At 39.5% G+C, this 57671-nt stretch carries 50 protein-coding genes and 1 pseudogene (1 of these 51 cut by a window edge); 24 read left to right on the forward strand and 27 right to left on the reverse strand.

The window, feature by feature from the left end; genetic code table 11:
• Positions 1–846, forward strand: the 3' portion of a protein-coding gene (locus tag I6F44_RS06230; RefSeq protein ID WP_007583526.1) for a tetratricopeptide repeat protein. Its footprint begins 45 nt before the window's first position; only the last 846 of its 891 coding nucleotides appear in the window; the start codon falls outside the window, past its left edge; the stop codon is at positions 844–846.
• A gap of 1033 nt (positions 847–1879) precedes the next feature.
• Here the strand turns inward: I6F44_RS06230 and deoD are convergent.
• Positions 1880–2584, reverse strand: a complete 705-nt coding sequence (gene deoD, locus I6F44_RS06235; protein WP_002959109.1) for a purine-nucleoside phosphorylase — start codon at positions 2582–2584, stop codon at positions 1880–1882.
• Positions 2584–3816 carry a phosphopentomutase gene (locus I6F44_RS06240; RefSeq protein ID WP_197173452.1) on the reverse strand — a complete coding sequence of 411 codons (1233 nt, stop codon included), beginning with the start codon at positions 3814–3816 and terminating at the stop codon, positions 2584–2586. The genes deoD and I6F44_RS06240 overlap by 1 nt, the downstream gene beginning before the upstream one ends.
• 192 nt (positions 3817–4008) lie before the next feature.
• On the opposite strand from I6F44_RS06240, the gene udk reads away from it, so the two are divergent.
• From udk to I6F44_RS06255, 3 genes and pseudogenes are all read left to right on the forward strand, one after another.
• A complete protein-coding gene (gene udk / locus I6F44_RS06245; protein ID WP_007583533.1) occupies positions 4009–4641 on the forward strand; it encodes a uridine kinase in 633 nt (210 codons plus the stop codon).
• 17 nt (positions 4642–4658) lie between these two features.
• On the forward strand, positions 4659–5885 hold the full coding sequence (locus I6F44_RS06250) for a NupC/NupG family nucleoside CNT transporter (protein ID WP_007583535.1): 1227 nt from the start codon (positions 4659–4661) through the stop codon (positions 5883–5885).
• Positions 5886–6193: 308 nt separating this feature from the next.
• Positions 6194–6906, forward strand: a pseudogene (locus tag I6F44_RS06255) (substrate-binding periplasmic protein).
• Between the two features lie 838 nt (positions 6907–7744).
• On the opposite strand, the gene I6F44_RS06260 reads toward I6F44_RS06255, so the two are convergent.
• From I6F44_RS06260 to I6F44_RS06310, 11 genes are all read right to left on the reverse strand, one after another.
• The gene (locus I6F44_RS06260) at positions 7745–7954 is read right to left on the reverse strand and encodes a cold-shock protein (RefSeq protein WP_002959120.1); all 210 of its coding nucleotides are present in this window, start codon (positions 7952–7954) and stop codon (positions 7745–7747) included.
• Between the two features lie 235 nt (positions 7955–8189).
• Positions 8190–8906, reverse strand: a complete 717-nt coding sequence (locus I6F44_RS06265) for a hypothetical protein (protein ID WP_197173453.1) — start codon at positions 8904–8906, stop codon at positions 8190–8192.
• Positions 8903–9643, reverse strand: coding sequence for an iron transporter (locus tag I6F44_RS06270; RefSeq protein WP_197173454.1), 741 nt, complete (start codon positions 9641–9643; stop codon positions 8903–8905). The genes I6F44_RS06265 and I6F44_RS06270 overlap by 4 nt, the downstream gene beginning before the upstream one ends.
• Positions 9630–9983 carry a cupredoxin domain-containing protein gene (locus I6F44_RS06275; protein ID WP_024591521.1) on the reverse strand — a complete coding sequence of 118 codons (354 nt, stop codon included), beginning with the start codon at positions 9981–9983 and terminating at the stop codon, positions 9630–9632. Before I6F44_RS06275 ends, I6F44_RS06270 begins: the two co-directional genes overlap by 14 nt.
• Positions 9976–11289: an ATP-binding protein gene (locus I6F44_RS06280; protein ID WP_024607816.1), complete on the reverse strand. Its 1314-nt coding sequence runs from the start codon at positions 11287–11289 to the stop codon at positions 9976–9978. The genes I6F44_RS06275 and I6F44_RS06280 overlap by 8 nt, the downstream gene beginning before the upstream one ends.
• 26 nt (positions 11290–11315) lie before the next feature.
• Positions 11316–11975, reverse strand: coding sequence for a response regulator (locus I6F44_RS06285; protein WP_197173455.1), 660 nt, complete (start codon positions 11973–11975; stop codon positions 11316–11318).
• Between the two features lie 7 nt (positions 11976–11982).
• Complete coding sequence (locus I6F44_RS06290) at positions 11983–12630, reverse strand: hypothetical protein (RefSeq protein WP_197173456.1); 648 nt, start codon at positions 12628–12630, stop codon at positions 11983–11985.
• A 21-nt stretch (positions 12631–12651) separates the two neighbouring features.
• Entirely contained in the window at positions 12652–13422 is a 771-nt protein-coding gene (locus I6F44_RS06295; RefSeq protein WP_121953520.1) for an SDR family oxidoreductase, read from the reverse strand.
• Positions 13419–14108 carry a TenA family transcriptional regulator gene (locus tag I6F44_RS06300; RefSeq protein ID WP_101216030.1) on the reverse strand — a complete coding sequence of 230 codons (690 nt, stop codon included), beginning with the start codon at positions 14106–14108 and terminating at the stop codon, positions 13419–13421. The genes I6F44_RS06295 and I6F44_RS06300 overlap by 4 nt, the downstream gene beginning before the upstream one ends.
• Entirely contained in the window at positions 14101–15570 is a 1470-nt protein-coding gene (locus tag I6F44_RS06305; RefSeq protein ID WP_197173457.1) for an AMP-binding protein, read from the reverse strand. Before I6F44_RS06305 ends, I6F44_RS06300 begins: the two co-directional genes overlap by 8 nt.
• Positions 15567–16220, reverse strand: a complete 654-nt coding sequence (locus tag I6F44_RS06310; RefSeq protein ID WP_024592423.1) for a thermostable hemolysin — start codon at positions 16218–16220, stop codon at positions 15567–15569. The genes I6F44_RS06305 and I6F44_RS06310 overlap by 4 nt, the downstream gene beginning before the upstream one ends.
• A gap of 274 nt (positions 16221–16494) precedes the next feature.
• Here I6F44_RS06310 and I6F44_RS06315 point away from each other — a divergent pair, with 274 nt between their 5' ends.
• The 5 genes from I6F44_RS06315 to I6F44_RS06335 all read left to right on the forward strand — a co-directional run bounded on the left by I6F44_RS06315 (position 16495) and on the right by I6F44_RS06335 (position 20730).
• On the forward strand, positions 16495–17118 hold the full coding sequence (locus tag I6F44_RS06315; protein WP_007583564.1) for a fused MFS/spermidine synthase: 624 nt from the start codon (positions 16495–16497) through the stop codon (positions 17116–17118).
• On the forward strand, positions 17111–17995 hold the full coding sequence (locus tag I6F44_RS06320; RefSeq protein WP_197173458.1) for a spermidine synthase: 885 nt from the start codon (positions 17111–17113) through the stop codon (positions 17993–17995). Before I6F44_RS06315 ends, I6F44_RS06320 begins: the two co-directional genes overlap by 8 nt.
• Positions 17996–18129: 134 nt before the next feature.
• Positions 18130–18597 carry a MarR family transcriptional regulator gene (locus I6F44_RS06325; RefSeq protein WP_007583567.1) on the forward strand — a complete coding sequence of 156 codons (468 nt, stop codon included), beginning with the start codon at positions 18130–18132 and terminating at the stop codon, positions 18595–18597.
• A gap of 8 nt (positions 18598–18605) precedes the next feature.
• The gene (locus I6F44_RS06330; RefSeq protein WP_121953524.1) at positions 18606–19670 is read left to right on the forward strand and encodes an HlyD family secretion protein; all 1065 of its coding nucleotides are present in this window, start codon (positions 18606–18608) and stop codon (positions 19668–19670) included.
• A gap of 10 nt (positions 19671–19680) precedes the next feature.
• On the forward strand, positions 19681–20730 hold the full coding sequence (locus I6F44_RS06335) for a DUF2955 domain-containing protein (protein ID WP_007583570.1): 1050 nt from the start codon (positions 19681–19683) through the stop codon (positions 20728–20730).
• A 137-nt stretch (positions 20731–20867) separates the two neighbouring features.
• Here the strand turns inward: I6F44_RS06335 and I6F44_RS06340 are convergent, their stop codons facing one another.
• The gene (locus I6F44_RS06340; RefSeq protein WP_197173459.1) at positions 20868–22025 is read right to left on the reverse strand and encodes a benzoate/H(+) symporter BenE family transporter; all 1158 of its coding nucleotides are present in this window, start codon (positions 22023–22025) and stop codon (positions 20868–20870) included.
• A 379-nt stretch (positions 22026–22404) separates the two neighbouring features.
• Here I6F44_RS06340 and I6F44_RS06345 point away from each other — a divergent pair, with 379 nt between their 5' ends.
• Together I6F44_RS06345 and I6F44_RS06350 are read left to right on the forward strand one after the other, a co-directional pair.
• Positions 22405–23109, forward strand: a complete 705-nt coding sequence (locus I6F44_RS06345; protein ID WP_007583574.1) for a hypothetical protein — start codon at positions 22405–22407, stop codon at positions 23107–23109.
• A 127-nt stretch (positions 23110–23236) separates the two neighbouring features.
• The gene (locus I6F44_RS06350) at positions 23237–23980 is read left to right on the forward strand and encodes a zinc-dependent metalloprotease family protein (protein WP_007583576.1); all 744 of its coding nucleotides are present in this window, start codon (positions 23237–23239) and stop codon (positions 23978–23980) included.
• A 91-nt stretch (positions 23981–24071) separates the two neighbouring features.
• Here I6F44_RS06350 and I6F44_RS06355 read toward each other — a convergent pair whose 3' ends face one another.
• Positions 24072–25292, reverse strand: a complete 1221-nt coding sequence (locus I6F44_RS06355; protein ID WP_197173460.1) for an alkaline phosphatase family protein — start codon at positions 25290–25292, stop codon at positions 24072–24074.
• A 162-nt stretch (positions 25293–25454) separates the two neighbouring features.
• On the opposite strand from I6F44_RS06355, the gene dgt reads away from it, so the two are divergent.
• Both dgt and I6F44_RS06365 read left to right on the forward strand, forming a co-directional pair.
• The gene (gene dgt / locus I6F44_RS06360) at positions 25455–26921 is read left to right on the forward strand and encodes a dGTPase (RefSeq protein ID WP_197173461.1); all 1467 of its coding nucleotides are present in this window, start codon (positions 25455–25457) and stop codon (positions 26919–26921) included.
• Between the two features lie 72 nt (positions 26922–26993).
• Complete coding sequence (locus I6F44_RS06365; RefSeq protein ID WP_165721969.1) at positions 26994–28631, forward strand: cell surface protein; 1638 nt, start codon at positions 26994–26996, stop codon at positions 28629–28631.
• A gap of 319 nt (positions 28632–28950) precedes the next feature.
• Here I6F44_RS06365 and I6F44_RS06370 read toward each other — a convergent pair whose 3' ends face one another.
• The 3 genes from I6F44_RS06370 to I6F44_RS06380 form a co-directional block, all read right to left on the reverse strand.
• Positions 28951–29829, reverse strand: a complete 879-nt coding sequence (locus I6F44_RS06370; RefSeq protein ID WP_024591551.1) for a bile acid:sodium symporter family protein — start codon at positions 29827–29829, stop codon at positions 28951–28953.
• Positions 29830–30086: 257 nt separating this feature from the next.
• The gene (locus tag I6F44_RS06375; RefSeq protein ID WP_024591552.1) at positions 30087–30668 is read right to left on the reverse strand and encodes a uracil-DNA glycosylase family protein; all 582 of its coding nucleotides are present in this window, start codon (positions 30666–30668) and stop codon (positions 30087–30089) included.
• A gap of 150 nt (positions 30669–30818) precedes the next feature.
• Complete coding sequence (locus I6F44_RS06380; protein WP_007583589.1) at positions 30819–31175, reverse strand: VOC family protein; 357 nt, start codon at positions 31173–31175, stop codon at positions 30819–30821.
• A gap of 232 nt (positions 31176–31407) precedes the next feature.
• On the opposite strand from I6F44_RS06380, the gene I6F44_RS06385 reads away from it, so the two are divergent.
• From I6F44_RS06385 to I6F44_RS06395, 3 genes are read left to right on the forward strand one after another with little or no spacing between them, the layout of a single operon-like run.
• Complete coding sequence (locus tag I6F44_RS06385) at positions 31408–31749, forward strand: hypothetical protein (RefSeq protein WP_007583591.1); 342 nt, start codon at positions 31408–31410, stop codon at positions 31747–31749.
• The gene (locus tag I6F44_RS06390) at positions 31746–33347 is read left to right on the forward strand and encodes a PepSY-associated TM helix domain-containing protein (RefSeq protein WP_197173462.1); all 1602 of its coding nucleotides are present in this window, start codon (positions 31746–31748) and stop codon (positions 33345–33347) included. The genes I6F44_RS06385 and I6F44_RS06390 overlap by 4 nt, the downstream gene beginning before the upstream one ends.
• Positions 33344–33679: a DUF3325 domain-containing protein gene (locus tag I6F44_RS06395; RefSeq protein WP_007583595.1), complete on the forward strand. Its 336-nt coding sequence runs from the start codon at positions 33344–33346 to the stop codon at positions 33677–33679. Before I6F44_RS06390 ends, I6F44_RS06395 begins: the two co-directional genes overlap by 4 nt.
• 209 nt (positions 33680–33888) lie before the next feature.
• Here I6F44_RS06395 and I6F44_RS06400 read toward each other — a convergent pair whose 3' ends face one another.
• On the reverse strand, positions 33889–34410 hold the full coding sequence (locus I6F44_RS06400) for a lipocalin family protein (protein WP_007583597.1): 522 nt from the start codon (positions 34408–34410) through the stop codon (positions 33889–33891).
• A 97-nt stretch (positions 34411–34507) separates the two neighbouring features.
• Between I6F44_RS06400 and I6F44_RS06405 the strand changes: the two genes are divergently transcribed.
• The 3 genes from I6F44_RS06405 to I6F44_RS06415 are packed head-to-tail and all read left to right on the forward strand — an operon-like array spanning position 34508 to position 35940.
• Positions 34508–34963: a YaiI/YqxD family protein gene (locus tag I6F44_RS06405; RefSeq protein WP_007376692.1), complete on the forward strand. Its 456-nt coding sequence runs from the start codon at positions 34508–34510 to the stop codon at positions 34961–34963.
• 1 nt (position 34964) lies between these two features.
• Positions 34965–35528 carry a DUF6942 family protein gene (locus tag I6F44_RS06410; RefSeq protein WP_197173463.1) on the forward strand — a complete coding sequence of 188 codons (564 nt, stop codon included), beginning with the start codon at positions 34965–34967 and terminating at the stop codon, positions 35526–35528.
• 19 nt (positions 35529–35547) lie between these two features.
• The gene (locus I6F44_RS06415; RefSeq protein WP_197173464.1) at positions 35548–35940 is read left to right on the forward strand and encodes an ACT domain-containing protein; all 393 of its coding nucleotides are present in this window, start codon (positions 35548–35550) and stop codon (positions 35938–35940) included.
• Between the two features lie 150 nt (positions 35941–36090).
• Here I6F44_RS06415 and I6F44_RS06420 read toward each other — a convergent pair whose 3' ends face one another.
• From I6F44_RS06420 to I6F44_RS06435, 4 genes are all read right to left on the reverse strand, one after another.
• On the reverse strand, positions 36091–36747 hold the full coding sequence (locus tag I6F44_RS06420) for a class I SAM-dependent methyltransferase (RefSeq protein ID WP_197173465.1): 657 nt from the start codon (positions 36745–36747) through the stop codon (positions 36091–36093).
• Between the two features lie 28 nt (positions 36748–36775).
• A complete protein-coding gene (locus tag I6F44_RS06425; protein WP_197173466.1) occupies positions 36776–40426 on the reverse strand; it encodes an AAA family ATPase in 3651 nt (1216 codons plus the stop codon).
• Positions 40423–41670 (reverse strand): exonuclease SbcCD subunit D C-terminal domain-containing protein, encoded by a 1248-nt coding sequence (locus I6F44_RS06430; protein ID WP_197173467.1) that lies wholly within the window; start codon positions 41668–41670, stop codon positions 40423–40425. The genes I6F44_RS06425 and I6F44_RS06430 overlap by 4 nt, the downstream gene beginning before the upstream one ends.
• 78 nt (positions 41671–41748) lie before the next feature.
• Complete coding sequence (locus I6F44_RS06435) at positions 41749–41985, reverse strand: hypothetical protein (protein ID WP_002959190.1); 237 nt, start codon at positions 41983–41985, stop codon at positions 41749–41751.
• A 577-nt stretch (positions 41986–42562) separates the two neighbouring features.
• Between I6F44_RS06435 and I6F44_RS06440 the strand changes: the two genes are divergently transcribed.
• The 4 genes from I6F44_RS06440 (at position 42563) to I6F44_RS06455 (ending at position 47303) form a co-directional block, all read left to right on the forward strand.
• The gene (locus I6F44_RS06440) at positions 42563–45010 is read left to right on the forward strand and encodes a M1 family metallopeptidase (RefSeq protein ID WP_197173468.1); all 2448 of its coding nucleotides are present in this window, start codon (positions 42563–42565) and stop codon (positions 45008–45010) included.
• Complete coding sequence (locus I6F44_RS06445; RefSeq protein ID WP_024609288.1) at positions 45010–45504, forward strand: DUF6702 family protein; 495 nt, start codon at positions 45010–45012, stop codon at positions 45502–45504. Before I6F44_RS06440 ends, I6F44_RS06445 begins: the two co-directional genes overlap by 1 nt.
• Positions 45505–45826: 322 nt before the next feature.
• Positions 45827–46444, forward strand: coding sequence for an HAD family hydrolase (locus I6F44_RS06450; RefSeq protein ID WP_007583617.1), 618 nt, complete (start codon positions 45827–45829; stop codon positions 46442–46444).
• 133 nt (positions 46445–46577) lie between these two features.
• The gene (locus I6F44_RS06455) at positions 46578–47303 is read left to right on the forward strand and encodes a YebC/PmpR family DNA-binding transcriptional regulator (protein ID WP_024591562.1); all 726 of its coding nucleotides are present in this window, start codon (positions 46578–46580) and stop codon (positions 47301–47303) included.
• A 201-nt stretch (positions 47304–47504) separates the two neighbouring features.
• Here the strand turns inward: I6F44_RS06455 and I6F44_RS06460 are convergent, their stop codons facing one another.
• The gene (locus I6F44_RS06460) at positions 47505–49694 is read right to left on the reverse strand and encodes a malate synthase G (protein WP_197173469.1); all 2190 of its coding nucleotides are present in this window, start codon (positions 49692–49694) and stop codon (positions 47505–47507) included.
• 239 nt (positions 49695–49933) lie between these two features.
• Here I6F44_RS06460 and I6F44_RS06465 point away from each other — a divergent pair, with 239 nt between their 5' ends.
• Positions 49934–51535: an isocitrate lyase gene (locus I6F44_RS06465; RefSeq protein ID WP_197173470.1), complete on the forward strand. Its 1602-nt coding sequence runs from the start codon at positions 49934–49936 to the stop codon at positions 51533–51535.
• Between the two features lie 816 nt (positions 51536–52351).
• Here I6F44_RS06465 and I6F44_RS06470 read toward each other — a convergent pair.
• The 3 genes from I6F44_RS06470 to I6F44_RS06480 form a co-directional block, all read right to left on the reverse strand.
• Positions 52352–54370 carry a S9 family peptidase gene (locus I6F44_RS06470; RefSeq protein ID WP_197173471.1) on the reverse strand — a complete coding sequence of 673 codons (2019 nt, stop codon included), beginning with the start codon at positions 54368–54370 and terminating at the stop codon, positions 52352–52354.
• 152 nt (positions 54371–54522) lie between these two features.
• Positions 54523–55257: a 5-oxoprolinase subunit PxpA gene (locus tag I6F44_RS06475; protein ID WP_165736085.1), complete on the reverse strand. Its 735-nt coding sequence runs from the start codon at positions 55255–55257 to the stop codon at positions 54523–54525.
• A gap of 1 nt (position 55258) precedes the next feature.
• Positions 55259–57070: a glycoside hydrolase family 3 protein gene (locus I6F44_RS06480; RefSeq protein WP_197173472.1), complete on the reverse strand. Its 1812-nt coding sequence runs from the start codon at positions 57068–57070 to the stop codon at positions 55259–55261.
• Positions 57071–57671 lie beyond the last annotated feature (601 nt).

Here is a 57671-nt window from a genome sequence, read left to right on the forward strand (position 1 = left end):
TCGGGCATAGTAAATTCTGCTGAACAAAAACCAGCAGCCCCTACAGCACAACAAGAGCAACAAGCCCTCAAACAACTTAAAGAGTCTATGTTTAAACCGCTAATGGAGCGCTACATACTCGACGAGCTAAAAGCCGTAAGGCAAGATCAACAAAAGCTCCGTGAGGATGTAACTAAGCAAGTTACTCATGCACAGCTTGATACTGCAGATCGCGCGTTAACATACACTACCGATACTATTAATAATGTATTTTTTATAATTACCGCTACGGCTTCTATTTTGGTTTTAGTGGGCTGGAACTCACTACGCGATGTTAAAAACAAAGTAGAAGATATTGTAAATACACGTGTAAGTGTAATTACTGACGAGTATGAAGACCGATTAAAAATTCTTGAAGAAAAACTACGCGTACGCTCAGAAGAAATACTCAGTAACCAAGAGCGTATATCGGTTACCAACGAGGTTCATTCGTTATGGATGCGTGCCAATTTAGAAAGTGATTTTGCTAATAAAATTGAAATATTTGATGAGATTTTAAAACGTAAACCAGAGGATGTTGAAGCCATTGCTTATAAGGCCGATGCGTTATTAGAAATAAATGAAACAGCACAAGCCATTGAATTGTGTAATCAAGCCATTGATATAGATAGTGTTTATGGTTATGCCTATTGGCAACGAGCATGTGCTTATGCGCTAACACATAAGCATGCAGATGCATTAGCCGACATTAAAATGGCACTTGAATACTCTCCAAATTTACGTAATGAGCTATTACATGAGAGCGCATTTGCAAGCTTACATGACAACGACAGCTTTAATACGATAGTAGCTGGTGAAGTTGTTTAAGCACTCGGTATTTGGCCTGTATGATTAGGCGCAACATCATAAAAAAGGGCCTTGGCCCTTTTTTTGTTTTTAAAGGTTATGTTTGTTGTGTAATTAGAAGCTTTACTGCGCTCTACAAACTCTGCTCTACCGTAGAGTTAAGACCTAAAGTGATTAATTCACAAAGAGGTTTAGAGACGCTGCGCTTTTAGAGAAGAGCTTAGAAGTTAAAATAATAAAAACAATCAGAAACTGTGCTTCTAACATGAGCAACAAGTCATACTCTAAACTTGGTATAAACACTTCTATTCGCGCAGGTTACAAGCTTTTAAAGCAACGCTTGTACTTTTATAATGCCGAGTCAGCATTGGTTTTGCTCTTCTCATTTGCTCCTCCTTTTCTTCTCTGCGTGCATATTGTTTTTTAGGGCTGTTATACACAAATAGGTTTAGAGATGCTGCGCTTTTAGAGTAGTTAGCTTAAGTAATTAGAAGCTGTGCTTCTCGCGCGAGCAAGCTTAGCGCCTACGTGGAAAACTTAACGCGGTGGTTAAAATTCACTTGTAGACGCGCTGCTTGCGGGCGTTTAAAAACGTAGTTTTTAGGATGGGTGATTAAGTAATTAGAAGCTGCGCTTCTCGCGCGAGCAAGCTCTGCGCCTACGTGGAAAACTTAACGCGGTGGCTAAAATCCACCTGTAGACGCGCTGCTTGCAAGCGTTTAAAAACGCAGTTTTTAGATGGTTGAATTAATACCAACCCGCAATAATACTTAATCATTTTTAGGGGCTAAACGTGTCGCTACCTGCGTTAAAAAATTCTCATTTAGAACAACTAAATAGCGAATTTTTTGCCTAGCTATCAACACGTTTTTCCATCCTCAAAATAGATCACTTAATTAAGCGAATTGGTATAAGTAATTAGAAGCTGCTACCCATTTTCTTCAGGCATAAAAAAAGCCGCATAAAATGCGGCTTTGGAGGTTTAGTCTCACTTCACTTTGGGCGTGTCTCCAAAACTTAGTGAATACGTTACCAAGGAACTGTTATGTGTTATTTAAGCTATTGACTCTAATGCAATTTTAACCATTTCGTTAAACGTGCTTTGACGCTCATCAGCAGGTGTTGCTTCGCCAGTGATTACGTGGTCACTTACTGTAAATAATGCCATTGCGTTTGCGCCGTATTCAGCTGCAACGCCATATAAACCGGCTGTTTCCATATCGACTGCTAGCATGCCTAACTTGTCTAAGTCTTTATAGAACGAGTCATCTGCTTGATAGAATGTGTCGGTTGTGAATACGTTACCTACTTTTGCCTTAATGCCTAGCTCTTTAGCAGCGTTTACGCCGTTTAAAAGTAGGTCAAAGTTAGCAATAGCAGCAAAATCGTAGCCACGTACGCGTGCACGGTTTACGTTTGAATCTGTGCTTGCGCCTTGTGCAAAAATTACGTCACGAATTTTGATATCTGTGCCAATACCGCCACACGTACCAATACGTATAATATTTTTAACGCCAAAGCTTACAATTAGCTCACGTGCATAAATAGACATTGATGGAATGCCCATGCCTGAACCCATGATACTTACTGGCTTACCTTTGTAAGTACCAGTGAAACCGTACATGTTACGAACGCCGGTAACTTGTACTGCATCATCTAAAAAGTTTTCAGCAATATATTGCGCACGTAGCGGATCGCCTGGCATTAATACTGTTTCGGCGAAATCACCAACGTTTGCACTGATATGCGGAGTACTCATTAATTGTTTTCCTTTTTATTTGGCGTTTTTAGCTCATTTAAAAAGCTGTCGCCGTAATCAAGCGCAGATAAGCTAAACCACTGTGCCAGTGTTTGGCCTATATCTGCAAAGCTGTTGCGTTCACCTAATGGTGTGTTACTCATACCTGCTTGGTATGCAATAACAGGTACGTATTCACGAGTGTGCTCAGAACCTGGAAAGGTTGGGTCACAGCCATGATCTGCAGTGATCATTAATACGTCATCTGCTTTTAACTGATTTAGTATAGTTGGTAAATAGTCATCAAATTCTTTTAATGCTTTTGCGTATCCTACTGGATTACGACGATGACCAAATTTTTCATCAAAATCAACTAGGTTAGTAAAGATTAAGCTACGATTTGGCGCGCTTTTCATTACTTCGCTGGTTTTTTCTAGCAAGTTCATAAGCCCAGGTGCTTTGTGCTTTTGGGTTATGCCCTGATGCGCGTAAATATCTGAAATTTTACCAATACTAATTACTTCGCCGCCGTCTTTTGCTAGTACATCTAGCAATGTTGGTGCAGGCGGAAGTACTGAATAGTCACGACGATTACCCGTTCGAGCAAAGTCTTGGCTATTTGAACCCAAAAATGGCCGCGCAATCACTCGTCCTATATTCATTTCATCAAGTAGCGCCCGTGCGATTTCGCAAACTTGATAAAGCTTCTCTAGGCCGAATGACTCTTCATGCGCGGCTATTTGAAACACGCTATCAGCTGAGGTGTAACAGATTGGTTTACCTGTTTTTACGTGCTCTTCACCTAGCTGTTCTAAAATGGTAGTTCCTGATGCATGGCAATTGCCTAAAATGCCAGGAATACCTGTACGAGCGATAAACTCGTCTATAAATTCTTGTGGGAAACTTGGCTGTGTTTTTGGGAAATATCCCCAATCAAATAACACAGGTACGCCTGCCATTTCCCAATGACCTGATGGCGTGTCTTTTCCGCTAGAGATTTCTTTAGCGTAACCCCATGCACCTTGAGGAGCTTGGCGGTCTGAAATTAAACACGGTTCGCCACCGGCAGCTTCACATGCATCCACTAACCCAAGTTTTGATAGGTTAGGAAGAGACAGTGCACTGCCTGTTTCGTCGTAATATGCTTTTAGTAAGTGAGCGAATGTATTAGCCCCAAGATCGCCGAATTTATCTGCATCTGGTGCTGCACCGATTCCTAGGCTATCTGCCATTAAAATAATTGCTCTTGCCATTTTGACCTCACTTTGATTCTAGGTGGTTACTTTATCCGCTGATCGAATTTTCCGTACAGGACAAAAGTCCTGTTTCATAAAACCTAAACATTATAAATTTGCACCCTTGAGCGAAGCAAAAGAGATTAATCGTGTCTTTTTTGCTATTGTGATCTACCAACAATATATCTTTCTGTGTGGATGAGAACTTTAGTGACACGAACTACTATTATAGCCATTGCAGGCGCATCAGCGTCGGGCAAATCTCTTTTTAGCCAAACAATTTACAATGAATTGGTTAATGAGCTTGAACCAGGCGCTATCGCCATTATTGAAGAAGATGCTTATTACAAGGATCAGTCGCATTTGCCGATGGCTCATCGTACGCAAACAAATTACGACCATCCAGATGCATTTGAACACGCATTAATGCTTGAGCATTTAACGCAACTTCGTTGTGGTAACTCAGTAGAAGTACCAACGTATGATTATGCTCAGCACACGCGTAGCGCAACCACACGCCGAGTGCCAGCTGCTAAAATACTCATTGTTGAAGGTATTTTACTACTGAGTGATAAAGCGCTTAATAAAGAATTTGATATTAAGGTGTTTATAGACACACCTTTAGATATTTGTTTAATGCGTCGTATGCAACGTGATATGGAGCAACGAGGCAGAACATTACAATCTGTTGTTGAGCAATATCAGGCAACTGTTAGACCGATGTTTTATCAATTCATTGAGCCTTCTAAGCATAACGCTGATTTAGTTGTGACTCGAGGCGGCATGAACCGCGTTGCGATTGATATAATAAAAAGTAAAATTAAATATTTACTACAAGAATAACAACGGGAAACATTTGTATGACAACATTTATGAGCTTAGTAGGCATGTGTGTGCTACTAAGCATTGCCTTTGCTGCGTCAACTAATCGCAAGGCAATTAATTTAAGAACCGTTGGTATAGCATTTGCGATGCAAATTGTTATAGGTGGTTTTGTTCTGTTTTTCGAAGCAGGAAAAAATGTGTTAACTAGCATGTCATCAGCCGTATCGTCGGTTATTGGTTATGCTAATGATGGTATTGGGTTTTTATTTGGTCCACTCGCCTCACAAGACACATTAGGTTTTATTTTTGCAATTCAAGTTTTGCCAGTTATCGTGTTTTTCTCAGCGCTTGTTGCTGTGTTATATCACCTTGGCATTATGGATTGGATAATTAGGATTTTAGGCGGCGGTTTACAAAAATTATTGAAGACCTCTCGCACAGAATCGCTTTCAGCAACTGCAAATATTTTTGTAGGCCAAACTGAAGCACCGTTAATAGTTAAGCCATTTATAGCAACGATGACAAAGTCGGAATTGTTTGCAGTAATGGTAGGTGGCTTAGCCACTGTAGCAGGCTCTGTAATGGCCGGTTACGTAATTATTGGCGTAGATCTTAAGTATCTTATTGCTGCAAGCTTTATGGCTGCACCAGGTGGTTTCTTAATGGCAAAAATGATTGTGCCAGAAACTGAAACGCCTAGAGATAACTTAGCTGATTTAGATTTAGATGACGAAGATAAGCCTGTAAATGTAATTGATGCAGCTGCATCAGGTGCTGCAAACGGTATGCATTTAGCACTTAATGTAGGTGCAATGTTACTTGCTTTTGTAGCGCTAATTGCACTATTAAATGGTTTATTAGGCGGTATTGGCGGGTGGTTTGATTACCCAACATTAACGCTTCAAGAAATATTAGGTTATGTATTTGCTCCAGTTGCATGGTTACTAGGTGTGCCATGGGATGAAGCGATTATAGCCGGCAGCTTTATTGGTCAAAAGATAGTAGTGAACGAGTTTGTTGCTTACTTAGACTTTATAAATTATCGCGATACGTTAAGTGCGCACACACAAGCAATTGTTACTTTTGCTTTATGTGGGTTTGCTAACTTATCATCGATAGCCATTTTACTAGGTGGGTTAGGCGGTATGGCGCCTAGTCGGCGGAAGGATATCGCACGCTTAGGGCTCAGAGCAGTGTTAGCAGGATCTATGGCTAACCTTATGAGCGCAGCAATTGCTGGGTTTTTCCTCTCGCTAGCTTAGAAACTTATTGAGATGAACACCGGTGTTGCAAAACAAGAGGATAGCGCTTTAAGGGGTTAAAGCTCTATCTGACTTGAACGATACTTCACCAAGGGCCGCAAGGCCCTTTTATCGTTTTAGGCCTTAATTTTTTAGCCTCACCTACTTCAAACTTCAAGCCACTTATCTATCTAGCCTCCTTTATAGTTATACATAACTCAAATAAACCAATATCTTAGTAACAAGTTCACATAAATAATTTTTTGTGTTTTTCATATTTTCAGCCACACTTATTATTACTTAAGCTAACCGAATGACGATTCGCTATTGTGAAATATATTCTTTATTCTCTTTTTTTAATTTGCTCTGTGTATTATGTTCAAGCAAAGGAAGCCCTGCTTGTTGTTACAGAGTTAGCACCACCAAACCAAGTATTGATTAATGGCGAGGTAGCAGGTGAAGGTACTCAATTTATTAGAGATATATTTTCTGAGGCTGATCTAACACCTAACATTCAAATGTATCCTTGGGCACGTGCTTATAAAATTGCAGATGAGTTAAAAAACACCTTTATATACAGCCTTGCACGCACTGTAGAGCGAGAAAAAAATTTTATTGGATTGGACCAGTTGGACGATTTGAGATGGGCTTTATCGGTCTATCAGAGCGAAATGATCTTATTATAAATAATACTGAACAAGCAAAAGTGTATAAAATTGCAATGCAACGCAATGACTTTTCAACACAAACCCTCACGGGACTTGGCTTTGAAGTTGTTTTAACCTCTGATATTCAAAAATCATACTCCTTACTATTAGCTAAAAAAGTAGATTTAATTGTAGACGATCCTTTATTCATGCAGCAGATGAGTGATTATCTAAAGCTCAAACCAGCACACTTAAAGTTTATTTATAAAATAGATGAGCTAACAATTGATGCTTATTTAGCTGCAAATAGAAAAACAGATATGCATTTAATAGAAGCACTGCAAGCTGCATTTTTAAAAATAAAGCAAAATAAAGGGCTACCTTACGAAAGATAAATCATTGAAGGTAAGTATGCTTATAGGCGGCAAAATCATCTTTCATTTTTAACTTTTTATATTCTTTGTTAAATCGCTTTATGGCACACACAACTACTTACTTATTAAATGCGATGCAATTGCTAGCAAGCGCACAAAGATGTAATTTTTGCAGCCTTTCAGCACCTTCCCCACTTTATAGTCAAAGGTTCCAGCTGATGCATTATTGTCATTATGAGCCCAAAATTAGATCTATTTTTCTTTTTAAAAACAAATCCATATATTGTTTTCGTCTCCAAACATTAGTAAGTTTTTACCCGCTTTAAAACCAATTTTATTTACTATGATTCGTATATATCACCCCTTACAATTTTAAAGAAAACTGCTTTGCATCTTTTTGATTATTTATACTAATACCAATTCCAATAAATAGAGGTTCACGTTCGGTGTTTTCGCTATTGAAACAATGCCTAAGTGAGGGTCTTTATGAACTAAGTTATAAGCACGCTTCCAAAGAAGCAATTTAAACTCGCAGGTTATATCAATAGCTGTGCAAATATCTTTTACAATATCGAGAGTACTACTAACAAGCTGGTCTTTGTCGTTTTGAATTTGTTGTTTTGAAATTATAAGGGAGAAATGTTCGGTATAAGTTACAAGCTTCAACTCACTTGCATTAGCGTAATGGTTTAGAAGAATGACTTAGAAGAATAGAAAAACGAATATTAGGAGGGGCTAAATAATAGCAATATCATTTAGTTAATTTACATTGATAATGGGCGTTGCTTGGTTTGAGTCAAATTTCAGACACAAAAAAAGCGCCTTAAGCGCTTTTTTTCATTTTACTTAAAAAGTAAAATTATACAGCTGTGATGTTATCAGCTTGTGGACCTTTTTGACCTTGTGAAAGAGTAAACTCTACACGTTGGCCTTCAGCTAAAGTTTTGAAACCTTCGCTTTTGATTGCTGAGAAATGTGCGAAAACGTCTGGGCCATTTTCTTGCTCGATGAAACCAAAACCTTTAGACTCGTTAAACCACTTAACTGTACCTGATACGATGTTAGACATTGTAATATCCTGAAATAAAAATAAAAATATGCTCATAAGAGCGGGTGTAGCAAAAAATGAGATGGTACTTTAAAAACTTCAGGACGGTACTACAAGTATTACTTATATCGAAATGGAGATTTATAGCTTACATGCTTTCTTTCTAGCTGCGGCCCACTATATAGAGTTTAAATAATATGTCAAGTACCTATCTATAATCAGAATAATAAACAATCAAAACTACTTTTAGTTGTTATTAAAATTCAAATTCTAATGCGAGCCTAAAACTATGGTTTTTTTCTGATTGGCTTATCTCAGTGATGAAACCCGCCTCCCATTTTAATTGCTTTTGCCCATCAAAGCGCTGTAAACCTATAAAGCCAGGTCCTATACCAATAAAGTCTTCTCCTGCGTAAACCTCTATAGAGGGCTGGAAAGCAGAGCGATATCGATAGCGATATTGTGCTCTAAACTCACTTTCCCATTCGTTTTTAATGTCTTGCCCCCACTCATAAACCAAAAAAGCGTTTAGCGTAAGGCTTGTTTTTCCAAATTCTTTTTCGATCACAAAACCCGAGGTTGCCTCATACACATCTTCGTTATGTTTTTTTTCAAGCTCAAATAACGCGCCCCAATCAGCCCATAATTTACCTTGCTCAATTAATTGCCAACGTAGCTCAAGCTCATAAGCTTCTAAACCAAAATCGCCGTTATCGTCTCGCTCACCAACTAAATAGCCTTCCAGTGCCATTGTATCGTTAATAGCACCACCGCCACCCAAACGCTGCGCTAGTATGTTGCCACTATCTGTTTGGTGCGACACTAATCGCCACTCAAACTCACGCTCAAAAGGCAAAACATAGGGGTGATATACCTTATCAACAACAATACCATCAGCCTTTACTTGGATTGAGAATACCAACAAACAAAGAGCGGTAAAACTAAGCGCTAAATATAGGTTGAGTGCTTTCATACACGTTCCTTAGTTATTGAGGCTGGAATAACATAACAAAGTAATAAAAATAACACGCTGCTTGTACTATATATAAGTACACTCATTAAATCAGGAGTGGCCTCGTAACCAACAAGAGCACGCAGTACGCGGCCTAGCTCAGAGTTTTCGTTTAACAAATCACGTAAATCCCACACTGTTGAGGTGTTTGTAATTAAATCTATTTGACTCGCTAAATCCAGTGCAACTAATAACTTAGCCGCGCTGTTAAAAGCAAGCAAAGTAAAAAGCGGATACATACCAAAACGGTGCTTAATTGCATTCATTAAAAAGTACAGCAATACGCTAAAACTTAAACAAATTCCAACACCTAATAAAGTGCCAATAAATAAGCTTTGCCCTGCATCATTATTTTGCCAAAAACTGGTGAGGTAAATAATATAGTGGCTTAAATAGAGCGTTATTGTGCTTATAACTGCGATATAAAATGCCGCTGACTTTTGCTTTAGTGCAAATACCAATACAGCAATAAATATAGTGATACATAGCCCTATTTGTGAGTACTCTAACCCTTGGTGTTCAAACCACTGGCTCACCCACGACGCACTTTGCATGTACAAAAACGACATTACCGCGCCTATTACTAAAGCAGACCCTATTTTTAAAGAGCTTTGTTTTTTAACTACTTGTAGTAGCACTAATAAAATAGCCACTGGTAGTAATTGATTAAGGCTCATGACTAAACTAGTTATTAGCATGCTGCGCCCCTTCATCGCTAACTATAACAACGCCCCTTGCTGTATTTGGCGAAAACTCACCAAAAAACTCGTAATGCCCTTTACTTAGCGGTCCTATATAAATAATACTTTTACGATTTGGGTAGAGTACTTTTTCTCTGTTTAGATCAAAGCTATCAAACTCTTCTGGTGTACTATCTTGGTTTTCTATCAATAGTTTTACTTTTTTATTTGCGGGAATAATTATTTGCGAGGGATAAAACAAATGATCTTTTAAAATAATAAGGTACTCTTTACTCGCCGCGTTAAACGACAAAAATAGCAAACAACAAAGACATTGATTAAATAAACGTTTAGTCACTTTTTACTCCTGTAAAAGTAACCTTAACGGTTAGTCCGCCTAAAGGGCTATTCGCTAAATGAATACTTGCGCCATAAATAGCAATTATGTGTTGAACAATCGCCATACCTAAACCCGCACCTTGCTCGCCTGATGGATGTTGATCGCCACCCACGCGATAAAAGCGATTAAATATTCGGTCTTTTTGCTCTTCGGTCATGCCCGCACCAGAATCATCAATTTGCCAACTAAAGCCGTTATTACTTGACGCTAATTTAATTATAATTTGACCATTATCAGGTGTGTATTTTATGGCATTGCTAAGTAAATTAGCGATGAGTGTGGTTAATGTAAATTCATCACCATTAATTACAAAATCATCACCTTCGAGGCTAATCGTTTGATTTTTTCCGTCTATTTTGTCGTATTGCTCCGATACAACTTGCTGAGTAATCGCTAGCAATGACTGCTCGCTAAACTGCCTCTGCCATTGCTCAGGCTGAGTGCGCCCTAAAATTAGCATTTGTTCAACAATATTACTTAAGCGATTAATGCCTTGTGACATTGCTTGGAGTTCTTGATGGTTTTGCGAGTTGCTTTGCTTACTAGCTAAATTGTGTACATTAATTTTTAAGCTACTGAGCGGGGTACGTAATTCGTGAGCTGCATCTGAAGCAAAAAAGCGCTCTCGTAAGTAAGCGGTTTCTACTCGTTTAAATAAATCGTTTAAACGATTAATAACAGGTTTAATTTCTTCGTCGGTTACCTGCCAGTTAATTGGCGTAAAGTCGTTTGCTTGGCGAGTAGCCAACTGCTTAGATAGTCGGGTAAGAGGGGCTAATGCGTATTTAACAAAAAAACTTATAAAAATAGCAAGCAGAGGGACAGCCCATAACATAGGTAACATTGCAGATAAAATAACGGCTTCAGCTAATTCAAACCGCTTTGACATAGGCTCAGCAACGATGACTTTACGGGTATTTTTTCTCATCACAAACACTCGCATGCGCTGCCCTGCTACATTGGCAGTTTGAAAGCCCTCGCTAAAACTAATTTGGTTATTTGATAAACTCGATGAGCCACTAAGTAAACTATTATTTTGCCAAATTTGATACAACAACTGAGCACTATTATTGCTTACTTGTACTGCATTTGTGCTTAGTGCTAATGGTTGTTCAATTAAAACGCCAGCCACTATTTTAAGTTCATTATCAAGCAAGTTTTCGCCGTGGTGCATGCTTTTTTGATAGCCTTTTACTAATGCTAAAAAGCAAGTAAGCACCATCATTGAAAGTAAAATTAAGGTTAGACGTTTACGAATAGACATTTTCAACCTCGAAAGATAAACACACCCTAACGCTTACCAACCACGTAACCAATGCCACGTAAGGTTTTAATAAAATCGCTAGGGAATTTTTTACGAAGATGATGAATATGCACCTCTATGGCATTAGAGCCAACTTCTTCACCCCATTGGTAAAGTTTGTTTTCGAGTTGTTGTTTTGATTGCACCCTTCCCTGATTTTCCATCAGCGCTTTTAAAAGCATGTATTCTTTACGCGGCAATGTAAGTGATTTCCCACTAACTGTCACCGTATGCGCTGAGCTGTCTATTACGACTTCTCCGTATTGTAACAAACTAGATTGAGTTTGATTAACACGTCGACTTGCTACACGTAGTCGAGCAAATAACTCAGCAGGATCAAAAGGCTTTGCAAGGTAATCGTCAGCGCCCATGTCAAGCCCTTGGACTTTGTCATCAATACTGCCGCGAGCAGTTAAAATAACCACCGGAATAACTTTTTTTTGCGCTTTAATATGCTTTAAAACTTGCGAGCCGTCGCCATCAGGTAATCCTAAATCGAGAATAACAAGCTCAATTTCACCACTAGAAATGCACTCTAAGGCGTGTTTTACTGTGCCACTATGCTCTACGCTGTAGCCCTCTTGACGCAAAGAGCGAATAAGTCCTTGCGCCACTAAATGATCGTCCTCAACGAGTAATAAATGCATTATGTGTTTATCTTTTTAGTTTTTTATCTACTTTTACCAATAGCTGGCTTATTGCTTGTTGGCGATATTCATCTGCTTTTGCACGAGTATCACGAATGCCCGCGGCTTGTGCTACAAGTAGTCGTGCTTTAGCTTGTTTATAATCGCCTTCGTCATACAAGTATTCACCGTATAAGTAATTAGTATCAATGCCTTCGAGATTAAAAGCGAGCGCTTGTTTAAATAATTTTTCAGCTTTGTTGTCATCACCAAATCCAATTGGCCAACCAGGTACTTTACTGTAAAGCGTTGCAAGGCTTGCGTAAGCTGAGCCATTTAGTGCAGTGCCATCAATTGAGAGTGCATTTTCGAGTGACTTTTTTGCCTCTTTTGCTAAACCAAGTGCACCCAAGCCCCCTTTTGCACCTGCAAAGCTGGCTAAGACAATCCCATTCCAAATATGTGCTTGCGCCGAGTTTGGGTAGTTTTTAACAAACAACGCGCTTTGCTCACTCAGTTGCGTAAACGCGTCTATTTGCGCATCGTCTTCAAGTTCGTAATTAGCAGTTGCCCACTTTTGTTGAATAGAGGTTAAGTCTTGTGTTTCATCTGCATGTACTGCGGTTGCAAATACAGTTGTTAGTACTAAATAAAATGCGAGTATAAATTTATACATAATTTTGCCCTTGTGTGTTTGTTAACTTAAAAAACGTTTAATTTTAGGAAGTTGTTTTGCAATAGCGTTATCAACAACGCTTGGGAATGCGCCATTTATGCGTGCAAATAATTTTTCAGGAAAACCAATAAAACGCCTTGTTTGATTCGAATTTATAAGTGCTAATAACTCTTGAGCAACTAATTCTGGCGAGTCCATTTTATTACCGAGCTCTTTATTCATTGCCCGCGCTTTACTGCTATTAATAGATGTATCTGTTGCTCTAGGCGCTAAATAGGTCACTTTAACGCCTGAACCATTCAACTCACGTGATAACGCTTCTGTAAAACCACGTAAACCAAATTTACTGGCGCAATAAAGTGTTTGAAACGGGTAACCAATGCTGCCAAACGATGAGCCCACGTTAACAATGGTGCCTTTGGTATAGTGTAACTGCCCTAAAAATAGCTGGCATAATTTAATAGGCACCGACAAATTAGTAACGAGCATATTGTCTATTTGCTCAGAACTTGTGTGCTCTAAGCTTTGCATTGTATTTATACCAGCATTGTTAATAAGTAACTTAACGCCACCGAGTTGCTTGGCTTTTATTGCTAAGTTAATGCGTGTTGTATCGTCGGTTAAATCGCCCGTAAATATTTCACTGTCTGGGCATGCACTACTGAGCTCCTCAAGGGCTTGCGTATTTCGCCCTACAAGCAGTAACTTCCACCCTTTTGCATATAGGGCTTTAGCAATCGCTTGCCCTATTCCGCCTGTTGCGCCAGTGAGCACACATAAAGAGCTACTCATGCCAATTTGCCTTGTGCACTTGCTTTAAAAAACGGTTCGTCATCGAGCCCACGAAATATATCGCCGTATAAACGATAAAAGCGCTTTGCACCATGGAGTATGGCTTGTTGATCCGCCTCATCTGTTATTTGGTTCATTAGGTTTTCAAAAAACTTTACATGCTCTATATCAAGTGCGCCGTGAGAGGTTAAATAACTAAATGCTTTTTTAGGTAAGCCCACAGCATTTGCAATATTTGAAGCTGCGCCATCAGCAAGCGCTATAGAAGTGCCTTCAAGCACATGCACCATGCCAAAAAAGCTCAATGGATTTTTACGTGTAATGGAGTCGTACGCATACGACACCATCATTTCGGTAGCAAATTGCGGCTGACTACACCGTACTGTTTCTTTGTCAAAACCACAGGCTGCAATATCATTAAGTACCCACTCTTGATGACCTATCTCTTCTTCAATGTATTCTGCGACCGCTTCGCGCAGCCACTCTTGATCGTCGGTTAATCGCGCACCAACCGACATCATTAATGGCACAGTGTGCTTAACATGGTGATACGCTTGCGCTAAAAACGAGGCGTATTCTTCAAGTGATGCTTCGCCTTTAAAAACACGCTGAATAATAGGCGCTGCAAGCAGATAGTTTTGCTCTTGTTTAGTTTGCTCTTTGAGGGTGTTAAAAAAATCACTCATTAATTACTTCTCCAAGTCGGTAAAATTGCTCAAACACAGCATGGTACTGCTTACTTATGGCATCTCGTTTTGGGCGATTATTTGTGGTTAATAATCCTTGTTGCACACTTAATGGGGCAGTTAAACGATGCCATTTTTGAATTCGTGAATAGTCGGGTAGTTGTTTATTAATTGCGTTAATGTATTGAGCTAACACGGGGTTACATAGCTTTGAATCGGCATAAATAATGGCGGTTAAAAAAGGTCGACCTTCACCAAACACAACCGCTTGTAAAATTCCGCTTTGACTTAGTAATAGTGATTCAGGCCACTCGGCACTGATATTGCGCCCCATGCTGGTAATAATTAGGTTTTTTAGGCGGCCTTTAATAAATAAGGTATTTTGATGCTGCTCGACTAGATCACCGGTTGCATACCACTGGTGTTTGTCGTGAGGTTGATGATTTAAGTAACCTAAAAACAAATCGCCTTTTATAAAAAGCTGGCCATTTTCAATTTTGGTTTGAATATGAGGTAACACAGAGCCTGCACTGTGAAGGTTATCGTTTGTGGGCGTATTTAAACTAACTACAGATGCCGCCTCAGAAAGCCCATAACCTTGGTATACCGGTAAATTTAAGCTACGCGCTTTGGTTAATAGCATTTCGCTGACAAGCGCACCACCTACTGCAATAAACTGTAACGAACTAGGCGGTTGCCACCCATCTTCTGCAAAAGCAACTAAGCATGCTAATAGTTCAGGCACTAAAATAAGCGTATTTGGCTTAACTTTATCAATAGCAGCTATAAGCTGTGCGGGTTGTTTTAATACAGTTCCAACAAAGCCTAATTCATTTAACGGCATTAAATGCACTGTACCGCCACTTTTTAAGGGGGCATACACACCGGCTATATTTTCAAGCAATACAGCAAGCGGCAATAAACATAAATGAACAGGCTTTTTAATATTAATCTTATCGCACAGAGATTGAGCTACCTGCATTTGGCTATTTGCAGATAAACACACGCCTTTTGGTTGCCCAGTCGATCCTGATGTAAACGTTACTTTTTGAGTTTCTGGAAAATAACTGACGGGTTTAGCTACAACGATTTCGTAAATATATAATGTGTAAAACTCAAATAAAGTAATCGATGCAGTCGGCTCCCCAAGTAAAGGGTTTAGCGTGTCGCAAATAAGTAAATTAGCGCCGCATTGAGCTAGTACATATTGAGTTTGTTGTTCACTAAAAAAGTGAGCAATTGGCACAGCCACTTTGTTAGAAACTGCAGTAGCGGCATCAATAACAAGCCAAGCTGGCGTATTATCGAGCTTATAAGCGACACATTTGCCGTTAAAGCTTTGTAGTATTTTTACTACTTTTTGTATTTGCTGGTTAAACTCACCACCGTTAATTTCAAGTGTTTGCTCTTTATTATGGGCAATAATTAATGGCGATATTGAATGTGTATTATAGTAATTCATACATTCACCAATGCATTTACCAAAGAATTAATACTTGAGTGGTTTTGCTGCATCAAACTATAAAGCATTGGGGTATTTAATACTTGTTGGTGAGCTTGCTCTAGGCTCACAATGCATACTGTTGGTTGGTTGGCGTAATAGCTGCCCCACTTTAATGGGTTCTCAACTACAAAACTGCTCGCAAGTGCAATTTCGGTACACGTAACACCAAGTAAGCGCAATAAAGCACGCACTTTGTTGGTTGCACAAAACACTAAATGTTTTGCCCCCACACTTTGCAGAGCTTCGTTAACAATAATAAAATGTGCAAGTGTTGCTCTTCGGTTTGTAGAGCAGAGATTACCAAGTTCAAAAATCTTATTGCGAGAAATGCTCTCATCTAAAAAATCTTCAACGGGGGATGCTAAATATTGCTCAATAAACAATGGCGAAGTTGCTTGCCTTAGCCCTAACGTGCACTTTCCTTGCTCGGTAACGTATTGGCAAAGTAGTGGCATAAAAGAAGTAAGCTTAGCGTTATACGCAACTAAAAAACCTTCTTTCACTGTGTTTTCGAGATTTTTTCGATGCACATCATCAATACGAGCACTAATAAACTGACTGTTATTTTGTGTTAAATCTAATGATGTAGAAGTGTGGGCTAATTGCATAAGCTCGCTCATTTAAACCTGTTTATATTTCAGGGTTTAAACTTAACGAGTGAAACTTAAAGAAAACTTAAGAAAAAATTAATTTAAATGAAAAAGCGTCTTAAGTGTTAAATCGCGAGGGCCTAGGCAAGCTAAATAGATCAGAATTCAACTAACTAACAAATTGCTATAACAAAACTTCTTTTTTAAATTAAACTTAGGTCAATAGGCCCTAGCAGCTTTGTATGCATCACGTTAGTATAGTGTTCTACTTAAGTTACATAACGATAATTACATGAGCATAAAAACAAACGCGTTAATTTACTTTTTAGCTTTTTGCAGCGGCTTTTGCATAATGGGCATTGAGCTTTTAGGTGGGAGAATTCTTGCCCCCTTTTTTGGCAGTAGCGTGCATATTTGGGGCAGTATAATTACTGTGTTTATGCTTAGTTTATCTTTTGGGTATTTACTTGGTGGTAAACTCAGCACTAAAAATGCATCCCTTACCAAATATGGTTTAATATTTTTAATTGCCAGCATTATGGTTGTGCCTATTACATTATTTTCGCAGCCTATAATGGAATTTATATTTACCCATATTGAAGATAGCCGCTACGGCTCACTCTTAGCGTCAACTGCTTTATTTTTTATACCTACCGTTATTTTAGGCATGATCTCGCCCTACTCTGTGCGCTTACTGGTAACAGATAGCGATAAAAGCGGCCAAGTGGCTGGGCGTTTATACTTTGTAAGTACGCTTGGCAGTGCCCTGGGTACTATAATTACCTCGTTTTACTTTGTGCTCGCGTTTGACGTAAATACAATTATTAGCGCCTTTGCTTTAACACTTGGGGCACTGGGTTTAGTCGCGATTGTTATTAATACCTTGGTTAATAATAAGGGGCTTGCTCATGCTTAAATATTTGCTACTGCCATTAATTGTGTTGTCAGGTTCTGCGTTTAGTAACGTTATTCATGAAGAACGCTCGCTTTATCGCAATATTATTGTTGAAGAAACAAGCGACTTACGTTGCCTTAAATTTAATACTAAAAGTAGCCAAACAAGCCAAAGTTGCATGTATAAAAGCAACCCCGACAAACTTGTTTTTAATTACACAAAATTGACGTTTGCGAGCCTTTTAGTAACCGACAACCCTAAAAGTGTACTTATTATAGGATTAGGTGGCGGTACGCTTTCTAACGTTATTCATGAGCTATACCCCACTGCAAATATTCATAATGTTGAAATAGATCCTGCAGTAACTAAAGTTGCACGCGATTACTTTAACTTTATAGAAAACGACTTAGTGACATCAAGCGTGCAAGATGGCCGTATTTTTATAAAGCGCGCCGCTATTAAAAAGAAAAAGTACGATTGGATTATTTTGGATGCGTTTAACGGTGACTATATTCCGGAGCATTTGCTCACTAAAGAGTTTTTTGAAGAAGTACAAAGCGTATTAGCCGATGGTGGCGTTATTGCCGCAAATACGTTTTCAAGTAGTAAACTTTATGAGCATGAGTCGGCAACTTACCACGCTGTATTTGGCGACTTTATAAATGTAAGCCGCGAAAATCGCAGCAACCGTATTATTTTAGCGGGACTTAAATCAATACCGAGCGAAGCGCAAATTAACACGCGTGTTAATGCTCTCGCCTCTAAATTAGTAAAATACGGTGTAGATATAAAAGCGATTAGCCAACTTATGCACTTTACTAAAGACGGCCAAGATTGGCCTGCAGATACAAAAGTACTTACCGATCAATACTCCCCAGCTAATTTACTTAACTTTTAAAACTCCCTAAACCTCACCATTTTTATACAGGTGAGGTTTAGCAAATATTTTGCCACTTCCCGCACTTACACATATTTACTTAGCTTGCTAAGTAATGATAAAATAGTTAGCTTGCTAACTATGTTGGGATGGCTATGCCTACACAAAAACCTTTTCACGAGACGCTCGATTTAACAGTTATCGGTAATATGGGCCGAGTTCATCGCTTATGCCGCGAAGCAGTAACCATTGCTGTTGAGCCTTTGGGGCTTACTCAGTCGCGCTGGACTGCACTAATGCATATAAATATGCGTGGTGAGGGACTAACACAACTTGAACTTGCTAATAGCTTGGGGATAGAAATGCCTTCACTGACTCGTACGCTTAAGCAATTAGAGGAGCAATCGTTAATCGTTCGCCGTGTAGACAAACATGATAAGCGCAGTAAAAGACTCTATTTTACTGAGCAAAGTGATGCCATTTTACATTCATTGCAAGAGACCATTTCCGATATAAAAAATCAGTTATACAGCGGTTTATCTGTTGAGCAGCTAGATGCCATTGCATTTGGTTTGATCAAAATAGAGCAAAACGCCCTTAAATGTATTCAAGTTAATAAGTAAGGCTAAAAATGACACCGGATCAAAAGTTTGCACGCTATGTAAGGTTCTCTCTCATAGGGTTTATATTAGTATTTATTTACTATTTAGTGGCCGATATGGTTTTGCCTGTGACACCACAGGCACGTGTATACCACCCTGTTGTGCAAATATCACCGCAAATTAGTGGCCGAGTCACTAGTGTGCAAGTTAATAATAACCAACCAGTTAAAGCGGGCGATATATTATTTAGTATCGATGAAGGCCCATATAATTTAGCCAAAGAGCAAGCTCAACTCGCGCTTGATGATGCCAAATTACAAAACAAGCGTCTTGATACCAATGTAAAAGCCCTTGAAGCACAAATTAGTGCTGCAAATGCTAAGCAGCATGAGCAAAAGCTATTAAAAAGCAGAGGCGAAAAACTCTATACTCAAAAGTCTATATCGGAGCAAGAGCTTGAAAGCATTCGTGCTAATTTTGAAGCCAGTAAAGCAAATGTTGCGGCTCTAGAAGCGCAGTTAGCTGAAGCAGTTTTAGCTAGAGGTGACTCAGGTAATAAAAACTTAGCTATGCGTCATGCAGCTAACCAGTTAGCGCAGGCTGAGTTAAATTTATCCTACACGCAAGTACGTGCACTAAGTGACGGCGTAGTTGCTAACTTACAATTATTAGACGGCGCATACGCAGTTGCAGGTAGCCCATTATTAGCTATTGTCGCTAAAAAAGCCGACTTAGTTGCCGACTTTAGAGAAAAGTCACTCTCAAATATGAAGCAAGGCACTCAAGCGCGCGTAGTATTTGATAGCCGCCCAGGTGAAGTTTACGACGCAATACTAGAAACATTTGAAGCAGGTGTTAGCAACGGTCAACTTAGTGCAAATGGTTTACTAAGTACAACAGAAACTAGCAATCGTTGGGTACGCGATGCACAGCGTCAACGTATTCATTTAAAGCTCGTAAATCATCAAGACTTAATAGCGAACATGCCAAGCGGGTCACGTGCAACAGTACAATTATTACCCGAATCGACAATTGGGCAATGGTTTGGCTCTGCACAAATTAGATTTATTAGCTGGTTACACTACATTTATTAATGGAGGCTTTATGACTCAAATTGTTAGCCAAGGCCCACAATTAGACTCTAATGGCCTTCGCCAAGCACTACGCATTGCAGGTGGATGCACCCTTGGCTTTACTATTAGTAAATTAATGAACTGGCCTAATGGTATTTTTTTTACCGTTTATCCTATGTTGATATTGGGCATGGTACCTACGTTAAGTCGTGGGCTCATAAATCAATTTATAGCATCTGCTGCATTTAGCGCGCTTATAGTGCTGATAATGCAGGGATTGTTTTCTCACTTACCAGTAGTTATGACATTATTAGTGTTTGGTGTTTTTTGCTTTTTATTTTACCAAATGAGTAGCGGTAGTGCCTTTTTATTTGGCGCTTTAGGCGTGATAAGCCTTTCTATTCAGCTACATTTTTCGAGCTATGTTGATGAAGGAAGTAGTATTTATCCGTTAATTTTAACTAATGGTTTGGCTATATTTTTAACCGTTGTTATTGGAGCATTAATGCATGGCCTATTTCCTGATGTAACCGCAAGGCCCGGGCGAGTAATGCCAGCTAAAGCAAAAGAAAGTATTCGCCATGAGGTATTGTTATGCTCAACCGTGGCTACGCTCTCTTTTGTGGTTTTTCAGGTTCTTGATTTACAAGACTCAATATCTGCGCAGGCAGCATCTGTGCTTATTTTGTTTTCATTGTGCTGGAAAGCCGCAGGTATGGCTGGTTGGCAGCGAGCAATTGGAACGCTTATAGGGTGTAATGCAGCGTTACTATCGCAACTATTTTTGTATAGTCACTCTGATTTTTTACTTTTTCCGATGGCTATTTTATGGATACTTTCGTTTCTTTTTGCGCGTTTTCATATTTTAGGCGGAGGCATACCTGGTATTGGTTTTGGTGTGCTGACTACGTTTGGTATTTTATTTGGGAACTCACTCGGGCCAGGCCAAGATCTTGTTTATAGCGCAATGTACCGGTTTAGCTCGGTATCGGTGGCTATAATATTAAGTCTGTGCGTTGTGTATATTATGCACCATATACTTAATCGGTTTAGTGTAACTCGCCATCATACTTTTGATTAGGTAAATCTTGTTTTATAAAACTAAAGGCTGCAATTGCAGCCTTTTTTATAAGCTTAGTTAAGCTATTTTAATGATATAAATAAACTATAATTTTGTTTTAAATACTCACCAACGGCTCTTTGTACACAATAAAGCTTTTAGTCTTTTTGGGTGATAAGGAGCGTAAGCACACCCGCTATAATTCCCCAAAAAGCAGACCCCACTGATAGCAATGTTAAGTTAGATGCTGTTACTAAAAAAGTAACAATTGCGGCCTCCGTATATTTAGTGCGACTAAGGGCTTGCTGCAAACTATTAGCAATGGTGCCAAATAGCGCAATGCCTGCCAAAGCTAAAATAAGTGCCTGCGGTAAACTTGCCACCAACCCGACTAATGTGGCCGCGCACAGCGCCATTAAAATATAAAATGCGCCCGCCGCTATACTCGCCCAATAACGTTTATCATGATTTTCATCCGCTTCATCACTCATACAAATAGCAGCAGTAATAGCGGCTAAATTAATAGAATAAGCTCCAAACGGGGCGGTAAGCATATTTACAAAACCAGTCACATTAAGAGATGCAGATATAGGCGCTTTATATTTATGCGCTTTTAAAACAGCAATACCCGGTAAATTTTGCGAGGTCATGGTAACTATATAAAGTGGTAAACCTATGCTAATGCATGCTTGCAAGTGAAAAACGGGTTCAATATAAGCAAATTCGCTCATTTTCCAGTGCAGTGCGCTGGTATCAATATGGCCCATTTGCCAAGCGAGTAGTACACCTATAATAAGCACACTTAACATAGCAAAGCGGGCAAAAAAGCGTTTACCAATAAAGTACATAACAACCATTAAGCCAATCACTAAAGGCATGTCGTTCATAAAATTAAAAACATCAATACAAAAGGTAACAAGTACGCCGGCCAACATGGCGCATGCAAGCTCACTTGGAATACGGTTCATTATTTTTTCAAACCAGCCCGTCACCCCCGACAAAAAAACGAGCAATGCACTGAGTATGAACGCACCAATAGCCTCGTTTAAGTTATACCCTTGTGCACTTGAAATCAGTAATGCAGCCCCCGTGGTAGACCACGCAATTAAAACAGGCACTTTGTAATAGTACGACAAACCTATTGACGTTGTGCCCATCACTAAACCAAGCATTAAAATCCAACTAGCTACTAAATCGGGCGTGCCTCCAAGGGTTATCACTACCTGATAAATCAATGCAATAGAGCTCGAAAAACCAATAATTACAGCCACAAGTCCTGCTGTAATTCGGTTAAGCAACTGATCAGACACCTTCATAAATCCCTCGTAATGCCATTTATGCAGCACACAACATACGTGCCCGATAAATGCATTGCAATTAGCGATTAGTTTACAAAGAGTGAAAAAAATTCACTTTTTATTTTTCATTGTAATTAACGTCAAAAAGTCACTTTTAACCATTGTATTTAACTAAACAAACAAGTACCCACAAACGCGCCAAAAGCCGCATAAACCCTACAAAAAACCAATACTAAAAAGAGTGAAAAACATACCAAAAATAAATATCCTTATATTTTATAAGGAATTATGAAATTTAGAATTAATTCTTTTCGATTACATTTATTATCTTGATCTAATCCATTTAATAATATAAAACGTAACAAACAGTTAACCAAAAACACTAAAAGAGAAACAAATGAAGAGATCTGTCGTCTTACTAATTGCTATACCATTATCGGCATTTGCAGTTTATGGGCTATTTTTTAATGCAGATGAAACGGGCGAACCTATCGCGCCTGTTGCTATTGATTTTGTTCCTATTGATTTACAAAAAACGCGCAATACACATCCCCCTGCACCTATTGATATGAGTAAAGATCCAATTACCGTTAAACCCATTGTTGCCCCTGACAACAATTTACCGTTTGAAGAATTTGATGCCGTAAATCGCCTATCCGACAAAGCAAAGCAAGTGCTCATAAACGCAAAAGTTTTACCTACCGACTTACATAACGAAGCCTACATTGAGTTTGATTTAAATTCTTTACAGGCTTTAGAAACTGGCGAAAATTTTGATTTAGCTATTCCGCAAACAGCCGAAACATTCACCGCAGAAGTGACTAATGTGGTTGAGTCTGAAAATGGCGATAAGAGCATATTTGGCAAAATAGTGGGTGTTGACGGTCGCATGCATAATACCGTTTTAACGGTAGGTAAAGATGCCGTATATGGTCAATTTACTGCGCCTTCTGGCAATTATGTATTCGAAAGTAAAGGTAAGTACGGATGGATTGCAGCAAAACGCGATTTATATAAAAGCCACATAGAGCATGATGTAACCGCACCAAAACCCAAATCAGATAAAAGCATCGATATATTTGCACCAAAAATTGATGGCTAACCAATAATCAAAATATAAAAAAACAACTAAAGCCGCACTATAAGGCAGCTTTAGTGTGTCTGCTTTTTATGAGCTCAACCAAGTTAAAAACAAGTTCCAACCACAACAAGAGTAAGGAAATACAATAATGAAAAAAGTAATCACAACAACCGCACTGGCTGCGGCATTATGTGCAGCAAGTGTTGCACAAGCAGAAACAATCGATATCGGTATTTTATATACCGACCAATCAGCTGCTGCAACTAGCAATATTGACACTAAAATAAATCAACTAATTGCTTTTAGTAATCAGGTATATAGCCAAAATGGCGTTGATATAACACTACGCTTAGCTGGCAAACAAAACCTAGGTGACTATGCAGTAACGCCGTCTGAGGATTGGTTAGATTCGGTTACAAATAGCAGCTACGTAGATGGTTTACGCAGCGATTGGAAAGCCGACATGATTGCCGTATTAGGTACTGGTCAAAGTGCTGGCAATGGGCTTATTTCATGCGGTTTAGCATGGGTTGGCCAAGGCACTAATGGCAATCTATACAGCTCAATGAGCAGCCGTATGTACTCAATCACTGCAATTGATTGTGGTGCAACTACATTTGTACACGAACTTGGTCATAACCAAGGTTTAGCGCATTCACGCAAACAAGGTGACACGTCTGGCGGTGTATATGTAGATGGCATGGGTCATGGCGTACAAAATGAATTTGCAAGTATTATGGCTTACCCGCACGTTTACGGTAGCGCAACTCAGTACGATTACTTCTCTAACCCTGGCTGGAGCGTAAACGGTATTGCATTTGGTATTACAAACCAAGCGCATGCAATTCGCACAGTTACTGCTACAAAAACAAGTATTGCTAACTTTAAATAAGCTGCCCAATAAAAAAGTGGGCTAAATAGCCCACTTTAAAGTTTTAACATGTTCTTCCCTGCAGAGCGCTTACGCGCTCTTTTAGATTAAGCTAATGCACAACGATTTTTTGCTTAATTGCTGGCATTAATGTTTTACCATTGCCGTCTACTTTGTTTAACAATTTAAGTCCCATCACTTTTGCCAGTACTGGGTAAATATCAAGATTATTTACTTCTTTAAGGCTTACACCTTGTTTAAATGCAGGGCCTACAGCAATAAATGATGCTGCCATATCCTCGGTATATGCATAACCGTGAGTCCCTAAATAGGTTGGTTTTTTACCATTGGTAAATACCGCTGGCGCTGTAGTTTGCACCACAATATCGCCTACGCGAGTGCCTTTATTGTAATGATACGCTGCTAATTGCTCGTCAGTTAATACTGTATAACGACCGTTTGACGCATCTCGTAAACGCGCTTTGTAACCTTCAATATCAGCGTTTTTAGCATCCGGTTGGGTATAAATAAGTAAACGTGGGCCAGTATTTTTAACTAAAAAGTTTTCATCTTGAGGCAGTGTGGTTACATCAATGCTTTTATCTGGATCTATACTCGTCATACCATGATCCGACACAATAACTAAGTTTACCTCTTGCTCTAATTTACTTAAGCGAGTTTGTAATTGCCCCATTAATTCATCAAGCTGTTTAACTGCATCACGCGTTTGTGGTGCGTCTGGCCCAAATTCATGGCCCATGCTATCAACTAGCGAAAAGTAACTCGCAATAAAACGTGGGCGCTGTGCTTTTGGTAAACTTAACCACTGAATAATTTGATCAACACGGCTTTGGTAATCGCTGTATTTAGAATAGTGATAAAAGTAATCTGGTGTCATGCCGTTAAATAATGCATCTGACTCAGGCCAAAAATAAGTAGCCGATTTAAGTCCCTGCATTTTGGCTAAATTCCAAAGCGGAATACCCTTTACCCATGTGCTATCGCCCAATGCTTTGCCCATGCTGTAACAGTCGTTTTTACGCGCTTTATCACAAAAGCTATTATCAACAATGCCATGGTTTACTGGCCGTAAGCCCGTAATAATAGAAATATGGTTAGGAAACGTTTTAGTTGGATAAACAGGTATTAGTTTTTGTGCGCGAACACCGCGCTCGGCCATTGCTTTTAAATTTGGCGCGCCGTGTTTTTCAATATAATCCCAACGCAGGCCATCAATTGATACAAGCACCACAGTTTGCTCTTTTGCAGCAAATGCGCTGTTCATTCCTAACATTAGGCAAATTGATACTGCCTTTAAAATCCACTGTTTCATTATAAACACCTATAAATGCACAACAATTACTCAAAAAATTATTTTAAAGCAAGTTGTTACTTTATGATACAAACTGATAGATTAAACCCTGTATATTAAAGACAAATGACTATGTGCTAAAAACTATGCCAGTCATCAATTGTAAAAAGGACAAGTATAAAGATGACCATAGATTTTAGTAAAAAAATAACGCCAGCACGAATGTACCGCACAACCTCTAACTTACAGATGGCGCTAGAAAGCGACCGTGGACGTATTATTAACAGTGCTGCTATTCGCAGGCTGCAGCAAAAAACACAAGTGTTTCCGCTTGAGCGCAACGCAGCTGTACGCTCTCGCCTTACCCACTCGCTTGAGGTACAACAGGTTGGTCGTTTTATAGTGCAACGTATTTTTGCTAATTTAAGCTACGAGCAACAAAAAGATTACGGCTTAACCGAGCTAGAGCGCCCGCTAGAAAGCCTAGTAGAAATGGCCTGCCTAATGCACGACATAGGCAACCCACCGTTTGGGCATTTTGGCGAAGCTGCTATTAACCACTGGTTTAATAACAACCTAGCAAGCGTAACACCCGATCGCTGTAAAGAACCAAACACCGGTATAGGTGTTGTTTTTAAACACCTTGCGCTTGATATTTGTAACTTTGAGGGCAACGCCCAAGGCATACGTATAATTCATTCTTTGCAAACGCTTAATTTAACCTACAGCCAAAGTGCTGGTATTTTAAAATACACTCGCCCTGCTGGGCTTGATGTAAAAGACATTCCGCAAAATAAAAACTATTTAATGAAAAAAGTAGGTTACTACTACAGCGAAAAAAACTTTGTTGAAGCGCTACAAAAAGAGCTCACTATTGAGCCTTACTGCCGCCATCCTGCAAGTTACATAATGGAAGCCGCCGACGACATTTCGTATTGCCTAGCCGACATAGAAGACGCCGTAGAAAAAGACATAATAAGCACTGAGTTGCTGTGCGAAAAACTTAAAAGTAGTTACAAAAAAGTATTAATAAATCTGTTAATCGACGACGCTCAACATCAAAATTTTGTAGACAAAGCCGTAGACTACGCACTAGAGCGTGCACAAGCACAACCCTATAATTTTAATAGTGAATTTTTTATATACTTGCGGGTTGCATTGCTACATCCGCTAGTAAATCACGCCGCAAAACGCTTTATCGAAAATATAGAACCTATTTATCATGGCGATTTTAACCAAGCGCTTTTAGAAGATAGAAGCCATCTACATGCAGTAACTAAAACACTAAAGCAGGTAGCGCTTGAGCATGTATTCTCAAACAAAGAAGTCGAAAAATTAGAGCTACAAGGGTATGGCATAATTAATGGTTTGCTCGATTGCTATAAACCATTACTGCTACTAAACAAGGATGACTTTAAGCGTGCACTAAATGGCGATTCACGTTTATTAATAGAGTCGCGACTTGTTAAAAAGCTCTCTAAAAAGCACTTAAATAGTTACCAACACGCAATAGATGCGATGCAAGAAGAGCCCGATCACTTTGCGGCATACGAGTTTTATTATCGTTGTAGATTAATCCAAGATTATATAAGCGGTATGACCGACCAATTTGCTTACGATGAATATCGCAGCCTTATGGTTATTGATTAGTTGTATTACTCTGGATAATTTTTAATTTTGCGCTTAAAATCAAACTATTAATATTTAAGCGCGCATAACTTCATGATATCAAAACTAATTAGATTTACCCTTTGCTTTGCCTTATTTTATAGTGCGCAAAGTGCTGCATACAACGAAGCTATGTGCATTTTAATTAAACAAGAAATGCAGCAAAATAGTAATAATAAAGCGAGTCAAAAATATCGTAAAGCTGCGCGTGATTACAAAAATAACTGTAATAAGCCAAAAGAAATTCAAGCACAACCTAAGCCCCAAATAATAGAGCCTGAGCCGACTATTATTACTCAGCCACAACCTAAAATTGTTGAACCTGCCCCTGTAATTAAACCTACTGAAGAAGCTGTTAAAGAAAGCATCAACGAGCAAACCCTTAATTTAACTAATGATCAAAAACAACAAATAAACGATCAGCTAAATACCAACAGTAACGAAATAGTAATTGATGCAGAGCCAACAAAAGCAGCACCCGAGCAAGTAGTTATAGAGCAAAAAAACGAAGCTGTGATAGAGCAAGTAAAACCGGCGACGCCAGAGCAAAGCGTTCAACCTACGCCTGAAAATCCTGTACTTGTAAAACCAGCACCGGTGTTAACTAAACCAGCGCCTGTAATTGCGCCGCAACCTGTAGCACAAAGCCCAAGCTCGTTACTTTTACCCACTTTAATACTTGTTATAGTGGTACTTATTGGCGCTATAGTAGTCGTGCGCCTGCGCCGTGCAAAACAAAGTAAAACGATGGCAGAACCGACTATAGCGGCTCCACCTGAAGTTAAATCAGAAAAAATTGCTACGCCAGCTAAACCTGAAATTAAAGAAACAAAGCCAGTACAAACAACAAAAGAGCCAAAGATTGAGCCTGTCGTCATTAACGAAGCAACTCAAAATAATAAAGCAGTTGAGAGCAGCGTAGCGACAAATGAAGAGTCAGTGGAACCTACTAACACAGCGCAGATCTCAGATGAGCAAAACAACGTAGTTACTCCATCGCAAACAAGTGAAATTGAGTCTGCACAAATGGAGCCAGCAGATACTTTAGAGCAAACAAGTACCGCTACGTTTAACGAAGTAAAACAAAAACCTGAACCTAATACCGCCGAGTTTGAAGCCGCCGCTAAAACAACCTTAGAGCGCATTAAAAATGCCAGCAGCTTTAATGAGCCAGAGGTACGCGACTTTGACCCAGATGCAAAGCCAGTAAAAAAACAACGTAAGCACTATACAGCGCAAGTAACGGAATCTGCGCCAATAGAAGCCGAACATAACACTGTAGAGCCGGTTATTACTACTCCTGAGCCAGTAACAGCGAGTGAGCCGGTTATAGATTTACACGCTCCAGAGCAAATATCTGACGCTCAATCGACTACGTATACAACCGAGCAAGACTTTAAAGAACCAGAGGTGCGTACATTTAACCCAGATGCACCATTACCTGGTGAAAAGCCGATGCCTAAAAAAGAAGACGCGATACCTGAGCAAGCACAAACAACACCGCTAGTTGATGAGCCAGTAATTGAGCCTAAAAAAGCGGTCAGTAACAATCCATTTGCTAACTTATCGTTAGACTCAAGCTGGGATCCTGACTCGGCTGAAAAGCCCAAAATAGAAGAGAAAAAACGCGCCCCTAAATCACAAGCATTAATAGATGCAGAAGAACGCGCTAAAAACATGCAAACCAAATAGTAAGTTTTAAAGTAGCGCCTCATATTTGAGGCGCAGTTTTAGTAACCAAATAATTAACTGCTTTTTTACCCCATATTACTTACACTCTTATCCCATCCTAAAATGCGCCCTAGTAATTAGAAGCTTCACTCTCGCGCAAACAAGCTCTGCGCCTAGTGCAATATTCAAGCTTGAGAGTCTTTTGTAAGCCTACAACTTGTTGACGCGATGGGTGCAGAGCATACATTTAACAGGTGGTATTTTTAGACTGGAGTTTACGGCTACGTTATACGTAGCCTTAAATTAAGCTAACTTGGTCAACATGCCCTAATTAAAAGTCCTAGTTAACAGCCCTAGCGGTACGTTTATTTTTAAGCTTTAACCCGCCAATTAATAGCAGTGGCCCTATAAACATAGCAAGTCCATACACGCCACCGGTAACCGCGTATTCTGGTTTATTCAAAAAGCTAATAGCAATTAAAATAGCTAACGATGCATTTTGAATTCCAACCTCAATTGAAAGCGTCAGCGAATCAGTTAAATTTAATTTTGAACACTTAGCAATTAACCAACCAACAACCATTGAACCAATATTAAGTGCTATGCACGCCCAAAATACATCGTTAAATGAGCTAACTAATAAATCGCGCTCTTTTATTACTAGTGCGGCAATCATCATAAGCATAAAAAACAACGAGAAGCGTCTAAAAAACGGCTCTGCTTTAATGGCAAAATCACTTTTAAAGTGACGTAACCAAATGCCTATAGCAACTGGCACTAAGGTAATAAAAAATAGCCCTAATGAAGTAGTTAAAATAGAAAAAGTAGCATCGTCTGCTGGGGCAAACTGACTCATAGCAAAGCCAATAATAAACGGTGTGGTTATTATACTAATTGCGGTAGAGGCAGCGGTTAAACTTACCGAAAGCGCTAAATTAGCTTTAGCAAGCTGGCTTACTACATTTGACATAGTACCGCCTGGGCAGGCAGCTAATATCATTAAACCAATAGCGATAGGCGTTGGTAGGTTAAGTAAATAACACAGCCCTAATGCTAATAAAGGCATTGCTACAAGTTGGCCTATTAAACCCATAACAATGGCAAGCGGGCTTTTAAATAGACGAGTAAAATCGTTTGTTGTAAGCCCAAGACCCATACCAAACATAATAAGTGCAAGAGCGAGCGGAAGTATTACTTCAGTTAATATAGATGCATTCAAATTAGACAGCCTCGTTTGTTATTGTTTTTAATTGGAGTGTTAATTTTTAAGTTAACTGTATACCAATTCGCTTAATTAAGTGATCTATTTTGAGGATGGAAAAACGTGTTGATAGCTAGGCAAAAAATTCGCTATTTAGTTGTTCTAAATGAGAATTTTTTAACACAGGTAGCGACACGTTTAGCCCCGTAAAATGATTAAGTATTATTGCGGATTGGTATAACGCCCCTTTACAATAAATCCTAATGCTAGAAGTATTACTTATTTAAAATAGTCGCAATGCGTTTACCCAGTTCTGGAAGTACATCTTGCTCAAACCATGGATTCTTTTTAAGCCATATATTATTACGCGGACTGGGGTGTGGAAGCACTAAATAATTTGGCCAATACTCACGCCACGATTTTACTAACTCCGTAAGTGGCATTTTTTTAGTCTCCGGTAAATGATACGCCTGCGCGTATTTACCTAATACTATTGTCAGCTCAATATTTGGTAGTGCAGCCAATAATTGCTCGCGCCATGCTGGGGCACATTCTTTTCTCGGTGGTAAATCACCCGACTTACCCCTACCCGGGTAGCAAAAGCCCATAGGTAAAATTGCTATATTATTAGCATCGTAAAATTCATCCCTTGTTAGCCCAAGCCATTCTCGTAGGCGGTTTCCGCTTGCATCGTTAAACGGCACGCCTGTTTCGTGAACTTTTATACCCGGTGCTTGGCCCGCGATTAAAATACGTGCGTTTGGGTTAAATTGTATTACAGGTCGAGCCCCTAAAGGTAAATGAGGATCACAGATCACGCATTTACTAACTTGGTCTATTAATTGGTGACTATTCATGTTTATTTGGCCTTAAATGCTTAATTTTTATCCTAAATGGCCATTTAGGATAAATGAGTTGGTAAAAAATCGGTTTATTTTATCTAAAATGGCGATTAGTTAGTAAAATCCTGATCTTTAAGCCTAAATGCCCTACAGCCCTTATAGTACCTAGTGTTCTTTCGCCCATACCGCAAATTCGTTACCACTTGGTTCTGTAAAGTGAAACCGACAACCGCCAGGAAACTCAAAAATAGGTTTTAATATTACTCCGCCAAATGTCTCTACTTTTTTAAAGGTTGCGTGTATGTCGTCGCTATAAAAAATAAGTAATGCTGCCCCATGCTGAGTTAGTGATTTTAATGGAGCCTGAAAAATCCCACCATCTAACCCCTGCCCACTAAATGCCGTGTATTCTGGGCCGTAGTCAGTAAACTGCCAATTAAATACATGACTAAAAAAGGCCTTAGTTGCGGGTAAGTCGCATGCAGGAAACTCAACGTAATTTAGTTTTTCGTGATCGCTCATCGTTATTTCACTCTTTATTTTTACTCAGTTTATTAACCTTAAGCTTTACATACAGCCTGTGCAATATCATTAAACAATAACAGATCAGTATTTTACTAAGTAATTAAGTAAGTAAGCATAATTTACTTAAAAGTTAATGACTACAAATGAGAATAGCTATCTTTTGTATTTGTAACATATATAATAGCACCTTTGTTTTATCCTCAGCTTTAAATAAAGGGATTAATTAACTATGCAGGCACCTTTGCACAGTGCGCCATTCGATAAGGTTAACGTAATTGCGCTTATAGTAAAAAGCGTAAGCAGTTATCGAGTTTTGGTATTTTTACGTTTTTTTATTGCCATAATTGGTGGCTATGCCTTTACCTCTGCAAGTACTGCGTTATTAAGTTTTGTATTGCCAATAGCTAAGCAAGACGCTGTACTGTTTAGTGTTTCAATCAGCATTTTAATTTATGCCGTAGTATTTATTTATGCCTTTAGCGTTAAATCATTAAGAAAAGTTTGGATCAGTATTTTACTAAGTACAGGTGCGTTTATCGGATTGCTTGTATTACTAAAGGGTTGGGTATGAAAGACAGCTTTTTCAGATCGATGACTTGGTTACACACTTGGGTAGGGTTACTCGTTTGTTGGTTATTATATTTAATATTTTTTGCAGGAACACTTAGCTTTTTTAGAGACGAAATAACGCTGTGGAATCAACCTGCCATACATAATGTACAAGCCCAAATACAGCGTATAGAAGCGCAAAAACAACAAATAATTACAGGGTTCGATTACTTAGCTAACCATGGAGCTAACTCATCAAGCTGGCGTATTACATTACCTGAGCCGCGTATTCCTTATTTAATTTATGGTTATGCAAAGCCAAAAGAGCCAGGCCAGCGCCGCAACCAGTTTAAAAACACACAGTTAAACCCTAATACCATGAAAGAGCTTGAACCCTTTGTAGATACTAAAGGTGGTAACTTTTTTTATCGGCTGCACTATGATTTACATTACATGGATGCAATAACCGCACGCTGGATTGTGTGCTTTGCTAGCTTTTTTATGCTAATTGCTATTATATCGGGCGTGGTTATTCATAAGCGTATTTTTAAAGATATGTTTAGTTTTAGACGTAATAAAGGTAGTCGTACGTGGTTAGATGCCCACAATTTAAGCTCTGTGCTTGCCCTGCCTTTTCATTTAATGATTGCTTACACGGGCATGATTACGCTCATATTTATGTTGTTTCCCTACCCTGCGCAAACGTCTTACGATAACGGCATGCGTGGCTTTTTTAACGATGTAACCCCTCGCAACACCATGACCGATAAAGCCCAAGGCGAATCGTCAATGGTGCCGATTCAAAGCATTTTGGATCAGGTTTATACTAAGTGGCCTCATGCAGATATTACTCGCGTACAAGTTAACCAACCAAATATGGCAGCTTCAACAATTACCGTATTGGTAAGCGCAGGTAAAACACTGCGTGACCAAGCACCACGCTTAATATTTAGTGGTGCTACAGGGCAAATGGTCGCTAAAACTGATGACGAGCTAACTAGCAGCAAAGCGCTTTACGAGTCGCTTAATTCAATGCATACGGGGCGTTTAGCTACGTCGTTGTTGCGCTGGTTATACGTATTAGGCGGTATTGCAGGCTGTGTAATGATTGGCTCTGGCTGTATTATGTGGGCTAAGCGAATTCGCGAGCGAACTAAAAATAACGTTAAACCTTCGTTTGGTTTAAAACTAGTTGAAGGGTTAAACCTAGCCACTATTATGGGACTTCCACTGGCAACGTGTGCATTTTTTATTGCTAACAGACTACTTAGCCAAACTACCGCAGAGCGCGCCGATAAAGAAATACTCGCGTTCTTTTTAACATGGCTAGCGGTTGCTCTTTTAGCACTTATAAAGCGCGACACACTGCAATGGCGAGTTATGGCTGCCATAAATGCTGTTGCATGTTTAAGCGTGCCGGTTATTAATGCACTTACAACTAACGGTAATCTAATTAGCTATTTGATGCACAAACAGTGGGCTTTATTTACTTTTGATGCACTGTTTTTGTTATTTAGTATATTGTTTTTTATACAAACCGAAAAATTACGTACTGCTAAAAACAACTCAAAAATAATCAGCCCTAGTCAATCTAATAACCTTAAAAGGCAAAAACCATGATTGATTTACTTGGGTTTAGCCTATGCCTGCTCAGTTTTAACTGTTTTGCGCTGGCTAAGTATAATCATTTTAAAGATGTATTTAAAAAACGCCCTACAGAATCCCAACGTAAAAAGCTGCTATTAGCTGCTTGGATCAGTATTTTACTAAGCTTGGTGCTTTGTATAGTTACTCAAGGTGGATATGGAACATTACTATTTTGCGGTTTTATGAGCCTAAGTGTCTTAATTATAATGGTTTTTTATAATTTTTTAGTAGGCTACGTAAAGTGGTTTAGTGTTTTAAATAGCGTGTTAGTTGTACTAAGTGGGTTGTTTTTAGCGTTAAACTAGCCTTAGTTAGTAAAAACGTGATCCGTTATCTTCCCATATATTAGGCAAAAAAAATGGCAAGCTATATAGCTTGCCAACAATAGGGGATATTCAGTGTTTCTAATACTTGCTGTCTCACGGCAAGTGCATACAATATAACCATAATATATGTAAGTTACTTTACAGTTAAATTACTCTTTTATTACTACTGTAAAGGGGCTTTACATTGTTTATTGCTTAACCCAAATTATTTCATCAGTAGCAAAGCCCAACTCTTTAGCTTTAGTTAAAAAGTGTTCTTTAAGCTCTTTGCTAACCGTTGGTGTACGCGACAAAAACCACAAGTAATCTTTGTTGTAACTGGTTATAAATGCATATTGATAATCGGGTTGGTCAAGTTCAAAAATCACGTAAGCGCCATAAAATGGACCAAAAAACGAAACTTTAAAATGCCCGGTGTCAGTGCCCTCAACAAACTTGGCCAAGCCTTCGGCGTCATCCCATTTTTTATCATCCGTTAAATACCCTTTGTTAAGGACCTTTACTGTGCCGTCGTCGTTAATTGAATAAGTAGCGGTAACTTGCTCCATACCTTCTTCGAATGAGTGATTGAGCCGCGCTATTTCAAACCATTTTCCTTTATATTTTTGTATATCAAAGTTTTTAACGGGTGTTATTCCCTCAGGAGGGCTGGTACAAGCACTCAGAAAAAATAGCCCTGTAATAAGTAAACCGTATTTTATAGCCTTCATGTAAGCTCCTTTTCGATTATGTAATTTATGCTATTTCACAAGAATAAAATTTGCTATAGGATCGTCTTAATTCTAAAGCAATAAAAATGACCATAGCATGAAAATTTGGGTAGATGCAGACGCGTGTCCTGTCGTTATAAAAGAAATACTTTTTAGAGCGGCGGAGCGTATGAAAATCGAGACTATTTTAGTGGCTAATCACGCAATGCGTATTCCGCCGTCAAAATACATAAGCCGCGTTCAAGTATCGTCAGGCTTTGATGTAGCCGACGACGAAATAGTAAAACGTATTGAAAAAGGCGATTTAGTTATTACGGGCGATATACCGCTGGCGAGTGAAGTAATTGATAACGGCGGGCAAGCACTCAACCCGCGTGGCGAGCTTTATACCACCGAGAATATCCGCTCAATACTTAACGTGCGCGACTTTATGGATACCATGCGCTCAAGTGGCGTAGAAATGAGTGGTGGGCCACCGCCACTTAGCCAAACCGATCGCCAAAACTTTGCAAATAACCTCGACCGTATTTTAGCGCAAAACAAGGCTAACTAACTTGAATACCCAATTAGTTGGCTTAGGTGATACGCAATTTAGCGTGGCAGTATACGTAGCAAAAGCGCCGCCAATGCCGTTTTTTGAAACACTTGAATGCCTAGAACCGGTTATAAATGAGCAAATAAATACCATAAACCAGCACTGTGGTAATGGTTGGCGTAAGGTATTTAACGTTTACGCCAAAGTGCTATTTTCCCTGCCAAGTGAGCATTATTCATTTGCTAAACAAGCCTCTACTTGGCAACAATATCGCGATGAGTATTTACTGCAAAAAAACAGTAAAACTGCCCTGCTATTTAGCGCGCCTAACACTGCTATTACGGGTGCAAATAAAGCTACTAGCAATAAAAACCAGTTGCACATAATTGCCGGTCGTACGCATGCTAAAAACTTATTACAACAAGGTAAGTTACATGCACAATTTGATTGGCTCGACGACGAGTTTGCAATAGACACGACCAACAACATTATTGTGTGCCCATATTTTGATTATAGACAGTTAAGTAATATAAAAATAGCGAGATTAAGCGAACTAGTCGCGCAGCTAAAAATCACTAAATAACACATTGTAGGGAACGACCATGGCCGGAATTTTAGAGTTAAACGAATTATTAAAATCAATGCAGCCAGCGCTTAAGCAAGGCGAGTATATTTTTTGTTGCTTAGCAGGAAAATTGGCTGATTATGTTCATTTAGAGCCACTTGCCACTTATATTGAAGAGGAAGGGCTAACCCTTATTTTAAAAGCTGAAACCGCCGATAAAGCAGGTATTACTTACGAGGGTAAATATAATTTAATTACCCTTAACGTACATTCAAGCTTAGAGGCCGTTGGGCTAACTGCTGCGGTATCTGCAAAGCTGACTGAGCATGGCATTAGCGCTAATGTGGTAGCTGCGTTTTATCACGACCATATTTTTGTACAAACAGATAAAGCACAAGCTGCAATGAAAGCGCTTGGAGAGATTGGTTAGGATTGCTGGCACAGCAACGATTTGAGTGATGTGGATATTAGATCGTCGGGTGGCTCTTCGCTTAACCGACTTACGTATAAAAACACCGAGTTTGTTCACTCGGTGTTTTTATTGGTGCTAAATAGCGGGTGCTTGTTTAACTTGTAAAACTTAAACTACATACCCACTAAAACCTAGCGCTTTAAAATACAGCTTCGGAATGCCAAATTTGCACTCATTTAGCAATTCGCTAAAGCGCATTCTATCAAGCGGGTAAAACTCATTTTCTAAGTCGTGCCCTGTTTGTGTTTTACCTGTTTCGGTTAAACCCAATTGCGCGCACGTTGTAAGCTGGGCTTCGCGCTCAAATGAAGTTTCAGGGCGCATTAAATCTGCAATATAAAGGTTGGCGTCTTTTTTAAGGCTTCCTTTAATCGCTTTTAATAACTCTTTTTTATCGCCATCATCTTGTACAAAATGCATTACCAATAAACATAAAACGGCATCGGCTTTAACCGATAATTTATTAACAGGTCCGTTGTGAATATTGACGCGGCTTGCTATGCCTTGCTCATCAAATTGCTGCTTCGCGATAGCAAGCATATCGGCTGATGTATCTTGCGCGGTAAATTGCCATGTAGGGTTTAATGCAGCCAGTGCAAGCACTTCTTTGCCTGTGCCTGCCCCTACTACTAAAATATGCGCATTATCGCTTAGCGTTGCTTTTAGCTGTGCGTTAGTGAGCTGATGTAATAATTCATAACCAGGAACTAAACGGGTTATACGGCTATCGTATTGTGTTGCTTGCTCGCCTGTAAACGTTGGCATTGTATCTCCTTGTTTTCAGTAATGTTGCTTATAAAACTTCAACTGTGGAATATCCACCTGGCTTTTTGGCTACATGCACTTGAGTGGCTACACGCTCGCTCATTTGTGTTACGTGCGATATAACGCCTACTTTTCTGCCTTGTGCTTGCAAAGAATCCAAAGCGTCCATTGCAATGCTTAGGGTTTCGCTGTCTAACGTACCAAACCCTTCGTCAATAAACAAAGAATTGATTTGTACTTTGTTTGACGAAAGCGATGCTAAACCAAGTGCAAGCGCGAGCGATACTAAAAATGACTCCCCGCCTGAGAGTGTATTAACAGAGCGTTGCTCGTCGGCCATGTCGCGGTCAATAATTGCAATGTCGAGTGTTTGCGCTATGGCGGTTAATTCGTAGCGTTTGTTGAGTGTTTTTAAATGGCTGTTTGCATAGTGCAGTAATATTTTTAACGTTTGTGTTTGCGCTAAGTTACGCATGGTTTTACCCGTTGCATCACCCAATACTTTATTAAGCAAGTGCCATTGTTCAACCTGGGTTTTAAGCGTAGTTAACTCAGCTTGTTTGCCTTCAAGCGCTTTCGCATTTTGGTTATGTTGCTCAATAGCGGTATTAGTTGCTAGTAATGAATTTTGCAGCTGCGTTTGTTGCTCGTTTAAGCTGCTTAGTTGCGTACTTAAAGCCTCTGCACTTTGCGTTGGTTTATCGCTACTGTTGTGTTTTTCAAGCGTAAGTTGCTGCTGTTTTAATGCGGCGTTTGCATCTGTTAGGGCTTGAGTTAACTGCTCGTGCTGAGTTAAATGCGCTTTAATAGTCTCGCTACTAAGCGTTAGTAAAATTTTGACCTGTTCGTGCGTTGCATTGCTATATTGCGCTTTAAAGTCAGTAAACCACTGGTTATAACGTGCCTCAAGCGTTGCTAGCTCTTGGCTGCTTTCAAGCAAGCGTTGCTCTACATTTTTAAGCGTTATGGCGTGCTCATCTCGTTGTTTTATAGCGTCGTCATATGCTTTTTGACTCGCTTGAACCTGCGATTGCAGTTGCTCTTGCACACTTGTAAGTTTTGCTTGGTAGTCGTCTGCACTTATTTGCTCATTATTAAATAAAGCTAAGCGCTCACTTTGTACAGTGCTTAGTAAATTTTTAGCTTTTACAAGCTCTTCATTAAGTGCTTTTAACGACTGCTCGTTGTTACTTATAAGCGGTGTGAGCTGCTTTATTTTCTCATTAGCTGTGTCTTGACGTTTTTGGCTTTGCTCAAGTTGCATTTGAGTTTGCTGATACTGCGTAACTTGCTCGTGCAACTGGGTAAGCTCAAGCGCATTGGTTTGTAGTTGCTGCCAAAAATCACTGTTTTCAAATTGGCTATTAAGCGTTGTACCGAGCTCGTTAATTTGCGCACTTAGTTCGCTATGCTTACTCGTTATTTGGTTTTGCTGATGTGTAAGCTCAAGGTGTTTATTACTAAGTTGCTGCTGTACTTGCTGCTCTGCTTTAAGTGCTGCAAGTAGCTCATTTACTTTAGTTTGCAGTGTACGTTGACGTTTTTGTTGCTCAAAGTATTGCGCTTTTTGCTCCGTTAACTGCTTATAAGTTACTTCAAGCTGATCAGGCGTTAAGTCGTTAAGCTCTGTGCGTGCGCCTTGCATGGTATTTTTAATGTCGAACTGTTTGGCTTTTGCTGTTTTTATTATTTGCTCAAGTTGTCCGTGTTCAGCAGTTAATACGGCATGTTGAGTTTGGTGCTTATGCAGCTCGCTTTGTGCATGGTCAAATTGCTTTTTAGCTATATTAAAAGCATTTTCAAAATCAGTAATTAAGTTATTTAATTGCTGATTTTGATTTACCGCATACGGGTGCTCAGTTGCACCGCACACTAAACAAGGCTCATTAGGGCGAAGCTCTGTGCGTAAATGTTCTACGTTTTCGCTGGCTCTTAAGCGCGCTTGGTTGAGTGCGTACTCGCTACCTTTAAGCGCTTGCTCGCTGGTTATTAAATGCTGATTAAGTAAAGCATGGGCTTGCTGGCTTTCATTTAACTGCTGATTAAGTACTTGTTGGCGTTGAGTGCTTTGTTTTAGTTCTGCGTTAAATTGCCCGTAGCGCTCTCGCTGCTCTTTTAAGTAATCAATACTTTTTAGCTGCGCGTCACAGTGCTCTGCATTAAATTCATTAAGCTGAGTATTTAATGCCTGTAAAGTTGATTGCTCACCACTAAGTGCCACCTCGCACTGCTGCACTTTATTATTTTGCGCATTTAAAAGATCGCTCTGACTTGCAAGCTCGCTATTAAGAGTTTGGCTTTGTGCAAGGTTTGCGGTTAATTGCTGCTGTGCATTTAAGTAGGTATTAAAGCTTTGCTGATAGTAGCTCCAGTCTTTTGCTAAAACATGCAGCTGTGCATGCTCATTAAGCCATTGCTGGCTTTTAGTTGATTCGGTATTAGCGAGTTCAAGCTCGCTATTGCTTTGTTTAAGCTGCTGTGTGAACTCATCAAACTGAGATTGCTCTTTGGTTATTTGCGACTCAGTACCTTTTACAGCTTGAGTTTGCAAGGCAATATTGCTGTCGAGCTCTCGCGCTTTAGTTATAACGGGCGCTGCATTTTGTTTTTGCTCATTGGCGTTATTAAGCAGCTCGGTATGCTTAGTAAGCGCGGTATTACGCTCGTTAATTACCGCTAAATGATCAACACTTTTAAGCGATGTTATTTGCTGATCCAAAGCCGTATTTTGATCGGTTAACAAATTAAAACGGCTGCGGTTATCTTTTATTTCAAGCGCCTGCTTGGCTTGTTTTGCCTGCTCGCTTTGTGAGGTAATACTTTCAAGCGCTGAGCTTGCTTGTTGCTGGGTTTGCTGTGCTTGCAGTAAGTTTTGCTCAAGTACTGTAGCTTGCTGATACCAGTTAAGTGCTTTTTCGGTTTTGGATAGCTCTTTTTTAGTGTGTTCGGTTTGCGCTTTTAAATCGGTTAACTTGGTTTGTTGTAGCTCAAGTTCTTCTGGTGCTAGCAAAGTATAGCTTTGAAGGCCTGCTTTAAGCGCTTCAAGCTTTGCTACTTGCTCTTTATGACGTTCAAAAATACGCACGCCAATACGGCTAAATTTATCGGTACCTGTTAAGCATTCTAAAAGTTGCGCTCGCTCATCGCCAGTGGCTTTTAAAAACGCAGCAAACTCATGTTGTGCTAAAAGTACGGCACGGGAGAACTGCTCAAAGTTAAGCCCTATTTTACTCTCGACTTCTTTTATTGTGTGGCTTTTGTCAGCTATAAGGGTTTCGTCTGGCAGGGTTACTAAAGTGTGCTCTGCTACTTTAAGTTTGCCTGTTACTTTTTTATGGGTTCGTGCAATTGTATAGCGCGCACGATAAAGCTGTTTATCTTGTCCTAAAAAGTCGACCTCGGCGTAGCCTTCCCATGTACCTCTGCGTAGCAAGTTTCGCGCATCATTAAGCTTAATGCTGTCGCCGTTAAACTCAATTAAGTTACCTTTATCACCGCGCAGCCTCGCTGTTTTTGTATAAAGGGCTAAACAAATGGCATCTAAAAAGGTACTTTTACCAGCGCCAGTATCGCCTGTTATCGCAAACAATCCTGCATCTTTTAATGGGGCTTTAGTAAAATCTATTTCAGCGTCAACTATTGAGGCTAAATTATGAATACGAACTGCGGTTATTTTCATAGTTGTTCTTGCTCCGTAAGCTCGTTTATCACATCACTTAAAAGTGCTTTTAGCTCATCGGGTACGCTTTGCCCTGCCATGTCTTTATCGTTTGCGAACGCTTGTTCTAATAGGTTTAGTGGATTGAGCATTTCAACTTCGCTTAAATCTTCAAATACGGTGTTGTCGTCATTCTGCGCTGATTGCTCACGTACACGTTCAATACCACAAAATTTAATATGCTTACCTTCAAGTGCTTGTTCTATTTGTTCTCTGAATGTTGTGTCGGTATCGCTTGATTTAAGCTTTACACGTAAATAAGGCGCTATTGTATTTTGTGCAGTGTCGAGCGCTTTAATTTGCTCGCATAGTTCGCTTAATGGTACACACACCCCTTTTGGTAAAATAATTACATCGGCAGAGCGCGGAATGTAAAGGGGGTTTACAGTTGTACTAATATGTTGTTTTTCATCAATAATAAACTCAACAACATTTACTTGGTGCGTGTAGTTACGTTCTGAAAACGACATAGGGATAGGTGTGCCGCTGTAGCGAATAACATCACTTTTAGCGACTTGTTGCGCTTTGTGTAAGTGCCCAAGGGCAACGTAGTTGGCTTGTTTACCAAATACATTGGCTGAAATAGATTCTTCACCACCTATTACTAAGTTACGCTCAGAATCACTTGAGATGTCCCCGCCCTTTGCGTGTAAATGCCCCATAACTATTAATGGTGAGTTTTGCTCGTTTATATTAGTAGCTTGCTCTAGTGCAAGTTCGTAAGCTTTTGAAACGCCTTGAGCATAACTAGGACCGTTTTCGGTTTGGCTAAGTAAACTTACATCACTTGCGCGTAAAAATGGCATAGCGACGATTACAGCGCGTTTACCATTGGTATTTATGGTAATAACAGTTTCATCGGGTGTTGCGACATCAAAGCGCCCTACTACGTGAGTATCAAACTGTGCAAGTAATGGCTGAGCTGCCAAAATACGATTTGCAGAGTCGTGGTTACCCGCAATAATCACTACGTGTAATAGTGGGCATGCTTTTTTGGCGTCTTTAATAAATTGATAAAGCTGATTTTCAGCGCTAGCACTTGGAGTCGCTGTATGATAAATGTCGCCAGCAACTAAAAGTAAGTCTATTTGTTGTTCAACAAGAGTGGCTAATAACCATGTAAAAAAAGCTTGATGTTCAACATGGCGATCGTGTTCGTAAAATTGTTGGCCAAGGTGCCAATCTGAGGTGTGGAGGACTTTCATGTCGCGCTCTTAATAAAACCGTAAGAGCGCCAATATACCCAAGGCTGTTAAAGATGCAAGCCTAAGGCATGCATTACGTTAGGTTAAACTGTACCAAGCTGAAAAAACAACCGGTAATGCTAAAAGTGCCATTAATAATGGAATTTTTAACGTTTTAGTTTGTTTTGCGTGTAGCGCCTTTAGTGCATTAGTTTCGTTGCACGCTGCTACTTTATCGATATAAAAATAACCCGAATCGAGATACTGCTTACAGTTATTCTCACTTGCTGGAATCGCAATTAGTTCTTGTTGTTTTTTTAGGATGTAAAAATCCATAAGCCCACCGCATTTCTTGCTAGTAATCGATATTAATTTGAGGATAAATGTGACGAATTTATTTGCCTCAAATAAAAAGGTTGGCGATTTTAAATATAAACAGCACTAAAGATCAACCTAAAATTACACTATTTGTCATTTATCGTACAAATAGCGAATATTAATGAAGCTCGGCAATATTTAAGCCAATTATTTACTCGTTTCACTGTGTTTTTGTTCAGTAGAAAAGGCTTTTAGGCCATTTTACTTGTTGCGAATTAGTAATACTTATACGTAGGATTAATGGTTTACCTGGTAATGCCAAAGCAATACTTTTTTAGCAATATATAAAATGAATGATATTTTTTTAAGTTCTGGGACTTTGTATTTAACTGATCAAAACCATTATTAAAACCCAATTTTGTAAACCCCCTTTACAGTTTTTATCTGTTCGTATTTTGTTACAAAATAATTGTATTTTTCAATCTAAAAAACTAAGTGAACATCACCCTAAAAATACGGTACTTGGTCGCTAATTTATTGAAGCTAACTGGTATATTTGTCAAAGTACGCTCACAAAATTATATTAGGACTAACAATGAAAAAAATAGGTCTTACGCTAAGTGCTTTTGTATTGCCATTCGCAATATCGAGTGCAGCTATGGCGTCTTCGGTTGAGCAAACAAAAGGTTCTTTTGTTGATAAATTTCGTCAATTAGACGAAGCACTTCCTACACCCAATGTTTATCGTAGTGCCGCTGGCGAACCAGGTGAAAAATACTGGCAGCAACGTGTAAATTACGATATTGATGTGAAGCTAGATGAAAAAAAGCACCGCATTACCGGTAGCCAAAGCATTGAATATAAAAATAACTCACCACATACGCTTAAATATTTATGGTTACAGTTAGATCAAAATATTTTTAAAAGTGACTCTATTGCCGAAACAACTAAAACATTTAAAAGCACTTTAGAAAGCCTACCAGCTCAAAAGCCCGCTAAATTAAGTTTAGGTGAATTACGTCGTCAGCAATTTATGAGCGACAACGAACTGGGTTATACAATCAGTGGCGTAAAAGATGACGATGGTAAAGAGCTACGCGTAACTGTAGTTGATACCTTAATGCGCATCGATTTAAACGAGCCATTAAAACCAGGTAAAGAAGTCGAATTTAGCATGAACTTTGCCTTCAACATTGTTGAAGAAGATGCAGTGGGTGCACGTTCTGGTTACGAGCACTTTGAAGAAGACGGCAACGACATATTCTTAATTGCTCAGTGGTTTCCTCGTTTAGCCGCTTATACCGATTACGAAGCATGGACAAACAAGCCGTTTCTAGGCTCTGGTGAGTTTACGCTTGAGTTTGGTGATTACGATGTTGAGATTACTGTTCCGGCAGATCACATTGTATCGGCAACAGGTAAACTTGATAACGCGAGCAAAGTACTTACAAGTACTCAGCGCAAACGTTTAAAGCAAGCCGAAACATCTAAGCGTCCTGTGTTTATTGTTAACGCAGAAGAAGCGCTAGAAAACGAAAAAGAAGGCACCGACAAAACTAAAACGTGGCACTTTAAAGCGCAAAACGTACGTGACTTTGCCTGGGCGTCGTCTCGTAAGTTTATGTGGGATGCAAAAGGCTATCAACAAGGTGGTGACGTTCAGCCTTTAGTTATGGCAATGTCGTTCTTCCCTAAAGAAGGTGGTGACTTATGGGAGAAGTACTCAACTGAAGCGGTAGTACACACAATGGAAGTGTACTCTAAGTATTCTTTTGACTACCCATACCCAACTGCGCAATCGGTAAATGGCCCTGTTGGCGGTATGGAATACCCAATGATTACCTTTAACGGCCCGCGTACTAAGTTACAAGATGATGGTACACGTACTTATTCTCAAGCTGAAAAGCGCTTTTTACTTGGCGTAGTTATTCATGAAGTGGGTCATATTTACTTTCCAATGATTGTTAACTCAGATGAGCGCCAATGGACGTGGATGGATGAAGGCTTAAATAGCTTTTTAGATGGCGTTGCTGGTCGTGAATGGGATCCTACTATTCCTTGGGGTGTTGAGCCTCGCGATATAGTGAGCTACATGAAGTCTGAAAACCAAGTACCTGTTATGACTCAGTCAGACAGTGTATTACGCTTAGGTCCTAATGCTTATACTAAACCTGCAGCAGCCCTTAATATTTTACGTGAAGTAATTTTAGGTCGTGACTTATTCGACTTTGCATTTAAAGAGTATGCTCAGCGCTGGAAATACAAGCGCCCTACTCCAGCTGATTTTTTCCGTACAATGGAAGAAGCCTCTGGTGTTGATTTAGATTGGTTTTGGCGTGGCTGGTTTTACACCACAGACCATGTAGATATCTCTTTAGATAAAGTATATCAACTACGTTTAGACACTAAAAACCCTGATATTGATTACAGCCGTTTACGTGATATTGAAGCAGACAAACCTACTTCATTATTTGTTGAGCGTAACCGCGCACAAGGTAAAAAAACATGGGTTGAGAAAAACTCTGATGTTACCGATTTTTATGACGAAAACGACCGTTTTACTGTAACCAATAAAGAACGTAACTCGTACAATAAGTTTTTAAAAGGCTTAGAGCCGTGGGAGCGTAAAACGCTTAAGCGTGCTTTAGAAGAAGATAAAAACTATTACGTTATGGAATTTTCAAACCTTGGTGGTTTGGTAATGCCTATTTTATTAGAGCTAACATATGAAGATGGCACTAAAGAAGAGCGCTATATTCCTGCTGAAATTTGGCGTCGTAATTATAAAAACGTTCAAAAGCTGATTGTTACCGATAAAAACAAACCGCTTGTATCAGTTACTGTCGATCCAGGCTGGGAAACAGCTGACGTAGATGTTGAAAATAATAACTACCCTCGTCGTATTATTCCTTCACGTATTGAAGTGTTTAAAAAGGAAAAGAGTAAAGCTAAAGTAAGTCGCGATATCATGCAAGATATTAAAACTGAGCTTAAAACTGATGAGAAGAAAGACGAAAAGGATGACGGTGAGGAGCAGCAATAATGCGCTTTTTGCTTATTATTGTTTGCCTTTTAGTTGCTGCGCCAAGTATGGCGCATCAACTAAAGTCGTCAGTTACAACCGTGCTTTTTAATAAACGAACGCATAATGTTGAATTAATGCATCGCTTTTATTTACATGATACCGAACACGCCGTAGGAACATTGTTTAAAGGCAAAATTGATATTATTAGTAATAAAGCCGACCAACAACGTTTTGCTAAGTATGTTGAATCGCATGTTGCTCTACAAACGTTAAGTGGCGAACCTTTACCACTTAGCTTTGTAGGGGCACAAGTTGATGGTAAGTTTTTTTGGGTTTACCAAGAAGCACCAATTCCTGAAAACATTGAAGGAATTAAAATGAGTAATGGCGCACTTCGTGATTTATGGCCATCTCAGGTAAATATGGTAAACGTTGAGGGCAAAGGTAAGATTAAAACTTTAAACTTTGCTCAAGATGATACTTGGCTCGAAGCCCGCTTTGAGCAAAATTAATATTTAAAACTTCCCCAACCGACGCGCACAGCAGTTGTTTATGTGCGCGTTTTCTTCATACGTTTAAACTGCGTTCATGTTTGATCTGTTATTTGTAAATTTACGTAAAATTTGTGAGTTCAATTTGTATATTTACCTTTTTTTGCGCATGATATATCAAGCACTTAAATTACCTTGTTATCAATAGATTGATAATGGTGCGTATTAATATTTAAATATAGTTAGTTTCATTTATCCCTTTGTATTTACCGGCCTAGGGCATAAGCAGTAGAGAATTTTATGTTTAAATTTCATTTAGTAATAACTAAATTCAGGGAATGATATGACTACTCAGGTTGAGGCTATTTTTGGAGTGATTTTTGATTTAGATGGAACATTGGTTTCATCAGAATTAGATTTTGCATTAATAAAGGCCCAAATAGGTTGCCCTTGCGAGCAAGACTTACTTGATTACATTGCTCAGTTGCCCTCACCGTATATGCGTGAAGAGGCAATGAATATAGTTCACCAACACGAATTAATAGATGCACAACATGCCAGTATATTACCTGGTGTGAGTGAAGCTATTCATGCTTTAAAGTCTAAAAATATTCCGATGGCGATTGTTACTCGCAATTTTGATAAAGCAGCGGCAATTAAATTACAAAATAATCCACTCCCTATCAGCACAGTTTTAACGCGAAGCGATGCCCCAGCAAAGCCAGATCCCAGCGCTTTAAATGCCATTGCTACACTTTGGAACATTAACGCCAGAAATTTACTTTATGTAGGCGATTACCTTTACGACATTCAAGCTGCGCACAATGCAAATATGCGCGCGTGTTTATACGCTCCAGAGTCAACGCCTGCTTATGCCGATCAGGCAGATTACGTTTTACATGACTTTGTTGAATTAGTGACATTAGTTGAGAGTTATTCTGAAAAAATAGAGTTATGTTAAATAGCGTACTATTAAATTTATTTAAGAATAAGTGCTACGTTATTTAAATTACAAAATAACGTTTGTTCCTAGCCCAATACGTTTTGAATTGGTAAAATACCGCAAAACGTAACGTATTCATTAGGGGCACAAAATGGGCAGAGCATTTGTAGTTCGTCAAAGTTCTATGATCAAAACAGCCAATGCAAAAACAAAAGTAAACTCAAAGTATGGTAAAGAGATTTACGTTGCAGCAAAAAGTGGCGATCCCGATCCCGAAGTAAATCAAACACTACGCCGTCTAATCGAAAAAGCTAAAAAAGACCAAGTACCCGCGCACGTTATCGATAAAGCAATTGAAAAAGCAGCCGGTGGCGCAGGGGAAGATTACTCTGTTGCCCGTTACGAAGGCTATGGTCCTGGTAATTGCATGGTTATAGTTGACTGTTTAACTGACAATCCGAACCGTACAATTAAAGATGTACGCTTACCGTTTACTAAAACAGACTCAAAAATTGGTACTCCTGGCTGCGTAGCACATATGTTTGATCATTATGCGGTACTTGGCTTTGCGGGTGATGACGACGAAATAGTATTAGAAGCATTAATGATGGCTGATGTTGATGTTAGCGATGTTGAAGCCGAGGACGGTAAAATATCGGTATTTGCACCACCAACAGAATACTTTAAAGCTAAAACAGCCCTTGAAGACGCATTTGAAGGCATTAACTTTGAAGTAGACGAAATTACGTTTATTCCTCAAGTTAATATTGAAATTGAAGACGAAGAAGTTATTGCTAACTTTGATAAGTTTATAAATATGCTTGAAGATTGTGACGATGTACAAAACATTTATCACAATGCTATTGTAAAAAATTAGATTTAATTAGCTAAAAGATTTAAAAAGCGTGTTTTGTGTATGCAAAACACGCTTTTTTACGTTTGAATAAATGTTAGATATTCATGTGTATTATCTATATACCTTTAAAATGCCTTAAAAGTGCTGTTATTCTAATTTTAGGCGATAAAAAACCAGCTTAAAAGCTGGTATTAGTACTTAATTTTAACTTTGCTTAAGCGGTTAAAGCGTATTCGACTTTTGTGACTTATACTTTATACGGTAGCTATGTAGTAGTGGTTCAGTGTAACCACTAGGTTGTGTTACCCCCTCCAAAACCAGTGCAAGTGCAGCTTGAAACGCAATGCTGTTATTAAGGGTTTCTTCGTTTATTGCCATGGGTGTATACGCAGTGTCGTGCTCGTTTTGACCATCAACTACTTTGGCCATTTTAGCCATTGTTGATTTTATTTGCGCCTGTGAACACACGCCATTTAGCAACCAATTAGCCATATGCTGGCTTGAAATACGCAGTGTTGCTCTGTCTTCCATTAGCCCGATATGGTTAATGTCGGGTACTTTTGAGCAGCCAACGCCTTGATCAATCCAACGTACAACGTAACCTAAAATGCCTTGTGCGTTGTTTTCAAGCTCGCTTTGAATATCTTCTTTTGAAAGCCTTTTAGGGTCTGCCATTAGCGGCGGTGTAAGCAGGTCATTAAGGCTAGCAATAGTACGTTTAGCAATACTTTGCTGCTCAGTAAATACGTTTACATCGTGATAATGCATTGCATGCAGGGTAGCCGCAGTAGGGGAGGGCACCCATGCTGTATTAGCGCCTGATTTAGGGTGAGCTTGTTTTTGCTCCATCATTAATGCCATTTTATCTGGCATTGGCCACATGCCTTTACCTATTTGTGCTTTATGACTTAAGCCACAAGCAAGGCCAATATCGACGTTGCGATCCTCATAAGCTTGTATCCATGGTTGCTGCTTAATCTGTGCTTTTGGAAGCACAACACCCGCTTGCATAGAGGTATGAATTTCATCGCCTGTTCGGTCTAAAAATCCAGTATTTATAAATACAACACGCTCTTTGGCTGCATAAATACAGGCTTTTAGGTTTACAGAAGTACGGCGTTCTTCATCCATAATACCCATTTTAAGCGTGTTTTTAGGTAAGCTTAGCGCTTCCTCTACTAAGCTAAATAAAGTGTTAGTAAACGCTACCTCTTCAGGGCCATGCATTTTTGGTTTTACTATATTAATACTTTGCGCGCTGGTATTTTTAATACCTGTTTTTTTATTTAGGTCGTGCAGGGCAGCGGTGGCAGTAAACATCGCATCCATAATGCCTTCAAATACCGGTTGATTGTACACATCGGTAATCGCAGGATTCGTCATTAAATGGCCAACGTTTCTAACAAACATCATGCTACGGCCTTTTAAAGTAACGGTGCCACCATCAAGTGCGGTGTATGTTTTATCACTTTGCAGAGTGCGCTCTACAGTTTTATCGCCTTTTTTAAACGATTCAACTAAGTTACCTTGCATCAAACCAAGCCAATTTTTATAAACTTGTACTTTATCTTCTGCATCTACCGCAGCTACAGAATCTTCACAATCCATAATGGTTGTAAGAGCGGCCTCTAACACTACATCTTTTAAGCCTGCTTTATCTGCTTGGCCAATAATGTGGTGGTGATCGATATGTAGCTCTATGTGTAAATCATTGTTTTTTAATAACACTACAGTTGGGTTTTGTGCTTCTCCTTGATAGCCAATAAGCTGAGATGGGTTAGCTAATGTGGTTTGAGAGCTATCACGTAACGTAATTAAAAGTGCGCCATCTACTACTGAATAATTAGTGCTTTCTATATGCGAGCCATTAGTGAGCGGCAATGCTTTATCTAAAAACTGGCGAGCGTAGGCCATTACCTTAAAACCACGAACAGGATTGTAGGTATTGCCTTTTTCGGCTCCATCGTCTTCGCTTAACACATCTGTACCGTATAAAGCGTCGTATAACGAACCCCAACGTGCGTTAGCGGCATTAAGTGCAAAGCGTGCGTTACTGACAGGCACAACCAACTGAGGGCCTGCTGTAAGGGCTACTTCGGGTTCTACATTTTGGGTTTCAATTTCAAAGTTGGTAGGCTCTTTAACTAAATAGCCAATATCTTGCAAAAAGGCATGGTACTTAACGCTATCCCACGTTTTATTAGCAAGATGGTAGTCATCTATTTGCTGTTGAAGCAATTCTCGCTTTTCAAGCAGTGCCTTATTTGTAGGGGTAAGTGTTTGAACTATATGTGCAAAGCTTTGCCAAAATTGATGCTCACTTAAGTGAGTGCCTGGTAGTAATTGATTTTTAACAAAATCAGCGAGTTGTGTGTCTACGCTGAGTCCTGAATGTGTGAGAGTGTGGGACATAATTGCCTTCCTTAAACGGTCGCGATGTTGTTGTGTGCTTGTGCGTTAAGGCAACAATAACTCAAAAAGGCAATGTTGAGTGCTTTTTAGCCATTCACAAAATGTATAGCCACAATAACAACTATAAATTTACTAAATCTAGAAAAGGAGCCTAATGTTGAATTAAGCGCTACGGAACACACTCCTAGCCACTCTCACAACATTAAAATAATTTACACACTCGTTCGAAGGATTTTATTATGACAACATATCAACGCGAAACAGACACACTCTCTACTCTTTGCCAATCACAAGGCAGCGCATGGAAAGCTATTAACCCTGAATACGCAAGCCGTATGCGTTTACAAAACCGTTTTCGTACAGGGATTGAAATTGCGCAATACACAGCAGACGTTATGCGTGAAGATATGGCTGCATATGACGCCGACACAAGCCTGTACACCCAATCTTTAGGGTGTTGGCATGGCTTTACTGCCCAACAAATGATGATGGCTATTAAGCGCCATCAAAAAACAACTAAACGCAGCTATGTATACTTAAGTGGCTGGATGGTTGCAGCACTTCGCTCTGCATTTGGTCCGCTGCCAGATCAAAGCATGCACGAAAAAACATCGGTACCTGCATTAATTGAAGAAATTTACACATTTTTAAAGCAAGCTGATGCACGTGAACTAGACCACTTGTTTAACGACCTAGATGCAGCAAAAGCGAATGGCGGCGATGTTCAAGCTGTTATTGATAAAATAGACAACTTTGAAACTCATGTTGTGCCAATTATTGCTGATATTGACGCAGGTTTTGGTAACGAAGAAGCAACTTACTTACTGGCTAAAAAAATGATTGAAGCCGGTGCGTGTGCCATTCAAATAGAAAACCAAGTATCTGACGCCAAACAATGTGGTCACCAAGCGGGTAAAGTTACCGTTCCACACGAAGACTTTTTAGCAAAGATTAACGCAGTACGTTACGCCTTTTTAGAACTTGGTATTGATAACGGTATTATTGTGGCACGTACAGATTCATTAGGTGCAAGCCTTACTCAAAAAGTACCTGTGTCGCAAACACCAGGTGACTTAGCAAGCCAATACAATGCATTTTTAGAAACGACGCCAATTAACGGTGTTGATGACTTAAATGAAGGCGACACGGCAATGAAAATTAATGGCCAGTTATGTAAACCAACTCGCCTAGATAACGGTTTATATCAGTTCCGCGAAGGCACTGAAAAAGACCGCGTAGTATTAGATTGCATTACTAGCTTGCAGTCGGGCGCCGATTTACTGTGGATTGAAACAGAAAAACCACATGTTAAACAAATTGCAGAACTGGTAAATCGTGTAAAAGAACACGTGCCAAATGCAAAACTGGTATACAACAACTCGCCTTCGTTTAACTGGACGCTTAAGTTTCGTGAGCAAGTATATCAAGAGTGGGAAGAAGCAGGCCGTGACCTTAGTGCTTACCCAAGCCTTGGCGACAATAAAGGCCTTATGGCACCAGAAATGGATGCAACAGAACTTGCGCAAGCAGCCGATTTACTAGTGCAAAACTTCCAGCGCGATGGCGCACGTGAAGCAGGTATTTTCCATCACTTAATTACTCTGCCTACGTACCATACAGCTGCGTTGAGCACTGATATTTTGTCTGAAGGTTATTTTGGCGATATGGGTATGCTGGCTTATGTACGTGATGTACAACGCCAAGAAATTCGCCGTGAGCAAGCTTCTGTTAAGCACCAAGACCTAGCAGGGTCTAACATGGGCGATACACACAAAGAATACTTCTCTGGTGATAACGCGCTAAAAGCCGGTGGTGAAGACAACACCATGAACCAGTTTTAATTTCTAACTAGATAGTGTTACTCAAGGGCCAATAGGCCCTTTTTTATTGCTTTAAGTAAAGTTAGAACATTGAAGCATAATTACAGATCTGACTTTAACTAGGGCGTGTTGATCTTTGTGGATTGAAATTTGTTCAATCTAGGGGCGATTAAATCGCGGCGCGAGGTTTGTAACCTAGTGGGCTAAGTAAAAACCGAGCAACAAAGAGTTTATCGCCCCTAGAAAGAACCCAAAGGGCAGCGCATGTTTGGTATTTATGCTACGTTATCGCCTATTCATGGGGAATAACCACACTACATAAGCTCCGCCTTGCCTAAAAACCAAACATACTGCTGCAAATTAACCCACCAAAGTTCAACACGCCCTTGCCAAATCATGTTGGATCACTATTTAACTACCTGAGTGAATTTACAGATCAGAGTTTAACTAACCTTTCATAAAACGGCATATTTGGGGTGATTTTGCTGTAAAAAGCGTTTACAACAACTTTAAAAGGCAGGTAAGTGACTGATTTTTGCTTTAATAGGCAAACTTAGCGAATTTATAAACCGATTTTTTACTAACTTCTCTGTGCTATAAAACAAAATTTTACTAACTGATAGGCTATAAACAGTGACTCAAACCGATTTTTTACCAACTCAAGTTACAAAAAATGCTATAAACCGAAATTTTACTAACTGAAGTTTTAGCTAAGTCCGATATTTAACTGTCACAGAAGTGTAAAGGGGGTTTACAGTTTGAATACTAAGGCGGTAAATACAAAAGCCACTTATTTGAAGTGGCTTTTATTTGAGCTATAAATTTATTACCCAGAGTTTATTTAGTGTGTTTATCAAACCACCATTGAATATAAGCTACTTTAGTCATTAAGTTTGATGGGCGAGCTGTAATACCATGCGATGCATTAGGAATGCGCACCATTGCAGTATCAACGCCTTGTAGTTTTAATGCCTGATAAAACTGCTCAGTTTCTGATATTGGTGTACGGTAGTCAGATTCGCCAGTGAGCAACATAGTAGGAGTTTTAACGTTTCCAACATAACTAATAGGCGAGCGCTTCATGTAATGCTCGATGTGATCCCACGGTTTACCCGGAAACCAGTAATCAGCAAAAAACGGGTAAAAATCGGCAGTTAGTACAAAGCTGATCCAATTAATAACAGGCTTAGCAACTACAGCCGCAGCAAAGCGATCGGTATGACCTACAATCCAAGCTGTTAATACACCACCGCCAGAACCACCGGTTACAAACAATTTAGACTCGTCAATAAAGCCTTTCGCTATTAGCGCATCAACGCCAGTCATTAAGTCATCAAAATCGTTACTTGGATAATTATGATGAATAGTTTGTGCAAACTCTTTACCGTATGAATCACTGCCACGTGGGTTCATGTATAAAACCACATTTCCTTTGGCTGCAAACAGCTGAATTTCAGCGCTAAAGTGTGGACCGTAATTAGCTACTGGACCGCCATGTATTTCTAGTATTAGCGGATATTTTTTGCTGCTGTCAAATTCTGGTGGGTAAGCAATCCATCCTTGAATAGGTAACTCATCGTGACTTGATTTAATCCAAATTTCTTCCACTTTAGCGAGTTGTTTACTACCTAGTGCATCTTTATTAAGCGTAGTTAAGCGCTGCGCTTTACCGCGTTTAATTGTTGCTATATCAGCAGGGCGCTGAGTATCGGCAAGGGTAAAGGCTACTTCGCCATCTTCGCTTACATCAAAGTCACCACCAGAATAAGGGCGACCAAAGGCAACACTGCCAATTTGAGTTGTTATTATTTTACGCTTGCCGCTGCGTGGTTGATAGGCGAGGGCGGTTTGACCTTTATCTGCATAGCTAAAGTATATGCCTTTTGAGTTTGCACTCCATTTTATTTGACCTACACTACGATCAAAATCTGGCGTTAAGCTAGTTGTGTTACCTGTTTTTAAATCACGAATATAAAGCTGAGCGTTTTCGTAGTTAGTGCGTTTATCATCGTAACCTGTGTACGCTAAGTAACGACCATCGGGCGATACTTTAGGCTGCTCGTCAGGTCCGTTTCGGTCAGTAACTTTAGTTATATTTTGTGTGGCTAACTCGAGTTGATAGATTTCACTGTTTGTGGGTTTTAGCTGGTTGTTTGTGTGCCTGTTTGCAGAAAAATAAAGCGACTTACCATCGTTACTAAAACTTACATCGCCTGCGTTATCAAATTCATCATGAGTGAGTTGTTTGGCATTACCACCGTTAGCATCTATGGAAAATAATTGGCTAAAACCTTTTTGTGTGTAACCGCCACCATCTGAACGATAATAAACATCATCAATAAATTTAGCGGGTTCTGCCCAGGTTGCGCCTTTTGGTTTGCCTGGTAAGCTCACTGGCGCTGAATTAGCGCTTGGAACAAACATGCTAAATATTAATTGGTTAGAATCAGGGCTCCATGTAATCGAACGTGGACTACTCGTTAAGTTACTAATTTTTGCCATAGCACCTGTTTTAAGCCATTTTATATATATTTGGCTGCTGCCATCGCGAGTTGATATAAACGCAAGGCGTTGACCATCAGGAGAGAGGACTGGCGAATAATCCATATGCACGCCAGAGGTTAGCGGTTGCATTTGTTTGGTTTTGTAATCAACAGACCAAATATTACCAACTTTGCGATCTGTTTTTATATCCATGCGGTTACGCACAAAATAAACAGTTTTACCGTCTTCGGTTATATCTATTTGATTGGCATATTCTAAATTAAACACGTCTTGCAGTTGTAGTGTATTTGTTTCAGCGTAGGCTAAATTGCTACAGCCTAAAATGAGGCTAAGTGTTAAAAGCTTTTTCATTTTAATCCCTGTTGTTACTTTTTTAATTTGCTAAGTAGTTATATGTTAGGGATTATTAAATTAACAGTAGGATGCGATGAAGCTCTTATTTAACTCTATGAGTTAAAGCTGTAAAGGGGGTTTACAGCTTCTATTTGAAGTTGTGTAAAAGTTTAGTTAGCTGAGTTACAAAGGGCTTTTATATCTTTTATAAGCGCTATGCCATCAGCATTGTCGCCATGTACGCATAAGCTATCGGCGTTGAGCGTTAGTTTTTTTCCAGTTCGTGTTGTCACGCTGCCATCGGATAAAAGCTGAGTTACTTGTTTTAGTAATGCAGCTTTGTTGTGAACGCTACCCTCAAGTGTTCGTGACACTAAATGCCCGTCGTCGGTGTACTGCCTGTCGGCAAATGCCTCGAGTATTAGATCAACTCCTGAGCCTTTAGCTATTTGAATGTGCTTATTGGCATTTTTAGTCGCTAAGACCATTAGTTTCAAATCTATTGGGTAGCTAGCAATTGCATTTATAACGGTTTGTAATATTTGCTCATCAGCCATCATGTCGTTATAAAGTGCGCCATGCGGTTTAACATAGCTAAGTGTTAAACCTTGTACTTTTGCCATGCCCTCAATAGCGGCTATTTGATAATGCAGGCAATTTGTAAGCTCTTTTTCGCTAAGTACCATTGAGCGCCTACCAAAGCCTTGCTTATCTGGGTAGCTTGGGTGAGCACCAATTTGTACGTTATGTTGTTTGGCAAGAGTGAGCGTGCTTGCCATTACATCGGCATCGCCTGCATGGAACCCACACGCAATATTAGCCATATCAATATGTGGCATAACGTCATCGTCTAGCCCCATTTTCCACGCGCCAAAGCTTTCGCCTAAATCACAATTGAGTTTCATATTAGTGCGCCTTTTGCGGTTTTATTGTGACAGGTAATACGCCGTTAGCCGGTGCTTCTCCTAGTAACACTTTTGCAAGTGCGGTAAAAGCAGGGCCAGATACAATATCGTTTTTATCTACATCAATATTATATGCGTAAGATGCAAGTACAGCATTTGCATAATTGCCAAATTTAGCAATGTCGTAAGGCGCTCTTAGGCTTATAAAAACAGTGCTTTTGTTTTCCTCTTTTGCCATATTTAATAATGACTCAAGTGCTTTTGGTTGCTCTGCATTATTAAGTGCAAAATTAGGATCGTCTTTTAAATCATCCATACCGCCAATTTCTACCGCACTTTGATTAGGCGTTGCATTGCCGGCTATAACTACATCAGCAGCGTGTATTTGTGTTTTAGCTTGTGCATGGTTAAACCCTTGTAGGCTGCTACAGCTATAGTTTAGTTTTTGCTGGCTGATAGCTTCAATCGCTTGCTGCATTGCCATACATTTACGCGTGTCGGGCATAATAATATGAACATTACTTCCTGCTTTTAAATTAAGCGGCAAAGTACTGTTATTATTTTTAACCTGCGTTATTGCCTCTACAGCAAGCTGCGCTTCTATTTCGCGATGTGCTGCACTGCCGATTGTTTGCTTTGCATTTATGAGCGCGGTAATAGGGTCAAAATTAGTGCTTAATCTAAATTTATTTTTAAGCGTAATTATACGCATCGCAGATTGTGCTATTTCTTGCTCATCAAGTTGGTTTGATTTAACCGCTGCAACAAGCTCTTTAATAAGGTCATCGAGCTTGTTTAAATCATCCGGTGTTCTAATTTCAACGGGCATTAGGGCAATGTCAGCCCCAGCCGCAAACGTATTTATTACCGCTTGAGTTGGTGTAAAGAAGTTACTAATGCCAGCCATATCAAGCGCATCAGTTACTACAACACCTTGGTAATTAAGCTCACCACGTAAAATATCAGTAATGATTGCGCGCGACATTGTTGCCGGTTTTATCATCGTTTTGCCATTAACGCTTACAAACGTCGTACTATCGAGGGCAGGGTATTGAATATGCGCCGTCATTATCATGCCTGGGTTTTGCTTGGCGATAATGTGTTTAAACGGTGCTAGGTCTTGCTCGTAAATAACTTCTTTTGCATGGTTTACTTTAGGCAAACCTGTATGGCTATCTACGTTTGTATCGCCGTGGCCCGGGAAGTGCTTTAACGAGGTAATAACACCGTTGTTCTCAAATCCTGCTACCTGTGCGGCGCCCAACTTACTCACTAATGCTGGGTTTTCACCAAACGAGCGTACATTAATAACAGGGTTATCGGGGTTCATGTTTACATCAACCGTAGGCGCGTAGTTTACATTGATACCCAGCGAATTTAGCTCTTTAGCTATAACAGTTGCTGTTTTTGTCGCAAAGCTCGTACCGTGTTTTTTGTAGGTTGCGCCAATCGACATATTACCGGTAAATGATGTAGCAACATCGCGTGGTAACCGTGCTACACGTCCGCCTTCTTGATCTATTGATATAAATAGCGGCAGCTTACTACTGGATTTACTTGCAGCTGTTTGCAATTGGCTATTAAGCGTAATGGTTTGTTCTATTGATTGGGTATTTTCAGAAAATAAAATAACTCCACCAATATCGTATTTAGCAATAGCGGTAGCAAGCTCATTAGGTAACTCGGTCATTGGAGTTCGGCATTTATTACTTGCTCCTTGCTGGCAAAAGTAGCGAAAGTCGAGTATTAACTTTTGCCCAAGTTGTTGTTCAAGAGAAAGCACGGGTTTAGCAAGCGAGGATTGTAATGGCATTAAACACCCAGATAAAAAAACGATAGACGGTACAATACACTTATTTAGCAAAACACACTCCAAGGCTAAAAAGTAGATAAATGTATGCAGCTTAACTACTTTTCAGTGCAACTGCAAAGTAGTTAAGCTAAGTGTTTTTACTAATTTAATAGGTGCTTAAGGTTTGTATTTATTAGTAACTTAATTGCATATGAGCGTTATAGTTGGCATGTAAATAAAATATATATTGTTAGGTCGAGCTTATCTTTTGAGGTTGAATTTACTGCTGTGTGTTTGGTTTTTTGACAAGGTGAGGCTTATGCAGTGTAATTATTCGCTATAAATAGACAATAACAAAATATAAAGGGAAACATGCCCTAGCTTCGTATTTTTTACGTTTTTTGCATGCAACACAGTTGCTTTCATTTACCTCTATACAGATTAAAAGTAGCAGCTTAATTTAGGCCTGTTGACACTAGGCATAGCTTGCAAGAGTACCTCAGGATTAAGCAAACTGTAACTATATAAGGTGGACAAACTCTAAGTTCAATGATGGCAGGGTGATAAAATATGCATTTTTTATAGATAGAATTTCAATAAAAGCCAAGCCAGTATGTTTCCT

The organism is Pseudoalteromonas sp. NZS11_1 (assembly GCF_015864275.1).
In the GTDB taxonomy this organism is placed as follows: Bacteria; Pseudomonadota; Gammaproteobacteria; order Enterobacterales; family Alteromonadaceae; genus Pseudoalteromonas; species Pseudoalteromonas arctica.

Bases quoted from the DNA above. Each gene is read 5' to 3' on its own strand.
- deoD (WP_002959109.1), bottom strand. From the start codon at position 2,584: ATGAGTACTCCGCATATCAGTGCAAACGTTGGTGATTTCGCCGAAACA.
- I6F44_RS06240 (WP_197173452.1), bottom strand. From the start codon at position 3,816: ATGGCAAGAGCAATTATTTTAATGGCAGATAGCCTAGGAATCGGTGCA.
- I6F44_RS06250 (WP_007583535.1), top strand. From the start codon at position 4,659: ATGACAACATTTATGAGCTTAGTAGGCATGTGTGTGCTACTAAGCATT.
- I6F44_RS06260 (WP_002959120.1), bottom strand. From the start codon at position 7,954: ATGTCTAACATCGTATCAGGTACAGTTAAGTGGTTTAACGAGTCTAAA.
- I6F44_RS06265 (WP_197173453.1), bottom strand. From the start codon at position 8,906: ATGAAAGCACTCAACCTATATTTAGCGCTTAGTTTTACCGCTCTTTGT.
- I6F44_RS06270 (WP_197173454.1), bottom strand. From the start codon at position 9,643: ATGCTAATAACTAGTTTAGTCATGAGCCTTAATCAATTACTACCAGTG.
- I6F44_RS06280 (WP_024607816.1), bottom strand. From the start codon at position 11,289: ATGTCTATTCGTAAACGTCTAACCTTAATTTTACTTTCAATGATGGTG.
- I6F44_RS06285 (WP_197173455.1), bottom strand. From the start codon at position 11,975: ATGCATTTATTACTCGTTGAGGACGATCATTTAGTGGCGCAAGGACTT.
- I6F44_RS06290 (WP_197173456.1), bottom strand. From the start codon at position 12,630: ATGTATAAATTTATACTCGCATTTTATTTAGTACTAACAACTGTATTT.
- I6F44_RS06295 (WP_121953520.1), bottom strand. From the start codon at position 13,422: ATGAGTAGCTCTTTATGTGTGCTCACTGGCGCAACAGGCGGAATAGGG.
- I6F44_RS06300 (WP_101216030.1), bottom strand. From the start codon at position 14,108: ATGAGTGATTTTTTTAACACCCTCAAAGAGCAAACTAAACAAGAGCAA.
- I6F44_RS06305 (WP_197173457.1), bottom strand. From the start codon at position 15,570: ATGAATTACTATAATACACATTCAATATCGCCATTAATTATTGCCCAT.
- I6F44_RS06310 (WP_024592423.1), bottom strand. From the start codon at position 16,220: ATGCAATTAGCCCACACTTCTACATCATTAGATTTAACACAAAATAAC.
- I6F44_RS06315 (WP_007583564.1), top strand. From the start codon at position 16,495: ATGAGCATAAAAACAAACGCGTTAATTTACTTTTTAGCTTTTTGCAGC.
- I6F44_RS06320 (WP_197173458.1), top strand. From the start codon at position 17,111: ATGCTTAAATATTTGCTACTGCCATTAATTGTGTTGTCAGGTTCTGCG.
- I6F44_RS06325 (WP_007583567.1), top strand. From the start codon at position 18,130: ATGCCTACACAAAAACCTTTTCACGAGACGCTCGATTTAACAGTTATC.
- I6F44_RS06330 (WP_121953524.1), top strand. From the start codon at position 18,606: ATGACACCGGATCAAAAGTTTGCACGCTATGTAAGGTTCTCTCTCATA.
- I6F44_RS06335 (WP_007583570.1), top strand. From the start codon at position 19,681: ATGACTCAAATTGTTAGCCAAGGCCCACAATTAGACTCTAATGGCCTT.
- I6F44_RS06340 (WP_197173459.1), bottom strand. From the start codon at position 22,025: ATGAAGGTGTCTGATCAGTTGCTTAACCGAATTACAGCAGGACTTGTG.
- I6F44_RS06345 (WP_007583574.1), top strand. From the start codon at position 22,405: ATGAAGAGATCTGTCGTCTTACTAATTGCTATACCATTATCGGCATTT.
- I6F44_RS06350 (WP_007583576.1), top strand. From the start codon at position 23,237: ATGAAAAAAGTAATCACAACAACCGCACTGGCTGCGGCATTATGTGCA.
- I6F44_RS06355 (WP_197173460.1), bottom strand. From the start codon at position 25,292: ATGAAACAGTGGATTTTAAAGGCAGTATCAATTTGCCTAATGTTAGGA.
- dgt (WP_197173461.1), top strand. From the start codon at position 25,455: ATGACCATAGATTTTAGTAAAAAAATAACGCCAGCACGAATGTACCGC.
- I6F44_RS06365 (WP_165721969.1), top strand. From the start codon at position 26,994: ATGATATCAAAACTAATTAGATTTACCCTTTGCTTTGCCTTATTTTAT.
- I6F44_RS06375 (WP_024591552.1), bottom strand. From the start codon at position 30,668: ATGAATAGTCACCAATTAATAGACCAAGTTAGTAAATGCGTGATCTGT.
- I6F44_RS06380 (WP_007583589.1), bottom strand. From the start codon at position 31,175: ATGAGCGATCACGAAAAACTAAATTACGTTGAGTTTCCTGCATGCGAC.
- I6F44_RS06385 (WP_007583591.1), top strand. From the start codon at position 31,408: ATGCAGGCACCTTTGCACAGTGCGCCATTCGATAAGGTTAACGTAATT.
- I6F44_RS06390 (WP_197173462.1), top strand. From the start codon at position 31,746: ATGAAAGACAGCTTTTTCAGATCGATGACTTGGTTACACACTTGGGTA.
- I6F44_RS06395 (WP_007583595.1), top strand. From the start codon at position 33,344: ATGATTGATTTACTTGGGTTTAGCCTATGCCTGCTCAGTTTTAACTGT.
- I6F44_RS06400 (WP_007583597.1), bottom strand. From the start codon at position 34,410: ATGAAGGCTATAAAATACGGTTTACTTATTACAGGGCTATTTTTTCTG.
- I6F44_RS06405 (WP_007376692.1), top strand. From the start codon at position 34,508: ATGAAAATTTGGGTAGATGCAGACGCGTGTCCTGTCGTTATAAAAGAA.
- I6F44_RS06415 (WP_197173464.1), top strand. From the start codon at position 35,548: ATGGCCGGAATTTTAGAGTTAAACGAATTATTAAAATCAATGCAGCCA.
- I6F44_RS06420 (WP_197173465.1), bottom strand. From the start codon at position 36,747: ATGCCAACGTTTACAGGCGAGCAAGCAACACAATACGATAGCCGTATA.
- I6F44_RS06425 (WP_197173466.1), bottom strand. From the start codon at position 40,426: ATGAAAATAACCGCAGTTCGTATTCATAATTTAGCCTCAATAGTTGAC.
- I6F44_RS06430 (WP_197173467.1), bottom strand. From the start codon at position 41,670: ATGAAAGTCCTCCACACCTCAGATTGGCACCTTGGCCAACAATTTTAC.
- I6F44_RS06435 (WP_002959190.1), bottom strand. From the start codon at position 41,985: ATGGATTTTTACATCCTAAAAAAACAACAAGAACTAATTGCGATTCCA.
- I6F44_RS06440 (WP_197173468.1), top strand. From the start codon at position 42,563: ATGAAAAAAATAGGTCTTACGCTAAGTGCTTTTGTATTGCCATTCGCA.
- I6F44_RS06445 (WP_024609288.1), top strand. From the start codon at position 45,010: ATGCGCTTTTTGCTTATTATTGTTTGCCTTTTAGTTGCTGCGCCAAGT.
- I6F44_RS06450 (WP_007583617.1), top strand. From the start codon at position 45,827: ATGACTACTCAGGTTGAGGCTATTTTTGGAGTGATTTTTGATTTAGAT.
- I6F44_RS06455 (WP_024591562.1), top strand. From the start codon at position 46,578: ATGGGCAGAGCATTTGTAGTTCGTCAAAGTTCTATGATCAAAACAGCC.
- I6F44_RS06460 (WP_197173469.1), bottom strand. From the start codon at position 49,694: ATGTCCCACACTCTCACACATTCAGGACTCAGCGTAGACACACAACTC.
- I6F44_RS06465 (WP_197173470.1), top strand. From the start codon at position 49,934: ATGACAACATATCAACGCGAAACAGACACACTCTCTACTCTTTGCCAA.
- I6F44_RS06470 (WP_197173471.1), bottom strand. From the start codon at position 54,370: ATGAAAAAGCTTTTAACACTTAGCCTCATTTTAGGCTGTAGCAATTTA.
- I6F44_RS06475 (WP_165736085.1), bottom strand. From the start codon at position 55,257: ATGAAACTCAATTGTGATTTAGGCGAAAGCTTTGGCGCGTGGAAAATG.
- I6F44_RS06480 (WP_197173472.1), bottom strand. From the start codon at position 57,070: ATGCCATTACAATCCTCGCTTGCTAAACCCGTGCTTTCTCTTGAACAA.